General features: G+C 51.8%; 65 protein-coding genes and 1 tRNA gene (1 of these 66 only partly in view). 34 read left to right on the top strand and 32 right to left on the bottom strand.

The features are described 5' to 3' along the window. The 3 genes in view from AB4Y96_RS09265 to AB4Y96_RS09255 are tightly spaced (each overlapping or abutting the next) and all read right to left on the bottom strand, a layout consistent with a single transcriptional unit that may run on beyond the window. A protein-coding gene (locus AB4Y96_RS09265; RefSeq protein ID WP_441916858.1) for a DUF4055 domain-containing protein crosses the window boundary here: on the bottom strand, positions 1 to 1145 show its 5' portion. It extends 361 nt beyond the left edge of the window; the window shows 1145 of its 1506 coding nt (coding positions 1-1145); it begins with the start codon at positions 1143 to 1145; its stop codon lies off the left edge, out of view. Further along, positions 1145 to 2584, bottom strand: coding sequence for a PBSX family phage terminase large subunit (locus AB4Y96_RS09260; protein WP_441916856.1), 1440 nt, complete (start codon positions 2582 to 2584; stop codon positions 1145 to 1147). Before AB4Y96_RS09260 ends, AB4Y96_RS09265 begins: the two co-directional genes overlap by 1 nt. Next, the gene (locus AB4Y96_RS09255; protein ID WP_441916854.1) at positions 2499 to 2921 is read right to left on the bottom strand and encodes a terminase small subunit; all 423 of its coding nucleotides are present in this window, start codon (positions 2919 to 2921) and stop codon (positions 2499 to 2501) included. The genes AB4Y96_RS09260 and AB4Y96_RS09255 overlap by 86 nt, the downstream gene beginning before the upstream one ends. Positions 2922 to 2983: 62 nt before the next feature. Here AB4Y96_RS09255 and AB4Y96_RS09250 point away from each other — a divergent pair, with 62 nt between their 5' ends. Beyond that, entirely contained in the window at positions 2984 to 3724 is a 741-nt protein-coding gene (locus AB4Y96_RS09250) for a hypothetical protein (protein WP_441916852.1), read from the top strand. Positions 3725 to 3766: 42 nt separating this feature from the next. Here AB4Y96_RS09250 and AB4Y96_RS09245 read toward each other — a convergent pair whose 3' ends face one another. Then, a complete protein-coding gene (locus AB4Y96_RS09245; protein WP_441916851.1) occupies positions 3767 to 3967 on the bottom strand; it encodes a hypothetical protein in 201 nt (66 codons plus the stop codon). A gap of 62 nt (positions 3968 to 4029) precedes the next feature. Between AB4Y96_RS09245 and AB4Y96_RS09240 the strand changes: the two genes are divergently transcribed. Beyond that, the gene (locus AB4Y96_RS09240) at positions 4030 to 4419 is read left to right on the top strand and encodes a hypothetical protein (protein ID WP_441916849.1); all 390 of its coding nucleotides are present in this window, start codon (positions 4030 to 4032) and stop codon (positions 4417 to 4419) included. Positions 4420 to 4453: 34 nt separating this feature from the next. On the opposite strand, the gene AB4Y96_RS09235 is transcribed toward AB4Y96_RS09240, so the two are convergent. After that, positions 4454 to 4531 (bottom strand) — tRNA-Met (locus AB4Y96_RS09235). Positions 4532 to 4866: 335 nt separating this feature from the next. Here AB4Y96_RS09235 and AB4Y96_RS09230 point away from each other — a divergent pair. Then, positions 4867 to 5055 (top strand): hypothetical protein, encoded by a 189-nt coding sequence (locus AB4Y96_RS09230; protein WP_441916847.1) that lies wholly within the window; start codon positions 4867 to 4869, stop codon positions 5053 to 5055. Positions 5056 to 5281: 226 nt separating this feature from the next. Here AB4Y96_RS09230 and AB4Y96_RS09225 read toward each other — a convergent pair whose 3' ends face one another. The 3 genes from AB4Y96_RS09225 to AB4Y96_RS09215 form a co-directional block, all read right to left on the bottom strand. Further along, positions 5282 to 8650: a hypothetical protein gene (locus AB4Y96_RS09225; protein WP_441916845.1), complete on the bottom strand. Its 3369-nt coding sequence runs from the start codon at positions 8648 to 8650 to the stop codon at positions 5282 to 5284. 3 nt (positions 8651 to 8653) lie between these two features. Then, positions 8654 to 9493, bottom strand: coding sequence for a hypothetical protein (locus AB4Y96_RS09220; RefSeq protein WP_441916844.1), 840 nt, complete (start codon positions 9491 to 9493; stop codon positions 8654 to 8656). Between the two features lie 151 nt (positions 9494 to 9644). Next, positions 9645 to 9854, bottom strand: a complete 210-nt coding sequence (locus AB4Y96_RS09215) for a hypothetical protein (RefSeq protein WP_441916842.1) — start codon at positions 9852 to 9854, stop codon at positions 9645 to 9647. Between the two features lie 506 nt (positions 9855 to 10360). Between AB4Y96_RS09215 and AB4Y96_RS09210 the strand changes: the two genes are divergently transcribed. Further along, a complete protein-coding gene (locus tag AB4Y96_RS09210) occupies positions 10361 to 10729 on the top strand; it encodes a hypothetical protein (protein ID WP_441916840.1) in 369 nt (122 codons plus the stop codon). 70 nt (positions 10730 to 10799) lie between these two features. On the opposite strand, the gene AB4Y96_RS09205 is transcribed toward AB4Y96_RS09210, so the two are convergent. Further along, complete coding sequence (locus AB4Y96_RS09205; RefSeq protein WP_441916838.1) at positions 10800 to 12257, bottom strand: SEL1-like repeat protein; 1458 nt, start codon at positions 12255 to 12257, stop codon at positions 10800 to 10802. Positions 12258 to 12459: 202 nt separating this feature from the next. On the opposite strand from AB4Y96_RS09205, the gene AB4Y96_RS09200 reads away from it, so the two are divergent. Continuing rightward, positions 12460 to 14247: a hypothetical protein gene (locus AB4Y96_RS09200; RefSeq protein ID WP_441916836.1), complete on the top strand. Its 1788-nt coding sequence runs from the start codon at positions 12460 to 12462 to the stop codon at positions 14245 to 14247. 1302 nt (positions 14248 to 15549) lie between these two features. On the opposite strand, the gene AB4Y96_RS09195 is transcribed toward AB4Y96_RS09200, so the two are convergent. Together AB4Y96_RS09195 and AB4Y96_RS09190 are read right to left on the bottom strand one after the other, a co-directional pair. Beyond that, on the bottom strand, positions 15550 to 15810 hold the full coding sequence (locus AB4Y96_RS09195; RefSeq protein WP_441916834.1) for a hypothetical protein: 261 nt from the start codon (positions 15808 to 15810) through the stop codon (positions 15550 to 15552). A gap of 192 nt (positions 15811 to 16002) precedes the next feature. Then, positions 16003 to 16416 (bottom strand): Imm63 family immunity protein, encoded by a 414-nt coding sequence (locus AB4Y96_RS09190; RefSeq protein ID WP_441916832.1) that lies wholly within the window; start codon positions 16414 to 16416, stop codon positions 16003 to 16005. A 554-nt stretch (positions 16417 to 16970) separates the two neighbouring features. On the opposite strand from AB4Y96_RS09190, the gene AB4Y96_RS09185 reads away from it, so the two are divergent. After that, positions 16971 to 17450 (top strand): SMI1/KNR4 family protein, encoded by a 480-nt coding sequence (locus tag AB4Y96_RS09185; protein ID WP_441916830.1) that lies wholly within the window; start codon positions 16971 to 16973, stop codon positions 17448 to 17450. A 139-nt stretch (positions 17451 to 17589) separates the two neighbouring features. Here the strand turns inward: AB4Y96_RS09185 and AB4Y96_RS09180 are convergent, their stop codons facing one another. From AB4Y96_RS09180 to AB4Y96_RS09170, 3 genes are all read right to left on the bottom strand, one after another. Continuing rightward, positions 17590 to 18555, bottom strand: a complete 966-nt coding sequence (locus AB4Y96_RS09180; protein WP_441916829.1) for a hypothetical protein — start codon at positions 18553 to 18555, stop codon at positions 17590 to 17592. A 123-nt stretch (positions 18556 to 18678) separates the two neighbouring features. Further along, positions 18679 to 19869: an HNH endonuclease gene (locus AB4Y96_RS09175; RefSeq protein ID WP_441916827.1), complete on the bottom strand. Its 1191-nt coding sequence runs from the start codon at positions 19867 to 19869 to the stop codon at positions 18679 to 18681. Next, on the bottom strand, positions 19866 to 20207 hold the full coding sequence (locus AB4Y96_RS09170) for a nucleotide pyrophosphohydrolase (RefSeq protein WP_441916826.1): 342 nt from the start codon (positions 20205 to 20207) through the stop codon (positions 19866 to 19868). Before AB4Y96_RS09170 ends, AB4Y96_RS09175 begins: the two co-directional genes overlap by 4 nt. A gap of 187 nt (positions 20208 to 20394) precedes the next feature. Here AB4Y96_RS09170 and AB4Y96_RS09165 point away from each other — a divergent pair, with 187 nt between their 5' ends. Beyond that, positions 20395 to 20889, top strand: a complete 495-nt coding sequence (locus AB4Y96_RS09165) for a DUF6998 domain-containing protein (RefSeq protein WP_441916824.1) — start codon at positions 20395 to 20397, stop codon at positions 20887 to 20889. 67 nt (positions 20890 to 20956) lie between these two features. On the opposite strand, the gene AB4Y96_RS09160 is transcribed toward AB4Y96_RS09165, so the two are convergent. Genes AB4Y96_RS09160 through dcm form a run of 3 tightly spaced genes read right to left on the bottom strand, consistent with a single transcriptional unit; the run spans position 20957 to position 23989 of the window. After that, complete coding sequence (locus AB4Y96_RS09160) at positions 20957 to 21379, bottom strand: very short patch repair endonuclease (RefSeq protein ID WP_441916823.1); 423 nt, start codon at positions 21377 to 21379, stop codon at positions 20957 to 20959. A gap of 15 nt (positions 21380 to 21394) precedes the next feature. Further along, positions 21395 to 22723, bottom strand: coding sequence for an MvaI/BcnI family restriction endonuclease (locus AB4Y96_RS09155; RefSeq protein ID WP_441916821.1), 1329 nt, complete (start codon positions 22721 to 22723; stop codon positions 21395 to 21397). A 39-nt stretch (positions 22724 to 22762) separates the two neighbouring features. Then, positions 22763 to 23989: a DNA (cytosine-5-)-methyltransferase gene (gene dcm, locus AB4Y96_RS09150; RefSeq protein ID WP_441916819.1), complete on the bottom strand. Its 1227-nt coding sequence runs from the start codon at positions 23987 to 23989 to the stop codon at positions 22763 to 22765. A 589-nt stretch (positions 23990 to 24578) separates the two neighbouring features. On the opposite strand from dcm, the gene AB4Y96_RS09145 reads away from it, so the two are divergent. Next, positions 24579 to 26042, top strand: a complete 1464-nt coding sequence (locus AB4Y96_RS09145) for a KAP family P-loop NTPase fold protein (RefSeq protein ID WP_441916817.1) — start codon at positions 24579 to 24581, stop codon at positions 26040 to 26042. Positions 26043 to 26226: 184 nt separating this feature from the next. Here the strand turns inward: AB4Y96_RS09145 and AB4Y96_RS09140 are convergent, their stop codons facing one another. Then, entirely contained in the window at positions 26227 to 27831 is a 1605-nt protein-coding gene (locus AB4Y96_RS09140) for a hypothetical protein (RefSeq protein WP_441916816.1), read from the bottom strand. Between the two features lie 184 nt (positions 27832 to 28015). Here AB4Y96_RS09140 and AB4Y96_RS09135 point away from each other — a divergent pair, with 184 nt between their 5' ends. The 4 genes from AB4Y96_RS09135 to AB4Y96_RS09120 all read left to right on the top strand — a co-directional run bounded on the left by AB4Y96_RS09135 (position 28016) and on the right by AB4Y96_RS09120 (position 30951). Continuing rightward, a complete protein-coding gene (locus AB4Y96_RS09135) occupies positions 28016 to 29194 on the top strand; it encodes a hypothetical protein (RefSeq protein ID WP_441916814.1) in 1179 nt (392 codons plus the stop codon). Between the two features lie 131 nt (positions 29195 to 29325). After that, positions 29326 to 30021: a hypothetical protein gene (locus AB4Y96_RS09130; protein WP_441916812.1), complete on the top strand. Its 696-nt coding sequence runs from the start codon at positions 29326 to 29328 to the stop codon at positions 30019 to 30021. Positions 30022 to 30025: 4 nt separating this feature from the next. After that, positions 30026 to 30673: a hypothetical protein gene (locus AB4Y96_RS09125; protein WP_441916811.1), complete on the top strand. Its 648-nt coding sequence runs from the start codon at positions 30026 to 30028 to the stop codon at positions 30671 to 30673. After that, positions 30670 to 30951 (top strand): nucleotidyltransferase domain-containing protein, encoded by a 282-nt coding sequence (locus AB4Y96_RS09120; RefSeq protein ID WP_441916809.1) that lies wholly within the window; start codon positions 30670 to 30672, stop codon positions 30949 to 30951. Before AB4Y96_RS09125 ends, AB4Y96_RS09120 begins: the two co-directional genes overlap by 4 nt. Before the next feature lie 26 nt (positions 30952 to 30977). On the opposite strand, the gene nusG is transcribed toward AB4Y96_RS09120, so the two are convergent. From nusG to AB4Y96_RS09100, 4 genes are all read right to left on the bottom strand, one after another. Beyond that, positions 30978 to 31562 carry a transcription termination/antitermination protein NusG gene (gene nusG / locus AB4Y96_RS09115; RefSeq protein ID WP_441916807.1) on the bottom strand — a complete coding sequence of 195 codons (585 nt, stop codon included), beginning with the start codon at positions 31560 to 31562 and terminating at the stop codon, positions 30978 to 30980. A 21-nt stretch (positions 31563 to 31583) separates the two neighbouring features. Beyond that, entirely contained in the window at positions 31584 to 32432 is an 849-nt protein-coding gene (locus AB4Y96_RS09110; RefSeq protein WP_441916805.1) for a helix-turn-helix domain-containing protein, read from the bottom strand. Continuing rightward, complete coding sequence (locus AB4Y96_RS09105) at positions 32429 to 32635, bottom strand: hypothetical protein (protein ID WP_441916803.1); 207 nt, start codon at positions 32633 to 32635, stop codon at positions 32429 to 32431. The genes AB4Y96_RS09110 and AB4Y96_RS09105 overlap by 4 nt, the downstream gene beginning before the upstream one ends. A 250-nt stretch (positions 32636 to 32885) precedes the next feature. Next, on the bottom strand, positions 32886 to 33221 hold the full coding sequence (locus AB4Y96_RS09100) for a hypothetical protein (RefSeq protein WP_441916801.1): 336 nt from the start codon (positions 33219 to 33221) through the stop codon (positions 32886 to 32888). Positions 33222 to 33345: 124 nt separating this feature from the next. On the opposite strand from AB4Y96_RS09100, the gene AB4Y96_RS09095 reads away from it, so the two are divergent. Next, a complete protein-coding gene (locus AB4Y96_RS09095; RefSeq protein ID WP_441916799.1) occupies positions 33346 to 33711 on the top strand; it encodes a hypothetical protein in 366 nt (121 codons plus the stop codon). A 2-nt stretch (positions 33712 to 33713) separates the two neighbouring features. Here AB4Y96_RS09095 and AB4Y96_RS09090 read toward each other — a convergent pair whose 3' ends face one another. Genes AB4Y96_RS09090 through AB4Y96_RS09080 form a run of 3 tightly spaced genes read right to left on the bottom strand, consistent with a single transcriptional unit; the run spans position 33714 to position 34557 of the window. Beyond that, positions 33714 to 33860 (bottom strand): hypothetical protein, encoded by a 147-nt coding sequence (locus AB4Y96_RS09090; RefSeq protein WP_441916798.1) that lies wholly within the window; start codon positions 33858 to 33860, stop codon positions 33714 to 33716. Next, positions 33857 to 34399 carry a DUF2312 domain-containing protein gene (locus AB4Y96_RS09085; protein ID WP_441916796.1) on the bottom strand — a complete coding sequence of 181 codons (543 nt, stop codon included), beginning with the start codon at positions 34397 to 34399 and terminating at the stop codon, positions 33857 to 33859. The genes AB4Y96_RS09090 and AB4Y96_RS09085 overlap by 4 nt, the downstream gene beginning before the upstream one ends. Next, entirely contained in the window at positions 34396 to 34557 is a 162-nt protein-coding gene (locus AB4Y96_RS09080; protein ID WP_441917011.1) for a hypothetical protein, read from the bottom strand. The genes AB4Y96_RS09085 and AB4Y96_RS09080 overlap by 4 nt, the downstream gene beginning before the upstream one ends. A 132-nt stretch (positions 34558 to 34689) precedes the next feature. On the opposite strand from AB4Y96_RS09080, the gene AB4Y96_RS09075 reads away from it, so the two are divergent. The 15 genes from AB4Y96_RS09075 (at position 34690) to AB4Y96_RS09005 (ending at position 43258) form a co-directional block, all read left to right on the top strand. Further along, a complete protein-coding gene (locus AB4Y96_RS09075; RefSeq protein ID WP_441916795.1) occupies positions 34690 to 35340 on the top strand; it encodes a helix-turn-helix domain-containing protein in 651 nt (216 codons plus the stop codon). A gap of 34 nt (positions 35341 to 35374) precedes the next feature. Then, positions 35375 to 36448, top strand: a complete 1074-nt coding sequence (locus AB4Y96_RS09070; protein ID WP_441916793.1) for a hypothetical protein — start codon at positions 35375 to 35377, stop codon at positions 36446 to 36448. A gap of 108 nt (positions 36449 to 36556) precedes the next feature. Next, positions 36557 to 36979 (top strand): hypothetical protein, encoded by a 423-nt coding sequence (locus AB4Y96_RS09065; protein WP_441916791.1) that lies wholly within the window; start codon positions 36557 to 36559, stop codon positions 36977 to 36979. Beyond that, complete coding sequence (locus AB4Y96_RS09060) at positions 36976 to 37119, top strand: hypothetical protein (RefSeq protein WP_441916790.1); 144 nt, start codon at positions 36976 to 36978, stop codon at positions 37117 to 37119. The genes AB4Y96_RS09065 and AB4Y96_RS09060 overlap by 4 nt, the downstream gene beginning before the upstream one ends. Further along, positions 37116 to 37289 (top strand): hypothetical protein, encoded by a 174-nt coding sequence (locus tag AB4Y96_RS09055; protein ID WP_441916788.1) that lies wholly within the window; start codon positions 37116 to 37118, stop codon positions 37287 to 37289. The genes AB4Y96_RS09060 and AB4Y96_RS09055 overlap by 4 nt, the downstream gene beginning before the upstream one ends. Beyond that, positions 37286 to 37807, top strand: coding sequence for a siphovirus Gp157 family protein (locus tag AB4Y96_RS09050; protein WP_441916786.1), 522 nt, complete (start codon positions 37286 to 37288; stop codon positions 37805 to 37807). The genes AB4Y96_RS09055 and AB4Y96_RS09050 overlap by 4 nt, the downstream gene beginning before the upstream one ends. A gap of 2 nt (positions 37808 to 37809) precedes the next feature. Beyond that, positions 37810 to 38772 (top strand): phage recombination protein Bet, encoded by a 963-nt coding sequence (gene bet, locus AB4Y96_RS09045; protein ID WP_441916784.1) that lies wholly within the window; start codon positions 37810 to 37812, stop codon positions 38770 to 38772. Positions 38773 to 38821: 49 nt separating this feature from the next. Beyond that, positions 38822 to 39343: a hypothetical protein gene (locus AB4Y96_RS09040; protein ID WP_441916782.1), complete on the top strand. Its 522-nt coding sequence runs from the start codon at positions 38822 to 38824 to the stop codon at positions 39341 to 39343. Then, the gene (locus AB4Y96_RS09035) at positions 39340 to 39486 is read left to right on the top strand and encodes a hypothetical protein (protein WP_441916780.1); all 147 of its coding nucleotides are present in this window, start codon (positions 39340 to 39342) and stop codon (positions 39484 to 39486) included. Before AB4Y96_RS09040 ends, AB4Y96_RS09035 begins: the two co-directional genes overlap by 4 nt. After that, a complete protein-coding gene (locus tag AB4Y96_RS09030; RefSeq protein ID WP_441916778.1) occupies positions 39486 to 39902 on the top strand; it encodes a DUF968 domain-containing protein in 417 nt (138 codons plus the stop codon). The genes AB4Y96_RS09035 and AB4Y96_RS09030 overlap by 1 nt, the downstream gene beginning before the upstream one ends. Beyond that, positions 39899 to 40135 carry a hypothetical protein gene (locus tag AB4Y96_RS09025; RefSeq protein WP_441916776.1) on the top strand — a complete coding sequence of 79 codons (237 nt, stop codon included), beginning with the start codon at positions 39899 to 39901 and terminating at the stop codon, positions 40133 to 40135. Before AB4Y96_RS09030 ends, AB4Y96_RS09025 begins: the two co-directional genes overlap by 4 nt. Before the next feature lie 58 nt (positions 40136 to 40193). Beyond that, complete coding sequence (locus AB4Y96_RS09020; RefSeq protein ID WP_441916774.1) at positions 40194 to 40367, top strand: hypothetical protein; 174 nt, start codon at positions 40194 to 40196, stop codon at positions 40365 to 40367. Then, positions 40367 to 41440, top strand: coding sequence for a tyrosine-type recombinase/integrase (locus tag AB4Y96_RS09015; RefSeq protein ID WP_441916772.1), 1074 nt, complete (start codon positions 40367 to 40369; stop codon positions 41438 to 41440). The genes AB4Y96_RS09020 and AB4Y96_RS09015 overlap by 1 nt, the downstream gene beginning before the upstream one ends. Positions 41441 to 41535: 95 nt before the next feature. Then, entirely contained in the window at positions 41536 to 42192 is a 657-nt protein-coding gene (locus tag AB4Y96_RS09010; RefSeq protein WP_441916770.1) for a hypothetical protein, read from the top strand. Positions 42193 to 42325: 133 nt separating this feature from the next. Then, entirely contained in the window at positions 42326 to 43258 is a 933-nt protein-coding gene (locus tag AB4Y96_RS09005; protein WP_091878006.1) for a ribose-phosphate pyrophosphokinase, read from the top strand. Here AB4Y96_RS09005 and chrA read toward each other — a convergent pair. Then, the gene (chrA, locus tag AB4Y96_RS09000) at positions 43255 to 44565 is read right to left on the bottom strand and encodes a chromate efflux transporter (protein WP_441916767.1); all 1311 of its coding nucleotides are present in this window, start codon (positions 44563 to 44565) and stop codon (positions 43255 to 43257) included. The genes AB4Y96_RS09005 and chrA overlap by 4 nt on opposite strands. A 76-nt stretch (positions 44566 to 44641) precedes the next feature. Next, complete coding sequence (locus tag AB4Y96_RS08995; protein ID WP_441916765.1) at positions 44642 to 44770, bottom strand: hypothetical protein; 129 nt, start codon at positions 44768 to 44770, stop codon at positions 44642 to 44644. A gap of 66 nt (positions 44771 to 44836) precedes the next feature. On the opposite strand from AB4Y96_RS08995, the gene AB4Y96_RS08990 reads away from it, so the two are divergent. The 5 genes from AB4Y96_RS08990 to AB4Y96_RS08970 all read left to right on the top strand — a co-directional run bounded on the left by AB4Y96_RS08990 (position 44837) and on the right by AB4Y96_RS08970 (position 48573). Further along, a complete protein-coding gene (locus AB4Y96_RS08990; RefSeq protein WP_091878008.1) occupies positions 44837 to 45475 on the top strand; it encodes a 50S ribosomal protein L25/general stress protein Ctc in 639 nt (212 codons plus the stop codon). Positions 45476 to 45501: 26 nt separating this feature from the next. After that, positions 45502 to 46227 (top strand): aminoacyl-tRNA hydrolase, encoded by a 726-nt coding sequence (gene pth / locus AB4Y96_RS08985; protein WP_441916763.1) that lies wholly within the window; start codon positions 45502 to 45504, stop codon positions 46225 to 46227. 12 nt (positions 46228 to 46239) lie between these two features. Further along, positions 46240 to 47343 (top strand): redox-regulated ATPase YchF, encoded by a 1104-nt coding sequence (gene ychF / locus AB4Y96_RS08980; RefSeq protein WP_441916761.1) that lies wholly within the window; start codon positions 46240 to 46242, stop codon positions 47341 to 47343. A 289-nt stretch (positions 47344 to 47632) separates the two neighbouring features. Further along, the gene (locus tag AB4Y96_RS08975) at positions 47633 to 48103 is read left to right on the top strand and encodes a MaoC family dehydratase (RefSeq protein ID WP_441917009.1); all 471 of its coding nucleotides are present in this window, start codon (positions 47633 to 47635) and stop codon (positions 48101 to 48103) included. After that, positions 48100 to 48573, top strand: coding sequence for a MaoC family dehydratase (locus AB4Y96_RS08970; protein WP_441916759.1), 474 nt, complete (start codon positions 48100 to 48102; stop codon positions 48571 to 48573). Before AB4Y96_RS08975 ends, AB4Y96_RS08970 begins: the two co-directional genes overlap by 4 nt. 17 nt (positions 48574 to 48590) lie before the next feature. On the opposite strand, the gene AB4Y96_RS08965 is transcribed toward AB4Y96_RS08970, so the two are convergent. From AB4Y96_RS08965 to AB4Y96_RS08945, 5 genes are all read right to left on the bottom strand, one after another. Beyond that, positions 48591 to 49136, bottom strand: coding sequence for an adenine phosphoribosyltransferase (locus tag AB4Y96_RS08965; protein WP_441916757.1), 546 nt, complete (start codon positions 49134 to 49136; stop codon positions 48591 to 48593). A 108-nt stretch (positions 49137 to 49244) separates the two neighbouring features. Then, positions 49245 to 50114: a cytochrome c1 gene (locus AB4Y96_RS08960; RefSeq protein WP_091878014.1), complete on the bottom strand. Its 870-nt coding sequence runs from the start codon at positions 50112 to 50114 to the stop codon at positions 49245 to 49247. Positions 50115 to 50134: 20 nt separating this feature from the next. Further along, on the bottom strand, positions 50135 to 51433 hold the full coding sequence (locus AB4Y96_RS08955) for a cytochrome b (protein ID WP_091878015.1): 1299 nt from the start codon (positions 51431 to 51433) through the stop codon (positions 50135 to 50137). Between the two features lie 21 nt (positions 51434 to 51454). After that, positions 51455 to 52018, bottom strand: a complete 564-nt coding sequence (petA, locus tag AB4Y96_RS08950; RefSeq protein ID WP_091878016.1) for a ubiquinol-cytochrome c reductase iron-sulfur subunit — start codon at positions 52016 to 52018, stop codon at positions 51455 to 51457. Positions 52019 to 52253: 235 nt separating this feature from the next. After that, positions 52254 to 54104, bottom strand: a complete 1851-nt coding sequence (locus AB4Y96_RS08945; protein WP_441916754.1) for an ABC transporter ATP-binding protein — start codon at positions 54102 to 54104, stop codon at positions 52254 to 52256. Between the two features lie 56 nt (positions 54105 to 54160). On the opposite strand from AB4Y96_RS08945, the gene AB4Y96_RS08940 reads away from it, so the two are divergent. After that, positions 54161 to 54369: hypothetical protein (locus AB4Y96_RS08940; protein WP_441916752.1), on the top strand; the 209-nt coding region annotated here is incomplete at its 3' end.

Raw genomic sequence — 54369 nt, 5'->3', positions numbered from 1 at the left:
GCAGCAAACGCCGTTGTTACGACCGTGAGATTGCCTGTCTGTGCAGTGAGAGGCTGGCGGCCAAGCTCGCGCAACTGCTGGCCGGTCTCTTTGACATCTCCGGCAAGGAACTTCAGCGATTCCGCAGAGGGCTCGATGAACTTCCATTCGCCGTGCTTCCCTTCACCGTTGGCCGGGGCATAGAGGACGGACTTTGGCCCGACCGGAACCGCCATTGGCTTGCCGTCTGGGCCTTCTGCCGGAGTAACGCCATTACCAGCCAGCATTGGGAAGCACGTCAGTTCCTTGGCATATTTCAGACCTGATTCCTGCTGATAATGCTCGATCTGGAGATCGGCCGCGTCTTGCAGTGGAGGAACAACCTGCCAAGAATGACCGAGACGGCGACCCGTCAGGAATGGAACAAGCGGAATGACCTTGATCGTGATCGGACCCGAACCGACAGGAACCCATGTTTCCTTTCCGGTGGCTTCCGTCTGTTTCTCAAGCACTTCCCATGTAGCGTCCGCCGCGCTGACGACCTCGCCCTTTTCATCTCGCGCCAACTCTCGATTGAGAACGCGGACACGCTCAACAGTCTTCTCGCCGTAACCTTCCCGCACCTTTGCATCTTCCTTGATGCGGACATGGACGAAGGTCTCAACACCGCCAATCATCTCGGAATAAGCAGCTAGGAGGTTCTGAGCTGGTACGCGTACCCAATATGGACGGGCACCTATCTCCTGCTCCAGGGCAATGGTTGCGTTTGCTGGCACGTTCTTTGTGTAGTCGACGAGGATCCAGTCGATTGCATATGAAATGCCGTGAAAGAAACAGTTGGCGGCAAAGACGTTCAGATGATCGCCCTGCCCCGTAATGTTTTCGGTCAGCGTCTTGATGCGATCCGATGCTTTGTCACTGAGTGCGACTTCCTTGGCAAATGGCTTTGCGGCAAGGTTTTCAACGATATCGCGAAAGATATTGGTGAACTTGCTGTTCTTCCGGCGAAACTCGTAATCATTTTCCGTCTCGTTCGGGAACTTCGGCAGATAGGCCTTCGCTGCGCGCATAGCGTTCGCACCGGCAAGGATAGTTGAGACCATTGTCCAATATGAAGACATGGCATCGTAATCACTGCTCGTGCTATTTGGCTGTTGTTCGGTCATTATTGATTTCCGTATGTACCAAACAGTGGGGCGCCTTTGTTGGTTGTGCGCTTGGCAAAAGCCATCACGAAAGCATCAGCAAGGTTTGGCGACGGGATGTCCCGCTTGTCCAAGTCCTTTTTGCTCTCGACCTTTGATTTCCCGCTGTTGTCGTAGTCTTTGCGTGGCGTCGAAAGCTCATCAATCAAACGATCGAGATGATCGCATTCGCTCGATATCGCGATAAGTTTGTCCGGAGCGAACTCTTGCCCCTGCTCAACAGCATTGAATGTATCTCGAAAGCGCTTGGCGATGCCCCACCATGACTGCGCTTTCAGATTGGCATAGAAATCCTTGTTCATGGGTGACTTCGGATCGTCTTTATCAATCCGGTCAGCCGGATCGAGAACGCCACCACCTGCATTGAATCTGAAATACTGGACCTTGACCTTATGCTCGACGTTGAGCTCTTGAAAGTGTGCGCCGGCGAAAGCACCAACACCTATGCTATCGTAATCAATAGAAGCTTCGAGTTGCCTTGCGGTGGCGTGCACCCTTCCGGCAGATTTCAGAAGTTCGTCTTCCCGCGCCTTCCATTCGTCCACGTGCGTTGCGAGGAACCCATGTGCAGCAACCATTGCGCATTTATCATTGCCACTATCTGCAACATCGAACCCGACACGCTTGACACCTGCAGGTTCGATGCCGAGCTTCTTATGAGCATCAACTGCGGCAAGTATCCAAGACCGCTTGATAATAACCGCATCATCATCGGTGCGCGGCTCGCCCAGGTAGATGTGCTGGTACTCTTCCTCGTCCTCTTCCTTCTTCCGATTGATAACCTTGATAATGGTATCGGAAAGGAACGGATTCTCGTCGAAGTTGATCTTGCGCTTGACCGTATCGGCCGGAGTGTTTGAAACGAACCGGCGATAGACAAAATCAGTGATCAGCCTCGGGTTGAAAATGATCCAGAACTGCGAGCCTTCCTTGCGCAGCGTCGGCTCAAGAATGTCCCATTGCTCTTCCGTGAGGTTATGGGCTTCCTCGATCCAGCAGATGTCTATGCCTTCGAGTGACTTGATCTCATCGATGTGTCGCCACAGGCCATAGAACATAAACTCCGAACCGGTACGCTTATGCTTGATGGAGTTCTCAGTGATGACGAACTCATTGCTAAGACCGAACCGCGCTATCTGGATTTTGAGCAGCGTGTAGACGGATTCAGCAATCTTGTTCTGGAACTGGCGGGCACAAAGAACACGGATCCGGCATTGGGTGGCAAGGAACACTGCGAAGCCTGCAGCATCCCATGATTTGGAACTTGATCGCCCGCCATACAGAACCCGGTTGCGCGCCGGGGTCATCCAGAAATCACGAAGCGCCGGGTTTAAGGTTGCCGTAGAAGTCTGCAAGAGATCGTACCTCGATTGGCGCGCCGCCCTTGCCGGTGTGTTCATTCTTCTCGATCAGCAGGCCGTGCAGCTTTGCCTTGCCCATCACAGCAGCAACAGCAGCACTTGCGCCCTTCTCATCGGCCATCGCCAACTTGCGTGCTTCTTCAAGCTCATCCGTGAGGCTTTCGACTGTAACGAGAGTGAGCAGTTTCGCCTCGTCCTGCAATTCTTTCACCCTTGCGGAAACCTTGGGGTTGGCGAGCAGTCGGGATGACTCCTGCCAAATGGTTTCTGGCTTGGTGTTAGGCTTCACGACATATGCCGTTCTGTATGCCTCCGAAGCATTGCCACTCTCGACATAAGTGCGGGCAAAGACCTCTTGCTTTCCTGTGAGTGACACGATTGATTGTCCTAAAACACGGGGGAATTAAATTGATACCGACTGGCAAGCACGGGAGAACTGTGGCGGCGCTGTTTATTGTTGTGGTTGTTAGCCTATTTGCCATGACCATCTGGGACATATCCCGTGAAACCGCTCAACTTTACACTGAAACTGACATTCGAATGAAGAATGCTGCCGTTCTTCAACAAGAGCGCGAAGAGCTCGATTTGTTTGCGCAACGCTCCATGGCTAGATGGTCATTCTGGACTGTTCTGGTTTCGGCTTTGAGTGTTGTTGTAAGTACAGTTGCGCTCTTTGGGCTATTTCGCTCATTGTCTCACACACGACTAGCCATAACAGACGCTCGACAGATCGGGGAGTATGAGATTCAGGCCTACGTTCACGCGAGCAAACTCGAACTAGGTAGTGGAGCTAAAAGCATCATTCTCACCTGCAAGAACACTGGGTCAACTCCGGCGTCTCATTTTGCAGTGGGGGCAATGGCCCAAAAAGTTAAGCTTGGGCAAGTCGAGAGATCAATACGATTCGATGATCTGAATTTAAAGGTTTGGTCTACCCTCGCTGCTAACGATGAGCTTACAGTCAACCTCGATGTAAAGAATTTTAATATCGTTGAAGAGTACGTTCAGGGTGGCTCGTTCTTAGAGGATGAAGTACTTTTGATCAGCGGGCATATACATTACGTCACCGTCTTCAATCATGATCATGAAACTCAGTTCGCTTTCTTTGCGCACCCTCGCCACAAGCTGCAATTCCGACGTCCGACGTCCAACTTAAGATCATTTAATCGAATAGGTTGAATCATCAAATGCTGGTTCTGGCTTCCAACGCATAAATGCATCCTACTCGGTTAAATCATTGAAGCTCTTGCAGCGCGGCTCCCGATCATGCGCACCAGTCGCGAAGACCACGATGTCATTGTCGGCAATCTCACGCTGTGCCCTCAAATCCCATTCGCGATGGATGAAATGAGGCTTGCCAAACACTTTGACGGCTGAGTGATATTCCTCTCCCTTGAAGCCCACGAAGTGAACGTAGCGCATATTGTGTTCCAAATGAAAAATGCGCGGTTTACTGTCTCGTGCCAGAAAGGGCGGGCAAACTGATGAGAGAGCACACGAAAGACGATAGCCAGACTGAGAAGATCAGCCTTAGGCATGAAGCTTACAACACGGTCTATGCCGAGGCTTACGGCCTTATATTCAAGCTGGCCTATCATCTTGAAAAAAGAGAAAATCCGCGTCTCGAGATTTTTCTAAATGACGATGAAGCCAAGGCAAATGAATGGAAGGTCTATGGAACATTGCTGGACGATTCAGATGAGAGATTCGCGGAAGTTAGATTTTTTGCCCTTGGCGAAGAAAGAGAGTTTAAAATCTGCTCATTAAGATTCCGAATAACGTTCGTTAAATTCCATAGTGAATCCTACATTTATCCAAACGGCTCAAAAGAGCTTTTGCCCGTCTACGAGTTCCTCGTAAAATCGGCGTCTTGAAGGTACTTCTGCTTTCAGCACCGCCGTCCTGATCTGGTTGCGGCAGATCGGATTCGAACCGATGATCTTCTGGTTATGAGCCAGACGAGATAGACCGCTTCTCCACTCCGCATAAATTGTCTGGGGCTGGTATTTGTCAGGCGCAAAGGCTTGGCTACTGACCGGTTTCGCATCCCCAAGGCATCTAAGGGATTCTCTCCCTACTCTGCCGCTACGATAGCGAGAATCCTAAGAGGGCCTCGGTCGCTACACTGTACCCGTTCACGGTTTAGGTCCGTTACTCCATCTGAAATTTGGTGAATAGCTTTCCATGGCGGGAAGCCGTGAAGCTCTTCCCATGCACTCGCCCATTTGCCCGGTGCATCAAAAAAGTGGAACAAACTGCCTCTTGATTTGTTAGCCACATAACTGTTTATTGCGCATCTTCAAACGTGAAAGGCGACAAAAATGGGTAAGAAAAAGACCGGAAAGCCTCTTATCCATATCACGACTAGTCTTGGCTTATTCTACGTGGCCATTGAACGAGAGGGCAGTGAGACAGAGCTTGTCGGACCATTCAAAAGCTTGGATGACGCAGAGATCGAAAAGATCAATCAGAAGAAGCTAAACAAGAAGAAATATCAGGATGCACCTTAATCGGCCTCAGTGGTTGGATGTATACCGGGCTCTCGCCGATAAATCTCCATCTGCCGCAAGCTGATGCTCGGGCTGGGTTTGACCGGCGAGTGTTCCCTGTCCATAGGTCCGCACTGAACATCAAATCATCCGAGCAGGAGCATATCAGACTTTGATCCTATTTAAAGGATTAAATTCTTTTATACAAAACATTGAGGCGGCGTTTTCCAACGCCGCCTCAAAAAGGCTATGCCGTACCAACTGAGGGGCGATAGGTCAGAGTAGCATCGCCAACAAGCCGAGTTGTTCCGTCAGTCATTACGTATGAACTAGTTCCTGTGATAGCTGATCCGTCGGCGAATAGCGTTGCTCCTTGGACGGACGGCAATAGATTGATCAACTTGATCCCGGCCTCTGACATGGTTTTCAACTCACCCGGATCAGAGATGCCATTCTGATTTATATCCTGCCATACCCGAAATTCGTTCCAGCGCTGATCATTGCTATCGAGCACATTGTCCTTGTTGGTGTCAAAGGCGTAACGCAGACCTTCCAGATCAGTCACCGCATGCCCATTTTCGGCCGCGATTTGATCATCTGTCTTCCATAAGGCAAACGCCAATTCGCGTGCCTGATCAATCTTGCCATCGCCGCCAAGATCGATTACTAGGAAACCGTCTTTTGGTCCAACCCAAGCAGTACCGTCCCGCTTTCCGTCTTCATTCCAGTCAAAATGAGGACCACTAATCTGGTCGGGTGCGGTTAGATCAATAGGGCGCAGATCAATCAGCCCATCTCCATCGAGATCAAGGAGGACTGGTGGGCTATTGGGGCTACCAATATTGGTCGGTCCCCCGTCAAGCTCACCCAGTACGTTTGAATCTTTATCGTAAACGGTCACATGGCCATTGTCGTAATATCTGACGTATGAACCATTGTTATAATGGTCATCACGGAAACGGCCGGAAGTGCTCTGACTGCCTACTGTTATATCCAACCGATGCCAGCTCGAACTGACGAATTGCGGATTGCTGCTCCCACCACCGCCCGTGCCGCCTCCGGTTGACCCAACAAATCGAGGTAAAGGGAATGGCTGCGGAGTAAAAGCGATGTGCACGAGGGGTGGTGACGCTGGGGGTGGGCCAACCGGAGGCAATACTGTCGGTCTGTTCGGGCTAGTGGGCTGACTAAGGAATGCCTGTTGCTGGGCCAAATAGTCCAATGATTGTTGCCGGAAGCGTGCTAAATCCGCTTCGTACTGAGCCTGTTGTGCTGCCGCCTTCTTCAGACGTCTCTCTTCTGCCGCTTTTAAAGCAGCAATAGCCGCCTGTGCAGCCCGCAACTCTTCCGCCTTTGCTTGCTCGCTGTCGTAAGTGAGTTTCCCGTTTGAGTCATATTGGCGCTGAAGTGTTTCTTTGCCCGTTGTCGGATTAAATGTCTGTTCAGTGCGAGATTGGTCATCCATATCGACTACTCTGGTCAACATCTGTCCAGCGGCGTTAAATCGATAGGTTCCTTTGCTCCAAGGCGCTGTGTTGCCCGGATCGTAGTCTTCGACTTGTGTTTGACCGTCATCCATCGTGACAGTGCGTTTCCAGAGTTTGCCGTCAGTACCGTACTCGTAGACCCCTTCCTTCCATGAAGCGGCATTCGAAGGATCGAGATCGGTGTGAACCCTGCTCCCATTATCCATAGTGACGTCGCGGCCGATCAACTGACCGCTTGGATTATAAGTGTATTCCCCGCGCGCCCAAGAAGCAGCATTTGTCGGATCTAAATCAATATCTACGCGCGACCCGTCGGCATTAAACAATGAGCGGTTGGTTACTTGGTTGCCCGCGTTCAATCGGTCAACCTGTGTAATTCGTCCAGTTGCCGGATCAATGGCTGAATCCGTTCGCGAGCCATCTGAGTTGATGTCGCTATGATAGGTATGTTGTCCCTGACTGTTGAAGTTATCCGCAACCGTCGCTTGACCGGTCTGGGGATTAAACGTCCTCTCTGTACGCGAGTTATCGTCGGAAACTTCCGATGAGTTCGTCAGCTGGTTTTGCGGATTGTACTGATACGTTCCTTGCTTCCAGCCATATTGATTGTGGGGATCGAAATTCTTTTCCCACCGGGTACCGTCATCGCTCCTTTCGGTGGAGTGGACTAGACCATTCTGGGTGTCATACTGGTAGATGCCTTCCGACCATGCAGCCTTATTATCAGGATCAAGATTACGATCCACGCGCGAGCCATCAGCAGCAACTTTGCGCTCCCACGTTGCCTGACCACTCTGTGGGCTGTAAGCCCACTCGATACGCGATCCGTCGCGGTTAGTGTTTTGCTGGTAAGAAAGCTTGCCATCGGTGCCAAATCTCTGCTCAGCCTGCTTCCAAGGCTGTGTATTGCTCGTGTCAAAATGGTTCTCTACACGTGAGCCGTCCGGATTGTATTTGATATCCTGAAATTTGACGCCACGGACATCATACTTCGTAGTCGACGTTGGCGTGCCAGAAGTTGGGTTAAATGTTGACGTCGACCTAACAACACCATTCGGATCAAACTGTGTTTCCGCACTTTTCCTGCCGGAAATAGGATCATAGATCTGCTTCACGGTGCTACCGTCTTGATGCCAGATCTTGCTGTCGATGATCTTGTTGTCGGGGCTGAATTGATTGCTGACGCCCGATAGCGTGTCAGGATTGAGCAAAACCTCGCGGATGGCCCGACCTGTTGACCCTATTTCTGTGTGTTTGATGGAACCGTCGGATGCAAGCGAGGTCATGGACAACAGCCGCTTGTGATCGTCCAAGAGGGTTAGTGAAGTGGATTTTGTCTGCGGATCGACCTCATATTTGATGAGGCTTTCCATGGCAGACTGGCCATATGTCTCGAGGAAGGACTTTGCATTGTCTCCAAAAGCACGTGCAGCCTGCCAGAGCCTGTCCACAATCGCCCGCCTCTGCGACGCGCCAAGATTGTCTACATCCGCGCCGGTTGAATCGAGATTGCTGCCCGTCCAAGATTTCGGGCTGTAATAGTCCCAGCGGGTTTGTGCCTGTTGTTCTATTTTCACATCGCTGAGCGAGGGCACATTGGTGCCGGGCGTATTCTGAGCAGAGCTAATCTGAAGGCCGGCCGATCTGGCTGCGCCATAGAGAAAATCGATGCAATTGTTGTTGAGCAGGTCATAGGCAGCCTTACCGTCATTGATCGTTGCCGCCTTATCCGTAATGAAGGACATCATCGCATTATAACTATTGGGTTCCATCTTGAATTGACCGATGGATACCCGGCCGATATCGCCGAACCGCGAAAAAGGCCCGCTCGCAATGACTTCATTCATCGCCGATTTCAGCGATTCAGCCGTCACGTTGCCTGCCTGATCGAAGGTCATCGGCGTCAGAATATCAAATTTGCGGATATTGCCTTCGTCTGCTGTGCGTGTCGTGAAAATGGAATTGCTGATCGTCGCGTCATATTTGCCGTAATCGTAATAGGCAGCCTTGCCGTCTTCATTCACGGCAATGAATCCTCCATGGCCAAGAGTGGGGATACCACCCGTACCATCGGTTCCGCCGATATTGAGATTGGGAAAGACGACAGACAAAAGAACTGGTTGTGACATTATTTACTTGCTCTGGACTGGAACGGTTTTGGTTGTGCGGGCGGGAATAAGTGGCGGGCGGCAGATTTCCTGAATAATGCCTTCGACCCCATAGACGGGCGGCATTGAACTGCCGCAATAGGCGTTGTAATATTTATCCGTGGCGATCAGCCCGCCATTGGCGGTGATGAAAAAGCTGTCAAAGGCAGGCGCTGCAATGATTGGACCGTCATGGCCAGTCTCGAAATACTGTTTGTATTCATAGGTATTGCAGGCATTACTGGAGCTTGAGACACAGTATGTGAGCCTCTTTTTCTCACTGTCGTCAAACGTAACGACAGGGTTGTTTTCTGTGATCCGACTGCCATCAATGCTGCCCTTTTCACAGTTACTTACAGCGTTAAAACGCGCTGGTATCAGGTCGGTAATGAATTGATGAATGGCAATCAGGACCTGTTTGCGGCCTGCGACGTCTAGCCCGACATTTGCCTGATAATCCACTGCACCGATCTGATCGCTCTTGAAAATCGGCAGCTGATCCGTTGAAGTCTTGTAGTACATTCCGACATACCGGAGCTGATTTTGCCAGTCTACCATGCATCCCATGATGAAATGCGAATTAGGATAGGCGTCACTGAACAGAACCCGGAATTCTTCACTGCCCGTCTTATTATGCACGCGCGAGAATGGGACTGCTTCCGTCAGACACTTTCGGGCAAAATTGTCAGCCAATGGCAGAAGCCTCTGACACTGCCTATCAAATTCTGTGGCGGCATAGACTGCTGTTGTGAAGACCAAGAAACCGACCATTGCGACGATCAGCAGACGAAAAATCGCAAGAATGTCTCTCATAACTTTGGCCATATTGGTTGCCCTACCCCAAATCGAACTTTGGTCATAGATAGTACAATTGACCAATCATGGCCCCTTAGACATCATGAGCTTGAGCGTCAATGTTTATCTACGCCACAATCGCAGTATGCTGGGCTGATTTATCTTTGCGGGGTCGACGGGCTCAAACTTGGCTAGCTCCAGTCCGAACGAAGCGATCAATCACGTCAGGGCCATTCGCTTCCCATGAAGCCAGTAGATCACTCAGGAACTGCTCGCCAAGCTTATTGCGTGAGCCTTCGGGACGGCCCGGATTTCCCGGTTTGAATTGATGCTCTACAGGTGGATTTCCCCTTCCCGTAGGCTTCACGTTGTTTCGGCGATCATCAGCCATCAGTTTTCCCACCTGACAAACCCAATCGGATCGGGCTCATGTATTGCGTTCGCAGTTGAATCACTCTCCAATCTGGAAACTGTCACTGGGGGGTGAATATGAGATCGTCGGTCGCGTTTCTGTGCGTATTCTTTTCAATAGCCATCACAGGCTGTTCCACAAGCAACACATATAATCAGTCGATGACCAAAACCGGCTATGAACTTGGCCTCCAACGAATGCGACAGGATTCATCTTTCTATTCGAAGCAGTTCAACGCTTGCCTCGTGAAGGGCAAGAGTTCGCCCGCAATGCCAATATGGGCATCCTTGCTAAAGGTATCTGTGCGGGACGCACCGAGTGTCTACTGCAAGAAGCTCTTTAAGGCCTATCTGGATGGTCGCGTGCCCTACAAGGATTTCAAGGAAGCCAGTGCTGATAGAGTGACGCAGAAGTGGATGCTATTAATTGTCGGGAATTGAAGCATCGCCACGATTTCGCCTCCCCAATCTTTCCGGGTCTTGTTGATGAGCAGCAATTTCGATACAGGCGGACGCTACCTGTTCTGGTTTATGCCGGGCGTATTTCTCGTTCTTGTTGTTATCGTTTTATACATTCGAGGACAGATAAACGAGAAACGAATTGCACGAGATCCCCATGTTCAGGCAGAGATACTGGAAGCATGGGTAGTGACAGATGCGAAGAGCGGCTTCCCAGTGGGCATAAGTGGCCGCATCAAGTACGCACGTACTGCAAAGAACAAGACTTTCGACTGTGATGTGACTTCACATCTGGGCTCGTTGGAAGCCAATTATGAAGTCGGAGAGATACTCGAGATCGTGCCGCGGCTGGATAGCTGTTACGAGCCAATCATCTTGGGCAGGTTACACCGATAGTTCATCCACAACCCGGTCTTGCCATCGTGTGAGTCAGGATGGGCCTGAGAATGGTTATTCACAGTGGCCTTTAGTTCGCAGATGGCGCGCAATCTGGCGTTGCCTTAGCTTCTTTGAACGCCTCTGCTTTCGACAGTTGAGCAAGCGCGTTCTTCGCTACGAAGCTACCTTTCAGGACGGCTTTGCAATACCATTTAGCTGCCTCCACCACATCAGGCTTCACACCTTCACCGTGGGCATAAATGTTGCCGAGGTTGATCTGTGCACGGACATCGCCCTGACTGGAAGCCTTTCGGAGAAAGTCTATCGCAACAGGAATGTTCATAGGCACTCCTTCGCCATCTCTGTACATCACCCCGAGAGTGGTCAGCGAAAATGCATTACCCTGTTCTGCCGACAATCTGAAAAGATTCAATGCCCTGGCACTATCGATCGGTACGCCATCGCCCTCTCTGTACATCGAGCCAAGTGCTGCTTGAGCGATGGCGTCGCCAGCTTGAGCTGCACGATTAAACCAGTCAGCCGCGAGCTTCTTATCAGGCGCTCCCACTTCACCATCACGGTACATGTATGCGAGATTAACCTGTGCAAATACGACCTGTTTCTCTGCTGCGAGTGTCAAAAGCTCCATAGCCATTCGCAAATCCTTGGGCACAGTCTCACCCTGATGATACATCCAGCCCAACAAAGCCTGAGCTCCCGGTTCACCTTGGTCAGCCGCTCGCTTGTACCAGTAAAAGGCTTTGCTCTTGTCTTGAGGAACGACACTGTTACCGTCATAGTACATCTGCCCAAGTTCTCTCTGGACAGACAGCTCACCGTTCTCTGCTGCCACCCTGTACCATTTCACAGCCTGCGCCAGATCGGGTGCCACTCCGTTTCCTGTCTGGTATGCCCGACCAACGGCTGCCTGGGCAAACCTGCTTCCCGTTTCAGCGGCTCTCACATACCAACGGAATGCTGCACTCTTGTCTGCAATGGTTCCGAACCCGTGATAGTACATGGCGCCCAATTGAATTTGGGCTTCGGCATCACCGTCTTCTGCAAGATGAGACAGTAAATTGAATGCTCTCACATATTCGTGGCGACCAAATGCATCTTTGGCGTCGGACATGTCATCTGCGCTGACTATTAGCGTCGATGACAGCAAAAGCCCAACAATGAATAGCACTCGTCCGACGCTACCAAACGCCCACAGTTTAGACTGGGATAGAACGTCGAGATTTGCGGCCATATCGATCACGCCAGAATTAGCACCCATTGGAAGTCTTTCCTTTGAAAGTACTCGATTTATCACCAATGCAGAAAAGCGAAGCAAACGGTATTTTTGGCGCACTATATTTTGGCCATAAACCTCCCTAGATGGGAAGCCGTGATGCTCTTCCCATGCGCTCGGCGAGTATTCCCTATAACGAAGGTTGGCCAGTCCGCCGCAAATCACTTGTTGCGGCTCAATGATAATTTTTAATCCTAGCTGAAGGAATATTCTGCCCTGTGAATTGCAAATGAAATCCGACTGATGGAGCACGCAGAATTCAACCTGAGCAAAGTCTTAAACAATAATGGAACGACAGATAAGCATAAACAAAAAACATATTCAAACGCGCGACTCGACAGTTAGAATAAATAGTGTAGTGTTCAATACACCCCTTATTACATTGTCATAATTCTTTTAGTCAGACTTATAGCTGTTGATCCCATCGTTGTAACCTCAATTCAAGGTGTGCGGTATGTTGGATTATCATGCGCATGTCACGGTACTGAATGGCCTGTTGGCCGCCCTTCCACCAATGGCAGTGGGTGACCCCACTCTAGCGGCAAAAATCGCTGAGCTTTGCTCGACTGCAAAGACCGAACCAGACGCTGCTGTTCTTGGCTCCCTTACAGGCCTGGTTGTTGACCATGCTGCATCTGATGGAACAGAGCTGAATTTACTTGAAAATGCGGCCGATCTCTGGGCGCGCGGGATGGCTCTATATGATGAGTTGGGTCTTGCACGTCAAGAGTTGGAGAAGGCCCTCCTGAAGCCCACTGAACCGAACTCATTGCAGCTTGCGCAATCTGCTATGGATCGAGTAAAGGGGCTAAGTTCGAGTGCACTGGAGATTAGTGCCGAGGTGGATGATCTTCACGCGGCAATCTCGCCTTTGCCACATCTTACGCCCCATCCGAGGCAAGCTGACGTTCCCGCCAAGGATTGGACGTGGCGTGATGTTTTTCTAGGCCGCAGAACTGATGCTTTTGTACGGAATGTTTTCGAGAATGCGAAGACACCCCGCGCCAAGAGTTTCGCTTTGGGAACATTAAGCAGTTATAGCGGAAACATTGCGGGTTCTGCGTATCTTGGATCAGTGGTGGGAGGGCCTCGCCGYACGCATCGCTATCGTGACAGATTGGCCCGCAATACTGTCGGATCCTGGCTTCACAACTTGTTAAAAACGCCGTCTACCGCGGAGCTTGCAAAACAGATCAGTTTTGTAAATGCGAATGGCGACTACGCGTATCCCGCCGATTTGGCTGACTGCCTGCAGAAGGCCGCCTCCGCATCATGGCCTAATCGGGATGCTCCAGACTGGAATCTGGGCTTACGGCGGACTGTTCAGCATCTCACTTTGTTAGATAAATTTCAGCGACTTCCGCTTCCCGAACCGCCGCCGCTTGAATTGTCCAAAAGCGGTGACGAAGGCGGACTATTGTCAATAATGTCAGGGATAGGCGATGCTGGTGATCCACTTGTAGAAGGAGGGATCGATCTCGACCCGGACATGACCCCAAGCGATCCCTCGCAGTCTGATTCAAAAAAGAAGAGCGGCAATGCGTGCCTCGCAATTCTCGCATTTATATTACTAATCGTTGTCGTCCTAATTGCCCTTTTGATCTATTGCATTGGTCAATGGACGACTGGGCACAAATGCGTAGTCTCAGATTTCTTCGATGCCCTCCAAGGATCAGAGGAGCCAGACCCTCGCGCTCCAAACAGCGTCAGTCAACAGCAACTGACGGCAATGGCCGATCCAGAGGCGGCCGGGCATATAACGCTGGAACTTTTCTCCATTCAAATGATGCTGTGGCAAGGCTTCGATGCAGCCGCCGCATTTCTCTCCGTGACCGGACTAATTTATCCCGACGAACTACTGATGCCCTCTCCCTTATATCAACAGTTCCTCACGACACCTGCTGCCACAGGTTGGCCGCATAAAGCCGAGAACTCTCCTGAAAACACTTATCATCTCTATCCCGTAAGTACGACCGAACAACCTACGGCTGCCAATGCTCAATATCCGCCTAACCAGTCACCTGTTTCCTTCGCCGTCTACTGGTCATATGATCAACAGCGAAGTGCGGCCCTGATAGGGCACGACTTACTCGGACAGATCATGCGAGGGGATTTTCATTCTCAGAACGAAGACCTCGACGCCGATCGCGGATATCGCCATCCCTGCTGGGAAGTTGCTGCAGGCACATCAATCAACGACACCGTACTTTCAGTCGTAAACCTTCCTTATGAAGCGGAGTAGACAGGTGCAAGCTAAGTCATTGAACCAACGCCCGCGCACTTTGCCCCGTCCCTCCGAAGGGAACGAGGGAAATCGACCGGATCAAAATGTCAGCGCTTTTCTGGTGATTCCGTATTTTAATAACGATATGGGTAGACAAGGAATTGAGCGACCACTCAATGCCAGTATCGTATCTTGGTTATGCCCGTCGGTTATTGTTAACGGAGAGCCTGGTAAGAACAACTTTATTCGGGGCGCGGACACGACAGTGACCGTAGATGTCGCAAACTGGGGTTCAGGCACTTTATCCACACCAGTCTATGTGAGAGTTTGGTGGTCCGACCCGTCGACCGGATTTACCACTTTAAACCTTTTCGGCCAATCTACCGTCGCCGCACCGACAGGTGGCGGAGTGAGGAGAACGCAACCTATAGTTGGTATAATTCCGGCCTCAGCTCCGGCCCACGTGTGTTTGCTCGTCAATATCTGGAGCCCACTGGAAGCGACCTCCAGTTCGACAATCGTAAATCCGACGAATGATCGGCATTGGGCACAGTTAAACATCAATGACGTGTCCGCCACAATTGGGCGGCCATTCAAGTTCATATTTTGGGCCGGCAATCCACTCAAACGCGCTGCTACCTTTGAGATTGCTGTACGTTCAGTCGCCCGAGAAGCAATTCCCATGCTTGAACGTGTACAAAGGGCGGAAACCATGCGAGTTGAGCGATTGTCTGTTCAGTTAAGAGAACTACGCTACTTTAATGATGCGGCCGCTGTGTTTGGTGGAGTCCGCAGGGAGACGTCCCTCACCACACGATTAAAAATGCCACAACTTGAAACGGGCGGACTAAATGAGAGGGTACGACAAGAGCTTGCTAGAAGATCGCAATGCCGCATCACTCTCCAACCGGGTGAACGGCTACCAATCCAGTTGATCGGTGAATTGCCATCTGACACCCCTCCTGGCACACGCACTGTTATTGAAATCGTGTCCATTGGGCTAGGTGATCACGAGCAAGAGGTGTTCGGATCACTTGGCTTAATTGTGACAGCGTTGGAACGACGCTGACGGTAATCCGTTGGTGATCTATCTGTGAGAATGTCCTTCCTTTTCCGCAAGTACGTGTTGATCCTTTTCAGTTGTGACGCGCAAACCAGAGCAAATTTCGTCAAACTGGAGTTTCCTCATCCTCTCGGGAACATCAAATGTCCTGACAGAATGATCGGTGGCGCTCGCAACTGGAACTGGCCCGCTGTAGTGATCATCTATTTCGACTGCAGCTAGGATAGCTCCGCTCTTGTCATACACAGCTGTTATTCTCATGATCCTACCACCGCAATTGCACTGAAACGAAACAGGTTACCTGTATTGGTTCTGACAATCAGATTCTCAAACCAAGCATTTCCATTATCGGATGTTGTAAACTGCTGAACTATCTCGGCGTCACTGTTGAATTGTCGCGGCCTGACACAGAACCCCCAGTAGTGTTCATCTTCACCAACTTTCCATGTCCAGTGAACTGTGGTCCCACCAGCTTGAAAGACATTATTATTCGTCCACACATGCTTCAATTCGGCCATGATGTCCCTCCCCAGCCAATGCACTTCGGAACTTCGCCAAGCCGACCAGCCCGCGATCATAATGAGGTATACACTTTCAAAACTACACCCTCTACTGTCCTAACGCCAGAAGATGCACAATGATGAGATATTCATTTTGCTTCTTCTTATTTCAGCGTCAGTAGAGGCCGGAAGCGTCCACAAGACATTTAATCATCCATCGTCAAAAGGATGGGCATGAATAATGCGGTCATATTTATCCGAGAGCGCTTGTCCCCAGTCGTGATTCAGCGATGACATCAATTCGATATGCTTTGCGAACAACTGACGCCTGAAATCTTCGTCCGGGCGGCGGTGCTCCAGTTCAAAATCACATGCCATGTTGAAGGTGGCCGATTTAAGAGACCAATATAGAAGCTCATCCAACGAGATTGTTGAACGCCGCTCCCGCTCCGTTCCACGTTCGACCACAACCCAATGATAGATACTGGAGATTTCTATGTGGGGCCTGCCAAAATCGGCCGTGGCCCCAAATGTAGGCAGATACTTCGAAGGCACACCTATCGTCGCAGCTAAATCATGAACGACTTGCGTGATCTCAACGAGGCTCAGAATGGGTTGATCCATCTGCAATGTTGCTTATCCAATCAACTTTCATATTACACCGGATGACCGGGTGCCCTTCTTCGCGGCCTTACGTTCCCGATTGTGCCTTGCCAGTGTATCTGCAGCTTCTGCATCTGTTGGAAGTGGACGCTCTGTCACGGGAACATGGAACGCGCCACAGTTTTCGTCCGGGCAACCACATGAAGTAACCCGGACATGATACCGCGTAGGCCCGGTTCGTTTTTGCTGAGAGTTGATGCGCTCTTCGCTTTTGATCGTATCAATGATCGCGCCGCGCTTCAGAAATTTCCCGACCATGAATCTCATCCTGATAATTGAGGGGCACCAGCTAATGCGCACCCAAACAGGCAGGCAGTATCCGGTTCATTATCCGCATCCCCAGCAGCGCAGCTTGGAATAAATCACTCATACAGTAATTCGAGTGAAAAATGCAATGAAGGGAGGGAGGAGCAATGGGACATTGGATCGCGTTACATTCGGGTCGTAGGATGATCTCGGATTGAAACGTGACGCTCCATATATGAGTATGCGCTCTGGAACAGATAGGACAGAACATGACAGTTGAAGAGCTTATCAGCATCATTAATGGAAACGGCAACCCTCCAGCGACGGCCGAACAGATAGCTGCATTCGAGCAATCCCTTGGCGCAAAGCTGCCGGATGACTATTGCGACTTTCTAAAGCTGAGCGGAGGCGGAACGATACTTGGTCTGGCTGCCACCTATAGCGACGAAGACGGCCGAAATGAAGTTGTAAGAAGGATGGGCGGTCTTGCAGATGTTGAACATGAACTGAAAGAGCCGGGCTGGTATCCCCTGCCCAACGATCTGCTGTGCTTTGGAAGTGACGCTGGCGGAAACCCGTTGATGATCTGCCTGCGCGAAGATCGGTACGGTGAGATATTCCTGATCGACCACGAGATGGTATCGTTTGAGGGTGAACCCGAGCCAATCGAAGAAGCCGAAGAATACGGTTTGGCGTTTAGATTGGCGCTGAGTTTCGGCAAGTTCATGACGCAACTTCATTCAGAGTAACTGCACTTTGCCAATCAATTTCCTTCACCACCCAACAATCGTTGGAAGGTTGGTTAGAATTACCAAGTTGGAAATCAAAACCCAGTACGCATTTCGACCGCAGCCCGGTTATTAACGGCGAATTGATCGCTGGGATTGTTCAAATTAGCTTCTTATTTTTTCCTGGAGCACCAATCATCACAATCGATGACTTCGAACAATGCCGCAGAAAGGAACTTTGCACGTCGCTTTCACCGCCAAGGAAGAATTCGCCACCCAGACTGAGAAAGCTCTGGTCAAAGGAGGCTTTCAGATTGGTTTCTGAATCATGGGCTGTCTGTCCATCGGGATATAGATGGGTATTCAGAAGCTCCCACTTCACTAAAGAAGGCACAGGAAATCCACCGTTAATTTCTGATAATCTTCTTTTAGGGTCATTGCTTCTCCCCACCTTAAAAATAGTTTTTCCTGAATAGGCGGGCCTAGATCCGAGTAATACCTCAGCTGCACCAGAAAATCGCATCAAATAAATACTGTTTCCCCCGTCTTCCGCGTCAATTAATCTTAACCCAAATGACGGCGGAATTCCCTTTGACGGCCTGAAGATACTTTGTGCTTGCCCACTTTCCAGGTCCGTGTTGTTGATTAGCGGCTCACCGTAGACATTCACCTGAACTATTGGATAGCTCAATGCACGCGTTGTTTCAGATGCGTTTAAGAGAACTCCGCAACTTGTCCGTTCGTATCGAAATTTGTTCGCGTACGCTTCAGGAGCTATATGTTGAATGCGTACATTGTGCTCGAACCGCCATGCCTTCCTAACCTCCAGACCAAAATTCCAGCGATGGGCAAATTTCCCATCGCGTCGTCGGTTGACTGCAGTATCGGACATTCGATCGACGTCCATGCAAGGTTTATTTGTAAGTTCCAAGAAGCCCAATGCCTGACGTAGTTCATCTGTGGCTGTGTGTTCATTCACAGCGCCGTATATGAGAACCCAGTCACCATCCTTAGCCTTGCTGAGGAAGCGTTTCCGAACGGCGTCAAAAGTAAAGCCATAGTATCCTTCATGTTCCGGACTGAACCCCCAAAACGCGCGAAGCCACACTTGCTTCGTTGCTTCCATTGCTTTGCCTCTTAGATCTGTATTTCCACCGGACACTTTGCCCATGGAGATGCCGGCGCTATTCAACGCAAACAAACACCGGCTAGGCGGTAACATCCCGACCGCGAACTTAAGGTAAGTTGCTTATCGGGCGGAAGCATTGAAATGAGCTGTCAATGCCATCAAATTGGGATGGTGCACTGGCTTTTCAGGTAGCACGATGCTCTTCCCGTCAAAATCCCAATAAATTGTTCCATGCAAACGTGGAGATACCTGCACGCGCATTGTTTCGGGATTGATGGTGATCAGTTTCAGATCGAAGAGGTTGTGAATGTCGGCTCTCAAGAGCAGGCCATTGGTAACATGGTTCGTCTTCGGGCCGTTGTAAGGTAGAATGTGCGCGGCCTGCAGAACGTCGCTGACGTCCGTTCCTGATATGGCACAGGCACCTTCATAAGCTTCCAGCAAATCTCTTCTGAAGACCGCCTGCCCCTGTCTGCGGGCAAGTTCCGTCCAGACCTTCTGACGACCGTCTGTTCTGTCGGCGGGATCGAATTCCACTTCGTCGGCCAACTTGCCCACGACATTCTGCGCTGACCGTATTTCGGTGTCCCAAGAAGTTGGTGCACATCTGGCTAGAAGCGGTATAAAATTCTCGAGCGATAGACGGAATTCCTCAGCGAAGTTGACGTCTGCTATCTCGTGCAGATCAAAAATTCTGCAGATTGTTCCAGACCCCGTGTCTTCTCCATCACTCTTCAGGTATCCCAACATCTGGGCCATTGAACCAAAGGCATTGAATCCCTGGTCACCGACCGTCAAACGAGTCTTCAGATTGAAGTGCCACCCGCCCTGCTGCTTTAGAATGTCATCCAGATTCCGAACCATCTGGTCATCCGGCTGAGGCAGTTTCGAATTGATAAAGGGCACGATCGAACGATTGCGTTCCTTTGTCTTCGGATCAAAATAATCATCTTCGGCGATCGATGCAGCAAATCCGACTTCCAGACCACGTGCAGATGCGATGACATAAATCTGGGGCATAAAACCCAGAACTTCCGCACCTTTGAAGCAGAGAGAGACCCACAGATCTACCGGTCGATGCCCTCTTGATCCGCGTTCCCGGGAGTATTGTTTCGGCCGCAGAAAAAGTTGCCCGCTATGTTCTGAATTATCGAGGACACTGGAAACGGAGTCATACAGCTCACGATACACGCGCCAATAGGCATCCTTATCTTCAGTTGGAACTACACCCGTCTCGTTTTTTCTGCCGAAGGCATAAATCGGGGCTTGCGCCCACTTTTCAAAGACATAGTAGTCAGTTGCAGAGTTCATCGGTTTTTTGTTACATCCTCTGGCTTGGCAACGCCGTGTGAACTGACCACTGGAAACCGCTGCTCGTTCTGCCTGATCTTCTCTTTCGCAGCAGTAAGAAGATCAATGCCAACCGCGTCGCAGAGCAGAAGAAGATAGAGAAATACGTCAGCCGCTTCGTTTTGGATGCCTGCAGTCAGTTCTGCATCTACAGGTTTCGTTTCGGCTCGCCATTGGAAAAGCTCCAGCAGTTCGGCCGCCTCGACGCTGACTGAAATACTCAGGTCTTTGGGCGTATGGAACTGGGCCCAGTTTCTCTCATCCCTAAACTTCCTCAGTTCTTTTATCAGCTGTTCCAAAAATGGTCCCCATACTGGCTGTACTTCCAGATTCTCCGAATTCCGAAGTTAAGTTCAAGCTAAGTGATGAAACTGACAAAGAAAATGGGTTGAAGATGAAATTTTGAGATCGTGGGCCAGCTTCCCCTGATCTTATCTTGCTTTCCCATATGGAACATCATTCACTACACGGGAAAAAGGGGGGAACATGCATACATTTGTGCTACCAAAAGAAATTGCCGACCTAGTTAACGCGCGAAACACGTTACGCGCCTATTACCGTCAGACGCTTACTAAAATTGGGTGTGATGTTGAATTGAAATTCACGCTGGATGGAAACTTGGTTGGCGATTTGGGAGAGGCTTTGGCTGTCCAGTTGTTTGGTATCAAATTAGTGGAGACAAGCTCGACAGAAGGGATCGACGGTTACACCAAGGATGGTAAAAACACCGTACAAGTCAAAGCTACCGGTACCGGCCGAGGCCCCGCCTTTCGGCAAACTGAAACCAGAGCAGACTACCTGATTTTCTTCGATCTGGACTTTGAAAATGCGAAAGGCACGATCGTTTTCAATGGCCCGGAACATTACGCGGTACAAAAATTGCCAAAGATTTTCTCTGGCCAGCGAATGCTGAGCAAAAATCAGATACGCGACGCGGATAAACTCGTTCCAGACCGCGAACGGTTGCCTCGAAGCGGGTAAGTTGCTTTGGTTCGCAATGAACGGCCACCCTGACGGTCAGGGTCCGCAATTGTGTCCAGCAGTCCAACTATCCGTGCCACACTCCGAGAATGTCCCCAATTCTTTCACGTAACATTGCGATATCCCGTATCTCACATTCCCATATAATGAGAACACGATAGCCAAGTTTTTCCAGATCTTCCACATTTCGGAGATCCCGTTCCACATTCCGGTTTAGCTTGGCCCGCCAGAAATCAGGCCGCGTTTTGGGGATGACAGCGTTTCTGCATGATGGATCGGCATGCTGATGCCAGAAGCAGCCATGTACCAGAATCACGGCTTTTCTTGATTCAAAGACCAGATCAGGTTTGCCGGGAAGATCTTTTCGGTGGAGCCGGTAACGATAACCCATGGAATGAACAAGGCGCCGCACAACCATTTCCGGTTTCGTATCCTTGTTCCGGATACGAGCCATATTGGCGCTGCGGCGTTCCGGACTTATTTTATCCATTGCCCCTTAGCTCTATCATGCCATTACACTGACCTCTTCAATCTTGTGGTACAGTATTTGAAGATCGCTATGGCGGACTCTGAACTGGCTCCTCCTCTTTGAGCGAGGCTTCGCCGAGTGAATATCTTCAAGTTTCAGTCCGGGATCATAATAAACCACCCCCGATGCAAGGGCTCTCAGGAACATGTCGAAGTCCGTTCCCATGCAGAGCTGCAGCATATTACCAAACGCGTATTCTATGGGTGGCCCCCGTTTCACTGACGGTACGTAAACGGTCTTAGCGTGTTTGCGGTTCCAGTGTTCGAGTATGCCCGTAAAGTGCCACAGCGCGGCGGGTGTGTCATCGTCGGTGAGAAGCGCAATGCCCTGCGACATATCACAGATCACCTGCTTTTCCGCATCGAAGCCCAGAAGGCCAAGCCGGACACCTGTGTTTGAATTGGCAGCCCCTCCGATCCGATAGATTCCACCGAAGTTAAGTCGATCAGCTCTCCCGCGCTGATCTTCGTAACCGAAGCGGCGGATAAACGTTTCCACCCCTTGATCTTTATAAATTCCGCCAGTCGGTTCCGGTGTGAGCAGGGTAACCGGGTTTTGTGCTGCATTCCCGATAAAATCCTTTACCGCATACTGCTTCACTTCCCAACCGAGATAGTCCGGCTCAGAGTAGCCGTTCGGAGATATTCCGAGTTCAGCTTCGAGTGTATAGCCCCCACCATTCACCGCCGTGTAGGGAAGCTTAATACGTGCTGCTCCCAGACGCTGCGATTGTATCCATGACCTTTCGTGGATTGCGCGCAGTGCGGCAAGAAGCTGCCCCCTTGTGTCGCCAACAGCATGAGCATCAATTGTCAGTTCAATGAAGACACCTTCCTGGACAGGCGCACCGATGGCATCCAATTGCCTGCGCAGGGGGCTTTCACAATCCACCGCATGCGCCAGAATCCGGCCATCGGGTGTGGTACCCAGAAAAAGGACGCGGCCCTCGTTTCGGCTTGCCATGATCACGGACGGCGCGCCTCGGCTTCTTTTAAGGAAACCTGACAACCTCACCTCGGGGTATTTCGGGTACAGGATCAGCTTGGCATCGGGCGCTTCATGCATACCGTGCTCATCAATCCAGAAGAATGTTAGCCACGCTTTCGCCCGGTCGCGCTTGGCTCCCGCGTTCTCCCCCGCATCGGTCTCCACTTTTCCGAACGGCAGAATGTTGAGGGCTGAGTAGTTTCCCCCGAGATAAACCTGGTTTTTGGAATTATCGTTTGGTGAGAGTTTTTTGGCGTAAAATTTTGTGGCCCCGTTCGCCGCCATCAGTTGGAGAAGCGTCTGTAGCGAATCGATCATTTCTGCCCCGAATCCAGTTGTCGGGGAAGTCTATTGAATTCAACCTGCCAGATCTACGGGGACTTGCTTTCTGACGAGGCTGAGAATATGCGGTTTCATTATCCTTGCCACCTCAGAAAACACAGGAACTGCCACTGAATTTCCGAACTGCTTGTAGGCTTGCGTGTCCGATACGGGTATTTTGAAGTCATCGCCGTACCCCATAAGTCTCGCACATTCCCGCGGCGTCAGACGACGCGGGTTTTTGCCCGGGCCCCTGTTGATCAGGATCTCCGATCCGTCCTTGTAATACCGGGCGGAAAGCGTTCTGCAGGTGTCCAGAGGCCCAACAAGTCCAAATCCGAACCCGTTCCCCTGAGCCCGATGCTTGGCTGCATAGTTCTGCAGATACGCCCACAGCTTGTCGGTGAGCGTATACTTTTGACTGACTGCTGCTGTGCGTCCTTCTGTGAAATGGCTCTCAGGGCGCTCCGTCCCGTCCTCGGGATGAAGTATATCCCGCATGAGTTTAATTCCCTTTTGGGGAAGCTTCAGGTCGCTCCAGTTGAAAGGAACCGGATCACGGAAACCGACAATCACTATTCGTTGCCGGTGCTGAGGCAGGAAGTGCCGGGCATCAATGACCATTTCATGAACGTGATAGCCCAGTTCGTTTTCGAGCACATTCTTTATGACCGCAAATGTCCGGCCCTTATCGTGGCTCTTCAGGTTCTTCACATTTTCCAACAGGAACGCTTCCGGACGGTGATGTTTCAAAATACGGGCAACATCAAAGAACAGGGTTCCCTGTGCCTCATCCGCAAAACCGTGGGCACGCCCGAGCGCATTTTTTTTAGACACGCCTGCGATCGAAAACGGCTGACATGGAAAGCCCGCGATCAGAACATTGTGCTCTGGTATGTCGTCCGCGGCGATGGCTGTAATGTCGCCTTCGATCTGACGATTATCCCGGTTGTTGGCCAGATAGGTCTGCTGGGCATATTTATCCCATTCAGACGTGAAGACACATCGTCCGCCAACGGAGTCAAATGCTTTGCGCAGACCACCAATGCCGGCGAAAAGGTCTATGAATGTGAATTCCCCTTCAGATGATCCAGTCTCCATAACTGGAACAAGCCGCTGCATGGCAAGTATTACGGATGCTCGAGGCTTTTTAACACCCGATTCCCAACGCTGTATATGCCTCGGATGATAACCAAGCCGATTGGACAACTCTTCTTCCGATAAACCGGATTGCAGTTTCAGCACGGCGAATTCATTATGCATTTGGAACCTTTCGACTCGGGGAGTCTTTCTGCCAAAATGTCCTGATTTGTCCCTCCGGACAAGGGCGGAATGGCAGGAGAAAACATCAGGCCACAGATCATTTCCAATTCCTCCGACACCAACCCCGATGCCAATTCAGCTGGGTTTGAGGGGCAGATGAACCGACTGGCTTCATGCGGCCGTGCACGATGAGTGTGCAAGCTGCGATGCTTCAATTTCCACCGGCGTCATTCGTCCAAACAGCTCGATCAATGCAATTTATGTTATCCGAGCCGATAATGTCCCAACGGTCTCAATCTGAATGACGCGATCAATCACGTCAGGGCCATTCGCTTCCCATAAGGCGAGATGATTACACAGGAATTGCTCGCCAAGCTTATTGCGTGAGCCCTTGGGGCGGCCCGGATTGCCTGCCTTAAGTTGATGTTCAACTGGCGGCTTTCCATTTCCCGTTGATCTCCCGTACTTTCGGGGTGTCTTTTCTGTCATTAACGCCCCGTCTTATCCAGAATCTCAATTTGTTGGAGTTGCATTGTTTGACTGCTTGCGGTTGCTTCAATTTGGGTGACGATCAAAAAACGAGGCAACAATGATTGATGTGCCAAAAGCTGCAAGTGACGACATTTGGGGTGACGATCTTATTGGACGCAAAGGCGATGCAGATTTCCTATATTCATTCCTCGTTGGCAAGATGAGCCAACGGAATGAGCAAGGTATTAAAGGCTCATACGTTCTAAACATCGACGCCAAATGGGGGGCAGGAAAATCGTTCTTCCTAGATAGATTTGCCAAGCAACTCGCGCTCAACAATCATATTGTTGCGCGAGTTAATGCATGGAAAGATGATCACGCCGACGATCCTTTTGTGTCTGTTCTCTCTGCTATCGACAGCGCCCTCAAACCTTTCACAAAGACAAAGAGGAAAGGTGGCGCTGGCGATTTGTGGGAGAAAACTAAGAAAAATGCTGTACCAATTCTCACACGCACTTTTGTTGGCGTGGGAAAAACGGTCGTCAAGCGATACGTTGGCGCTGAATTCGAAGAGCTATTTAAAGATGGTGATGACGAAACCGAAAGCACCTTGGAAGAGTTATCAAAGTCCGCGGTGGAAGGAGTATCTGTTGAAATCTCGAAGGTGGTGGACGCGTCAGCAGAGCAGCTGATTGAAAAATTCACAGAGCAAAACGAGGCGATTGAAGACTTTCGATCTAAGCTTGAAAAAGCCATTGAAGCATTAGATGGACACAAAAAATTACCACTCTTTATATTAATAGATGAACTCGATCGTTGTCGGCCATCTTATGCAATATCTCTGCTCGAAAGGATAAAGCACCTCTTTGATGCGTCAAATGTTGTGTTTGTTTTTGCTACTCACAATGAACAATTACAACATAGTATCGCGGGTGCTTATGGTCCTGAGTTTGACGGTTTCAAATATCTAAAACGATTTTTCAACAAAACATACACTCTACGGCAACCAACTGCGAAACTTTTTGTCCAAGACAGGGCAAAGAAACTTCCAATTGAAAAACTGAGATGTCCGAGTGATGAGCCTATCGATTTTCTGGTAAGGGCTGTAGACGCATATTCAATGGACTTGCGAGAGGCCGAACACATACTTGAGATTATTGAAGCAGTGGCATTCGTTTGGCGCCATACGATTCGAATTGAAATGGTGATCCTAGTACCACTGGCGGCGCACTACTATCGCAGCGGGAAATGGTCTTGGCATGAATGTTACGTTGAATTATCGAAGATTCAGCCACCATTTAACGTTCCGTTTATACCGGCTAACGGACGCTATGGAAACGATCAGCCTATAGAGCTAAATATGCCGCAAGTTTTCAACCTTTTTAGCGAGGTAGTTGGCTCTCTCGGCAATATCTCGAGGCGATTTCGAGACGGTGGACCTGATCCCGTCAACGACTACGTTCAGGATTGTTTCACAAAAGAGTTAAATTCTGGATATCAATCGAATGCACAGAGTATCCAAGCCTCAATCCCACTATTGATCACGAGCGCGGGCAACTTCCTCGAAAAAGAAGAGACCTAATTTCGCCCCTAAACCTCCACCTGCCGCAAGCTATTTGCTCGGGCTGGGTTTGACCGGCGAGTGTTCCCTGTCCAAAGGTCCGCACTGAACATCAAATCATCCAGCGCGGAATATAAACTGATTTTAGTCCTATTGAAAGGATTAATTACCTATCGAGCAAATACGCTTATATGTGTCGAGAGGCTTACAAGCGCGATTTGTTTCTCTTCTCCGCAACGGATTTCATCATATCTTCCCACCACGGCAACCACTCGCTAGGGTTGAACGCGAAATCTTTTGCTTTTTCCAATACCGGCACCGCTTGTTCACGAACATTGACGACGCTCCATCCATGGTACTTAACTTCAATCGCAGCGTGGAATGCGGCAAGTAACTGCTCTTCGTTCGAAACAACGAGCAACTCGTCCAATTCTTTGATCGGACAGAACACCGGCTGACGCTTGTCCTCGTCAATAATTTCCGGATCCTTGTCGGCTGCTATTGCCGCTGCTTCAGTAATTAAAGCATTTCTTAGTTCGCCCGACATTTGCGTCCACGCATCCATTGTGAGGACTATGGCAGGCGCATTCGGTGCGACATCAAGATCGATGATTCCACGCCGAACGTGAGAGAAAAAACGCCAAAGTTGAAAGATCGCTTTGGCTATTTGCGAATATCCCCTTTCCGCGCTTTCGACTGGAGAATCGGAATACTGCGCTTCGAAAGTCAGCTTCGTGGCCTTGCATTCAAAGACCGCCACGATTTTTTCTCGCTGTTTGAGGAGTATATCCGGCGTTTCGACGGAATTCTTTCTGTAATAATACTTTTGGGCAGGAGCCGGCTCAAAGTCAGGGCAATGTGCTTTGATCGACCGGCGCGCATATTCATCAAACCGCTTGTTCGCATCGTTCGTGACGCTAGTGCCCCCACTCTGAAGGTCATAATACAGTCCCACAGTCGCCCGAAAGATGATGAGCTCAGGGAGTGGCGCGATGTATTGATCCTCTGTGGCTAATGCACGGCGAATGATCGGCTTCAATCGCAAATAACTAGGCTGATAATTTGCGGGTAACTTTGTGTTCAAGTTCTTTTCAAACTTGGCGAGCAACTCGGTTGATTGACGTCTAACCGCCCAAATGTCGTCTGAAAGAAGCCTAAGACTTTTCTCGATCGCAACTTGGGACACTTTAAGGACGTTCATATCACGAACACGCAACTGCCATGGTGCGTGGCAGTGGTATGCACAAAGACCGAAGGCAACCGTGAAAAACTCCAGGACTGAGACACCATAAGTCTTTTCGAAGTACGAAGCGCATTCTCCTTGGCCATATATATATAAGTAACGATAGATATCCTCTGTGCGCTTAAATCCACGCTGCCAAGCAAACTGTCGATGGCTAATGCGATGCATCTCCAATAGAATATTAGTGACGTCAATACGTCCTTGGCTTTCATGTTCGTCAATTGCGCGTACTAGATTTATCGTTTCTGCGACGGCAGTGAATTGGGTCACGTTTAATGGTTGCCCGGCCCAAATTGGCTCCCTCGTTTTTGGCGTATTAAGGTCAAGCGTGATCAACGTTTCCAATTCCCACTTATACGCTGCGTACTTGGATTGAATGTCTGTAGTGACAGCTTGCTTGGGGTAGGACAAAAATTTAGCGGCCTTCATTGCTCGATTGTCTTGAATCGCATGGGCTGACCAGATCATTCTGAGAAACTCGGCATCTGGCGTATCGGAAAGTTTTTTCTGCAGCGTCAACAATGCCTTTGAAGAATCGATGCTTGCGTCAAGTCTATTTCGAGTCAATCACTGCTCTCACTTTCATTAAAATATATATGCGAGTTAGACTACTATTGGCTTGTACCAGACTCAATAGATTTTCATGTGTGTCGAATTATTCTGAACATAATAAGTATCTGTGTTTGAGTAATATTCACCAATAGATATCCTGCGCCGTTACTTGCGCAAATGAGGTAGGGAAATTTCTGCAATGAGTGAATCGGAACGCCAACTACCCGAGTCCGGAACGGTTACTTCCAATTTGGGTGATCCAATAAAACTTTCTGACTTACAATTGAACGGTATTTCAGCAGAAGCAGCACGTGGCGGAGACATCGTGAAGGTCTGGACGCGGCTCAGCCTGACCTCCGACGATCGAATTTTTCATCAGATCGTGGAAAACCTAAGCCAGCATATTGAGTTCCGCGCTACGGAATCTGGGAAAAATGTAAATTTAAGACGGGCGGCATTGGTGTTGCTAGTCATTCATCCAGACAACACAGGTGAATTATGGGTAGATACAATCGCCTCTGCAATCCAAGTAATGCCAAAACGAGACCTTGCTGCAGGATCATTGGTTTTTGAACACGACATCGCAGATGTGATGGGGATGTCTTTTCCCCTTGTCGAAATTGGCAAAAAAGATCGCGTGATATGCCTCTTTCAAGAAGGATGGCGTTATGCACTCTTCTGTGATTTTAACCCAAAAGGAGATTTGTCGACTTCTGCCATGGAACGCGACCTCGGCAAGCTATATCGAGAATTGAAATATCGATACCTCTACGATGCAATCACAAATCAGAGCATCTTTGATCGCCTCATAGTGTCGGGGTGGTTTCCATTTGTGGAAATTCTCGGCTTAGAATTTCGAATGCTTTTAGATTCATGCGAGGCAGGATTCGAACTTAGCGAGGTTGAAACAGAAATCCTAGCGAAGTTTGACACGCAAAGACTGGAACGAATGTTCTCGCGATGGATGACAAAATCTCATTTTGCGGGAAAGGAGAGATTTTTTCGTTCAGCATTAAAATCATATGGTGATGCGGATGCAATTCCTGTCATTAAAATCGCGCTTACCGAAATTGAAGGCATCTTGGGAGACGCCTACCGCCAAATCCATGGTAAGGGTGCAAAAATCAAGAAGCTTTTAGAATTTGCCATTGAATCTGCGGAGAAAAAGACTGGCCAACCCAACACGCTTCTATTCTCATCGTCATTTGCGAGATATCTAGAATCTCACACATTTGCAAATTATGACCCTGCCGCACGAACAGGTAACTCAAGCTCACGACATGCCGTTGGTCATGGTGCTGCAGATGCAGAATCTTACACCATGACTAGGGCGCTACAGGCGTTACTCACGTTGGATCAATTGGCCTTTTATACATAAAATTCGAACCGCCAATGAGCCTAACTTTCATAGCTATTCAATAGTGTTAACTGAAATACATCGCAAAATATGTTTGAGATATAATTCACACGATAATATCGTGAGCAAAACCCAACTAGAAAGAACACAACATGTCTTGCAGCCGTGGAAAAGCAGCACCCAATCCCGACACAAAACTAAATCTGTTTTCCGCTTCTGGTGGTTTCTGTCAGAATCCAAAATGCAATGAGGCGCTATTTCCAATCGAAGGCAACGGCAAATATCATATTGCAGAAATGGCACATGTGTTTGCCGCCAATGACGCTGGGCCGCGGGCGAACGCAGAATTAACCGCTGAAGAACGTGGACATTTTGACAATTTGATTCTTCTGTGCCCCACCTGTCATACAAAAATAGATAAAGATCCTGATGCACACCCCGACAAACTTATTATAGCGTGGAAGAAAGACCACATTAGAAAAATAGCTGAAGCATTTGGCGCAATAAAATACGAAAATAGGGGCGATGCTAGGCGTATTGTTGAGCCAATTATTATTTCCAACGGCAAAATTCATCAAGACACCGGGCCGGACAACGAGTATAGGCAGAATCCAGAGGCGGAGGAAGCTGCTGTGTGGCAACACAAAGTTCTTTCACAAATTATACCCAACAATAGAAAACTTGTTCTTATATTAATGGCCAACGTTCACTTGATGAATGAAGATGAAAGAAAACTTTGCGAAGAATTTAAGCAGCATGTAGACGAGCTTGAAGCAAAACATTTGGGAAACACCAATAACCCGGCCCGTCGTTTCCCCGCAGCTATCTCTAGTATCTTTTTGGGATAATCCTATGCCTTTGAACGACGGGATGAAAAAATTTGTGACTTCAAAACTTTCCACAATGGGAGGTGTTCAGCATCTGGAATGGATTACTCCAAACATCCTCCGCATCACTAGATCCGAATTCCCCGAATTTGATACTGCGATTATCGCTGAGAAAACGGTCACTGGGGCCCATGTGCTGGAGTCGGCGGACGAAGCAGAACCCAGCTTTTTCGCAAATATTCCCAGTGATGCTGTCTGGACCGGTGAGGCTATTCGAGTGGTGGAAGCAATGGGGGCAGGTTGGGGTCGATTTGGCAATCTGATGAGCGTGATTGGGCGACAAGACGTAAAAGGTTTTGTCGACCAGGAGGTCAGATTTGCCACCAGAATGATCAAGCAACATACGAATGTTATGCAATTGACCCCAATTTTTGACAAGCTTTATGACGTGACGTTTAGGTCTGGCAGTGTCAAAAGAGTAATTTTCATTAATGACTATGACCTGACTGCAGATGCTGTGCGGTCAGCTCGGGAAAGATACGGTTCATTCGACCATGTGCTAAAGACCAATCCAAATGGTAGAATTACCGAATCTGCAGTTTCAGCCGCGGAATCTTTGGGCGCTAAAGTATTAGATGCTAGCGATTATATGAGGGAACTAAAACATTTATGATGTTTGAGTTTCTGCGCGTTCTTCTACTTCAGGCAATGGAAAGTTCACCCGAGTCACGATGGTATATTTTTGGGTCATTCTCTCGGGGTGATCCAGAATACAAAGACATCGATGTATGTGTCATATGTGCCAATGATCGAGATGCGCAGTTAATTCGCAGCTCTTGTGACAATCTTTGCAGCAGTCTCCCGATTGATCTTATCATTCTTACTGAAATTGAAGAGTGCGCACTCCATTTTATTGAGTCTGAAAATTGTAAACTTATCGAATTTCAGTAGCCTAACAAGGATCGTGTCGCCTCCGTCTAACCAACAACCGATAAAACTTTTAAGTCAAATTCCACCGGCGTCATTCTCCCAAATAGCTCCATCAGCGCGACAATCCTACCCGTCTTGGTCACTTGCTCGACCACTCCGCCGAATGCTGCAAACGGATTGCTCTTGTCCGTGACAATCACGCCCTGCCCAGCTGGAAACCGTCGTGCAATGTTTTCCCTGATTGATACCGCCTCCTCCCGCCGATGAATGCGGGCAACCTTGGTATCGTCGAAATCCATTTCTATCTCTGCAATGTAGATCGCTTCCACATCATCGCCTGATACACGCAGCGGCCTGCCCTCCGCGCCAAGGATACACTCAACACCGTCGCAGTTGCGCAGCCGATAGAAGTCCGGATTTGTCCTGGGCTGACCAACAAACAGGTATCGAGGCATTAACGGCTGTTCCTTCACGACAAGCGTCCGCGTTCGCCTATGCTGCACCTCGACTTTACGGCGCGGGTAATAAACGTCGTATCCTGCCTTCCCAATGTTCTCAAAAGCCTTGTCCTCGGCCTTCACATTGGTTCTGACGACATACCAGTGCTTGTCCTTGTCGATGAAAGCTAACATCTGTACCGGCCCCTGTCTGATCTAAGCTGCTTTTGACTGGCGCTCAGGCCAGCGTGTTTTAACGATGATCCGCTGTCGCTGAATGATGTCTTCCACGATCTTTTCGCCGTGACGTAGGCGCATCTCTCCAAGCCAGTCAGACCATTCCGCCCTGTCGGGAGTAATGATGAAATCGCCGTCACTGTCGCTTGCTGGTGCTCCGTCCAGACCACGGAACAAGTGATCCTTGAGATACGGGATCATCAGGGCCTTTTCTTTTCGAGCTGATTGCAGTGCCCGGAACTCCAAGGCGAATTTGATCGCTCCCGCTTGGTCTGGTTTTGACAAGCGTTGAAACGTTGCCTTCGCTGCGCTCTTGCTCCGAGGCCTCAATTCTGTGGGCCATTCGTCCCACAAGATATTGAAATCCCCATCCCGGCGCGCTGGCGCGTCCAAGGTGGACTGGTTATTGGAAGTATTATTGGACTGGTAGTAGGAACGTGCTTCCGCACCTTTCGGAACGACGTTCCGCACCTTACCGGAAGGAGGTTCCGCACCTTCAACAAAAGGACCGGAAGCAGGTTCCGCACCTTTTTCTACATCTGGTGTGTCGGGCCAAGAGGCGACATATTGATGATTGCGCCACTTTTGGCCTCGGAAGCCATGTTCCGAAACTTTGATCCACCCAGCTTTTTCAGCCAATTCGAGATGCGTTCTGACTGACCTATCAGACAGTCCGGTCGCTTCTGAGATTTGCTCTTGGGTAGGATAGCAGCCATCACCCATATCATTCATAAAACAGGATATCGTCAGCAGGACATGACGGGTCGTTGCCTGTAGATCAGACTTGATGATGGCGTGACGCCAAGACCATGCACGACCATCACTCATGCCGCACCTCTATCCCGTTCTGATGCGCGTCTGTAATCGGCAGAAGCTTGCTTGAGCACTGCCAGTTCACGCCATTTGGTTTCGATCTCATGAACCGGCCGCTTGCGTTTGCCCGCTGAGAAATCCTGCAGCCAACTTGCCTTGCTGATCACTTGCCTGTTGAGCTCGTCAGCCATTTCGTCATTGGGAATACGCTCCGTCATCTCACGCAGCCTTGTAAGTTTGGCTGTCCACACCGGGGAATAAACCATCACCAGTCGGCGTCAGCAGGCCCAACTTTATTGCCTTCTCAGCACTCTTGGATGGCGCCGGTCTTCCTGATGGTTCCAGCCAGTATCGACGCTCTGCACCGACGTCCGAGCGATGTATGGTAAGGCAAAGCGTTTGCCCTTCCCTGCAGGCTTCAACGATGCGCCGAACGCGGGTTGGGATTTTCAGAATTGCGCTCATTTCTCACCTTCCCTCCTGACGATCGATTGAAGCCTTATTTGTTTCCTTCGCTTGACGAACCTTCGCCAGAAGCTGCGAAGCCTCGCGCTCCAAATCCTCCATATGAGCATCCGGCATCACCGCCCTTTCAACTTCGAGTTCGTGTTTGAGGTTTGCTATCTGCCGTTCGCAGAAATCGAGATATGCGGCTCTCAGGCGATGAAACGTGCGATCATCGATGCTCTTCGCGCGCCGCTTTCTCAAATGGTTGAGCGTCCATTTGGAAAGCTTGTATCGGCTCCCCAGACGCTCCATGGCCGGGAAAACATCTCCCCAGCCATTGCTTTCGGTATCAACCATGCGGTTGACGTAACAACTTGCGATTTCGGTCCTACTCACGACTTCTGGCTCCGATTTCAATTTGTGAACGAGATGCTCTGTTTCTGTGCACGTCATGCTCAAAATCCTTGGCTAGGTTCCCTGCATGACGCAGCGAACAAGCAAAGGATTGAGCCAGACGAACGAGACTGAAAATGATGGGAAGGCCGGTCACGAAGATGGGGATCTGGGTGCCGGTACATTCGAAGCGATTGGATTTCTTGCCGGAACAATCCTGTCCCGTGTGAAGGCAAGAAAAGAGACCACCGGAGCGGGAGAAATTCGCTCCGGTGGTCAACATGCTCAAGCGACGAGAGGAGTTATCGCGAGCAATGGCAAAGAGAACGGCGGCGCTGTCGATGTCGTTAGGGTTCTGGCAGACCTGCCTACCCTGCTCCAGCAACCGCCTGTTACGCAGACGAAAAGCAAGGTCATCAAAGATCGCGCTGTGACACGCTCTGCGAATGGATAAATTCACGCGGCCATCCTCCTGCCCGACAGAAGGCGGCGAAGCTCTGCCAGCGCCTCGGCATAAGTCGTGCCGCTGGCGGTTGTTCTTGTCAGGAGACAGACGGCAATCCATGTGCCGTCCTGAGTGGCATTGCAGATTGTCGCGCTCATGCGGCCTCGCTTTCAGCAGGGATCAGCTTTGAACAGGTGTAACAATGCTTGAGCCCCGACGCGCCGCATGCCTCCGGCTTCTGACAATGCGGGCGGTAATCGCGCGCTGTCTTCAATGGTTGCGGTTGCAGGAATGCTGGGGGCTCGAAATTTGGTGCGGACGAACGCTGTTCCACCGTGGCTTCAACATGCCGTTCGTCCGCTGCGGCGTCCTTTTCAGGTGCCGCACACTCGGTCGCCGTTTCCGGGGGAAATTCTTCAATGTTTTCTCGTGTACGCGCAGGCGCTGGCGTGTGCGAGCTTTCCTGATATGCCGTGAGGTACAAATCAAAGATCGCCTCACGTTCATGCAGGGCATCGCGACCAAGCTTTTCAACTTTGCGCAGATGAGCAACGACATTGCCCATGGCAGTCTTATCGTAGCCCCGGCCCTTGGCTTCTGCATACACGTCGCGAATATCCTCGCTAAGCGCGTCCTGCTCCTCCTTGAGGCGAAGAATGCGGTCTATAAATTGTATGATTTCGCCATTCGCGCTCATGCTGCGTTCCCGTGCTCTGATAAAAAGAAATCATTCGGCATGACTTCGCCGTTGGTCGCAAATGCCAAACGGCGCATCTGGTCGGGACGCGGTATCCGCTCGCCATACATCCATTTGCGAACACCAGATGGCGAAATATCCTTTACCCGCACCGCCATTTCTGCCGGTGAGATATTGTGAGATGTCATGTATTCAGAAAGCTTCATTCCTTTATATTACCCAATATGGGTAACATTGCAACCCCACATTGGGGAACGACAGCAACGAAATTTTCGGTAAATGTCCCCCACATGGGTAATAAATTGAGAGAGCTGCGCCTCGCGCGCAAAATGACACACGACGAAGCGGCCACAGCTATGGGCGTGTCGCGAAGCCAATTTATAAAGCTTGAACGCGGTGAACGCCGATTGACCGTTGAATATCTAAATCAAGCCGCGAAGGCGTTCGGTGTTACCCCAGCTGAACTACTTGAGGATGTTGTCATACCAGAGACAACGCCAATCGTTGGCCGAGCAGGCGCGGGTCCCGATGGATCAGTTTTGTTCGCAACTGGCGATGGCAATTTCGGCGAAATTCCTGCCCCCGTAAACTCAACGACAACTACTGAAGCGCTAGAAGTCCAAGGGGATTCTATGACTGGCATAGCCAATGATGGCTGGGTCATCACTTATGATGAGAAACAACCACCGAATGAAGACCATATGGGCGAGCCATGCGTGTGTTGGCTAGAAGATCATCGGGTATTGGTGAAAATACCATTTCCGGGTCGGGGGGCTGGTTTATATGACTTAGAGAGTGCTTCTGCGAAAACAATGCGTGATGTTCCAGTGCGGTATTTTGCCCTCGTCACGAATATTATTCCAAGAAAAGCGGCGAAAAAGTTTATAAAGAGAAACCCGGATCATCAAATTGAAGATGTCAGCATAAAACCGGGTGAATAAACAGCGATATTGCTAGTGTGCATGGGGGATGAAATTGCGTGTAGTACTATTATGTGCAGTACTTTTAACGTGGTGCTGTACAAGTGCTTTCGCGCAGAACCCGCAAGCCTTCGGGCCTTTCATTTATCTCCCGGACAAACCAAAAATATTAACTTTGCTGTCCCAAATAGGGGACGACGGGCGCGACGCACTCCAGTTCAAGAAGGCGCTACGCGAGCATCCAGAAATCGAAATAATCCAATTGATCAGTCCAGGCGGCAACGTACGAACTGCTCTACTTATTGCCGAGGATATTTTTGATAAAGGCCTGAGCACGTATATTCCGCCGGAAGGTAGCTGCGCCTCGGCATGTGCGTTTCTTTTCTTCGCGGGCAGTACCCGACTTGCTGATGGAAAACTCGGTGTCCATCAACTGGATGCAAGTGATGGGAAGTTAACTGGCGCAGACGCACAACTTGGTCTGTCTGATGTAATTTCCACCATTGTTAAATTCGGGGTCTCGGGTGAAGTCATGTCGATCATGCTGAAGACACCTCCGGCAGACATGTATTTCTTTACACACGAAGAAATCGAAAAGTATGGGCTAAATCGCACTGCGAGCACCTCACTTCCCAACGTATCGCCTGTATCCCCCGGGAAAGGAGCGATTATTCCCCAAGATAAACTCGTGGAAACTTCCCAGATCGCAGCCAAGCTTATTGTGAGCAGCGGTGAATTATCCGCTCCGGCAGCACTTCAAGCTGTAAAGGAAATCTATGATGACAACATTGATTATTACGGGAGAAAGACATCCAAATCCGAACTCTTAGACGACAAACGAAAGTATATGGAGCGATGGCCACACCGCACCTACATAGTCGATGACAATAGTTTGGTTTCCCGGTGCGCCGAAACGATATGCATTGTTGCAGGCTTCTACCAATACACTCTCAACAGCCCTGTACGACAGAAAGAGACCAAGGGTCTTGCGGCGTTTGTTTATGGGATGGAAATCCGCAATCAGAAACAATCGATCTTTATCGAAAATGGAACAATCGTCCGCGCGAAGACCTACGCAAAATTGAGCGCAAATCAAACCGTTGAACAGTGGCTCGCATCGTTGAAATAACACTACGAAGCTCGGGTAGACGCGAACAAAGTAAAATATTACCCAAAATGGGGTTGTATATTTTCCCATTTTGGGTAACATCCATCCATCGAACAACGGATGGACGCGATGAACGCAATCGACCGCAAATTCTTCAAGGAAGCTACCAAGACCCGCATTGAAGCGCTGGCCGACGTTTGCCGGAACAACCGGGATAGCTACAAGCTGGATTGCGCTGTTGATGCTGCCGTACAGGGTCGCCCTGCCTACTGGCACAGTGACAGTTGGAGCAATTCAGCCGCCAATATCATCATCGGTCGGGCCAATCTTACAGGCAGCCTTGATGAGGCATTCGCCAGCTACGTGAAAGACTTTGGCGAGCGTGATTACTGGAAAATCATCCATCAGCTTGACGCAACCATTCCGTTGAACCGGCCTGCCGCCGCCGAAATGGTCGCCATCTATTCCCGCCTCGGTCACATGCGCGACGTGCGCGAGCTTCTGGACCGTGAAGCGGAAGTCATCACCAACAAACTTTCGAGGACAGCATGAGCCGCATCTTCCTTCAAGAGCCTGACCGTATCCTGATCATTCGGGAGAACCGGGCAAAGCGCGCCGCATGGGTGTTTTACCTCGCCGTCGCGGTCATGTTCGCTCTGCTCGTAGTCGGTTTCCTTGTGAGGTTGCCATGAGCGCTCAAAGGCAAACGGAGCAGCCGGAAAAGGTGACGGCGTATGCCGAAGGCTGGGCACTCTACCGCGCCCGTTGCGCCTTCCGGGGTCTGCTCAAGATTTACGGCATAGGCGGTGCCCGTGCCCTCATGGATCAAATCATTTCAGACGAAGAAGGAAAGAAGCAATGAACGTGGACGCAACACACGTAATCCGCCGTCAGACAGAAGCTGCAAAAACTCTACTGGCAAGCCTCCGCGAAAACGGTGACGCGGATGACCAAGAGATTGTTGAAACCGCTATCGAAGGCGAAACGGGCCTGTACGAGGCCATTGCCGTAGCGCTTTCACAGATAGATGAATGCGAAGTTCTGGAAATCGGTTTGAAGGCCAAAGAGGGTGAGTTTGCCGACCGGCGCAAGGCTGTTGTCAACCGGGCGGATCGACTGCGCGCCGCCATTGAGCAGGCGATGGTAATGACCGAGCAGGAGAAAATCCCGCTGCCCACCGCGACAATCTTCATTTCAAAGCGGGCTCCCGGTCTTGTGGTCGAAAACGAGGCGGATATCCCTTCGCAATATTGGGTCATGCCCAAGGTAGAACCCAAGCTGGACAAGAAGGCGCTCAAGACTGCGTTGGACGATGGCGAAACAATTGCCGGGGCTTCGCTCGATAACGGCTCAATTTCCCTCAACATTCGGAGAAAATAATCATGGGCGCGATTATAAACGCTGACCTGACGGGCCGCCAAATGGCGCTCGTACGCCAGACGGTTGCTAAGGATTGCAACGACGGCGAATTCAACTTGTTCATGGAAGCCGCCAAGGCATACGGGCTGGACCCCTTCCGTAAGCAGATCATGCCGCTAGTGTTCAACAAGGGCGACGACAAGAAGCGCCGTATGTCCATCGTCGTTTCGCGTGATGGCCTTCGCGTCATTGCCAGCCGCTGCAAGAACTATCGCCCAGCATCCGATCCGGCAGAAATTGAATATGACCCAGAGCTTAAAGGACCGCTCAACCCCAAGGGCATTGCCATAGCGCGGGTTTTCCTTTGGCAGCAAGACAACCGGGGCGATTGGTTCAAGGTTGTTGGCGAGGCAAATTGGGATGAATTTGCCCCCATCGGTGAAAAATGGGCCGAGAACGATAAAGGCAAATGGAAGCCAACAGGGGAGAAGGTTCTGGATAGCTCTGGAAACTGGGCACGAATGCCGGTGGTGATGATTACCAAGTGCGCGGAAGCTCAAGCCCTTCGTGCCGGGTGGCCCGATCAGTTCTCAAACGTCTATGTCCAAGAAGAAATGGATCGCGCGCAGCAGATCGATTTGGACGCTTCGCAACTGGTAGCCCATGAGGAAGAGGAAGTCCGCATGCGTGTAATTGCAGGGGCGAACGCTATCACCGTCACATGGGGCGATGGCTGGGCGCTTGAGAATGTCCCAGTAGGCCAGTTTTATGACCGCGCAATGGCGTTCATGCGCGAGACAGCGCCGGCGGATGTTATCAGGTGGCAGGACGCCAACCGGGAACCGTTGCGGATGTATTGGGCCAAGGCTCCGGGTGACGCTCTGGCACTGAAAAGGCAGCTTGAGGCCGTTCGCGAGAAGGCAAAGCAACAGGCCTTTGCCGCCCAGAAACAGGCCCAACACCCAACCCAGCAAGCCGCAAACTGATTGCCACCAGAAAGCCCGGCGCGAATGCCGGGCGGAAAGGGACAGGACAATGCAACCCGCTCCAATATCTCTACAATATGAAGGCGAAGGTGTGTTTCAACCATCAAGCCCCTTTCATGCCCGTATGGCCGACAAGCATTATGTCATTGGCCAGCATTATCGTATGGGCGAACATCACGACCGCTCTAAAATTAGCCACAACCATGAGTTCGCCTTCATTGGCGAAGCTTGGCAAAATCTGCCCGAGCTCTTCAAGGACGAACCTTGGGCGCAGTCGCCGGAACATTTGCGCAAATATGCGCTGATCCGTTGCCGGTATTGTGACACACAGGCTTTTCCGTGCGGCACCCGCGCCGAAGCATTGCGATGGGCCGCAAACCTTCGCCCAATGGATGAGTATTCCCTCGTCACCGTGGACGGAACCATTGTCTATCGTTTCATCGCTAAATCGCAATCGATGCGAGCAATGGGAAAACAGCTATTTCAGGAAAGCAAGCAAGCCATCATGGATTTCATTGATGATCTGCTTGGCGTTGAACGTGGCGATACCGTCAGAAGCGAGGCAGCATGATCAAGCTCATTGCACGATTGCTCCGCCGCCGTCCGGTGCTGGTTTCCACCTACAAGGTGAAGAAATCCGACTGGTATCAGCGTCGTTCCGAAAAATGTCGCCAGCTAGCAAGAGAGCTTGGCCTTGATTGGGAGGCGAAGTAATGGCCGCTCGTATCGCAAATTTCATCCGGCCTGACCCGATACCAGTTCGCAAGCCAGCCAAGAAGGCGGATTACTTGTCTTTCATCCGGTCCCTGCCCTGCGTGGTGACAGGCAAATATGGCGTTGAGGCCGCGCATGTATCCTTTGCCGCCCCGTTTTACTTGCACTATGGCCGGGGCAAAGGTCACAAGGCAGACGACCGCTGGGCCCTGCCGCTGTCGCCAGAGGCGCACCGTGACCAGCACAACCACAATGAAAAGGAATGGTGGCAGCAACAGGGGATCAATCCGCACGAGCTGGCTCTAACCATTTACGGCGCTTGGTCAGCAATGGGCGACAATGCCGAACCGTTTTGCGCAGCCAGGATCAATCAAAGCTTGGTCTCGACCGGGCGTTTCGACAGGTATCGCAAATGAACCACTTCCAGCTGACAGACGCGCAGGCTGCTACTCTTATATTGATTGAGGCTGGAAAAGTTCACCAATGCCTCTTTGGATATGGCGCATGGCGCATCATCGGTGGATCGCCAACCGTTGTCGGGCGTCTCATGACGATGAAACTCACAATATGGATCAAAGCCGATCCTAAAACTTACACGGCACAACTGACCGATGCCGGTCGTGCAGCATTCAGGCAGCACCAGCCATGACCATCCAGACAATCAAACGAATGATAATCCAGCCAAAGTACGAGACAAGAGAGCATTGATGACGAAGCCAATCCCTCTCCCATCTCGACAGGTAACAGCATTATGCAAAGGCGCAGCGAAAGCTGGTTTCGTCGCTGAGGTGAAAATTGGCGATGTGATCGTAAGACTTGTCCCCGAAGATCACAGCGAGTTGAAAGAAACGGTTGACGCGAAGAAGCGCGGATATCTTTAATGCAATCCATGCCTCGTCCCCGCCGCCCCTATCTCCAGAAGGAAACCACCAGACACGGTAAAACGGTCTGGTATTTTCGTCGCGGTAAGGAAACGCGCGTGCGTTTAGCAGGTGAGTTCGGTACGGCAGAATTCAACGCTTCATATGATGCGGCCATTGCTGGCCTTCCCGGTCAGACCAAAGCTATTACTCCCAAATCTTCGTTAAGGTGGCTGGCTGACCGCTTTTTTGAAAGTGGCAAGTTTGCCCGATTTAAGCCAAATACGCAGCGCACATACCGCTATATGTTGGCAAGTGTCGTTGAAACCGGCGGAAATCTGGAATTCCGCTCGATCACAAATGCAGACGTCAAAGCGGGCAAGATGCGCCGGGACCATAGCCCCACGCAATCGGTGGCTTATGTTCATGTCATGCGCACGCTGTTTCGATTTGCGATCGACAATGATTGGCTCTCCAGCAATCCCGCTGATGGTATTTCCACCGAACTACCAAAAAGCGATGGACACCACACTTGGACAATTGACGAGGTGGAGCGTTTCCAAGCCAAACATGCGATTGGCACGCAAGCGCGCCTCGCAATGGATCTGATGCTCTATACCGGGTTCCGGCGTTCCGATGCAATTCTGCTTGGCCCACAACACGTCAAGAACGGTGTCATTCGTCTGACGACGACAAAGACCGGGACTGAAATCATCATCCCCCTATTGCCGCCCTTGGCAAAATCAATCGAAGCCACGAAGCACAACAACCTGCTCTTCCTTGAAAATAAGTGGGGCAAACCGTGGCAGAATATCAGCTTTGGAAGGTGGTTCGCAGACCGGTGTATTGAGGCCGGTGTGCCGGGTCGCTCGCACGGCCTGCGTAAGGCAGGGGCGACAATTGCAGCGGACAACGGAGCAACATCTTTCGAGCTGACAGCCATGTATGGCTGGTCATCAACGAAGATGGCAGAAGTCTACACAAAGAAGGCCGACAAGATTCGTCTTGCGGAACGCGCCGCGAACAAGCTATACCCGCACCTTGATAAAAGTGCGGGTAACGTTGAAAATAACAAAGTCAAAACAAGTGGTTAGAAACCCGGCTTGACTTGATCGTAAAATAAAACTTTTGTCAGCTTTCGTTTTTTCGAGATGGCACGCACATGGCTCATGATGGGGTTCTACCAAAGATGATGTCTCGCAAATCATTGACCTATATCTGCGTGGCGCTGGCGGCTCTTGGCCTCAGCGCCTGCAACAGCGCCGAAACACCGATTGCCGTAACGAAGAGCGATCTTCCGGCAGCCCAAGGCACGGCAACGCCCGGGACGGTTACCCCGGGCACGAATCCGGCGACGACAACCACGACAACCCCAACAGCCACGGCAACAGGAACACCGGCAGCAGTTCAGCCCGGAACAACGGTACCGGCAGCGGGCGCCGCCGTAGCATCAGGAGCAGCACAACCGGGCGTTTCGCGCACGGCAAAGCTGCGTTTCGCCCCCATTGTCGGCGCGCCGATCACCGCGGCAACTCCACTCTCGCAGCGCCTGTCGGCACTCGCCAAAGCCAAGGGCATTGTTCTAGGCACCGCTGCCGATACGGATAATACGCACATCATGAAGGGTTATTTCTCCGCCCTGCCCGATGGCAACCAGACAACAATCATCTATGTCTGGGACGTGCTCGATCCGGCTGGAACACGGTTGCATCGCATCCAGGGACAGGAAGTTGTTCCTGGTAATGGGACCGATCCGTGGAGCACCGTGCCACCAAAGGTTATGGAATCAATCGCCGATAAGGCCATCGATGGTTATCTGAAGTGGGTAAACGGCACCAAGACGTGACATATTTACGCGTTTGACCCGATATTAGCGAGGAACTGTGCATGAATCTGCCCTGCCCGCTTGCAATGTGCGTCAGGCACAGTACAAGGCCCGCCATATCCTTCACTTGGCTGGCACCGGGGAAAATACGGGCATGAAACTATTCGCGGGCAATTCCAATCGTGTTCTCGCTGAATCTGTCGCCAAATATCTCAACATTCCGCTAGGAAAGGCCAGCGTCCGACGCTTCGCCGATCAGGAGATATTCGTAGAGATTCAGGAAAATGTCCGTGGCGAAGATGTCTTCGTCATGCAGTCAACATCCTTCCCGGCAAATGATCACCTGATGGAACTGCTCATCATGATTGATGCGTTCCGCCGTTCCTCGGCAAAGCGCATCACCGCGGTGCTTCCCTATTTCGGCTATGCCCGTCAGGATCGCAAGGCCGGTCCCCGCACCCCGATTTCCGCCAAGCTGGTTGCCAATCTGATCACCGAAGCCGGTGCAAACCGTGTGCTGACGCTTGATCTGCACGCCGGTCAGATTCAGGGCTTCTTCGATATCCCCACCGACAATCTCTATGCCGTTCCCGTTATCGCCAGTGATGTACGCGCCCATTACGGCACATCAAATGTCATGGTCGTATCACCTGATGTCGGCGGTGTGGTCCGTGCCCGCTCGCTGGCCAAGCGCATCGATGCACAGCTCGCCATTGTCGATAAGCGCCGCGATCGTCCGGGCGAGTCCGAAGTCATGAATGTTATCGGTGACGTCGCTGGCAAGGATTGCCTGCTGTTCGACGATATCGTTGATTCTGGTGGCACGCTCTGCAATGCAGCCGAAGCGCTGCTTGCCAAAGGCGCAACCAGCGTCACTGCCTATATTACCCACGGCGTGCTGTCAGGCGGCGCTGTTGCCCGTATCGCCGGCTCGAAGCTGAAGGAACTGGTGATCACCGATTCCATCCAGCCAACGCCTGCCATCGAATCCGCACACAATATCCGCGTCCTGTCGATTTCCGATTTGATCGGCGAAGCGGTTTCGCGCACGGCGGCGGAAGAGTCGGTATCCAGCCTGTTCGACTAAGCGAGCCGGATCAGGATTCCGGCGAGCGCTGCAAGTCCGAGTACCACAAGCAGATTGAGTCGCAAGGCGATCAGCGCGATTGCTGCACCCAGTGCTATGGCTGATGCTGCCCAATCGAATGCGGACAAATCCAAGACTGGCAGATGCAGCGGGCCGAACATCATCTCCTGAAACGTGCCAAACAGCACATGCAGCCCAAACCAGACGGCAAGATTGGCGATCACACCAACGACGGCGGCGGTTATCGCGGCGAGTGACGCCTTGAGCCAACCCACATGCCGCAAACGTTCAACAAATGGCGCACCGGCAAAAATCCACAGAAAACACGGCGCGAAGGTGAACCACAGCGCAATTAGCCCGCCGAGCAGTCCGCCGGTGAGCGGGTCAAACCCTGATAGCCGCGACCCACCGACAAAGCCGACAAAGGCCAGCACCAGAATAAGCGGGCCGGGCGTGGTCTCCGCCAATCCGAGGCCGGTGAGCATTTCATCCGGTTTAAGCCAGCCATAATAATCAACCGCCTGCTGCGCCACATAGGCGAGAACCGCATAGGCACCGCCAAAGGTCACGACGGCCATCTTGGAGAAAAACGCCGCCTGCGCCGCAAAGACATTGGCTTGACCGAGCGCCAGCAGCAGGATGGCAAGCGGCCCCAGCCAGAGCACAGTCCAGACCATGGCAGATTGGAGGGCACCCCGCGCTGCGGGGTCTGGAATGGTGTCGTCCGGCAAGGACGGGGACGATTTATTAGTCAAGCGATAGCGCAGAAATCCGAAGAGACCGGCAATCAGGATAACCAGAGGAAATGGCAGCTTGATCAGGGCAATGGCGATGAACGCGCAGGCGGCAATGCCATAGGCGGTATAATCGGTGAGAGCCCGTTTGCCGACCTTGATCACCGCTTCAAGCACGATAGCCAGAACGGCGGCTTTGAGACCGAAGAGTAGCCCTTCCACCAAGGGGACATGACCAAAACTGACATAAAGCGCCGACAGCGCCAGCATCACACATGCACCCGGCAGGATGAACAGCAGCCCGGCGATGACACCACCCTTCACGCCGTGGAACAGCCAGCCGAGATAGGTTGCAAGCTGCATGGCTTCGGGGCCGGGCAACAGCATGCAGAAATTCAACGCATGCAGGAATCGCTCCTCGCTGATCCATTTCTTTTCATCGACCAGCACGCGGTGCATCATGGCAATCTGTCCGGCCGGACCGCCAAAGGACAAAAGACCAATTTTCCCAAATGTGTAAAACGCTTCCCGCGCCTCGATTTTTTGCGGTTCCAGCGCTATTGTCCCAGCCATTGCCTGCCCTTGTTCTGCCAAGCTGCGGTAAACAGCGCCCATGACAATGGGATGACAGACTTTCACGGCGCCTTGGTCAAGCAACAAACTTGCACATGGCGTCTCTTTCCGTTATAGAGCCGCCATCCGCGTAGACACCCTTGGAGGCAACGCGGAATGGGGCGGTCATTTCATCCGGTTCCGGATGACCATGCGACCGCTTCATGTTTTTTGGGCCATCCTTACGGATAAACGGAAAACACTCCAGATTTGAACCTCGAAAGGAAATGCCATGAGCGAAGCATACGAGCTCAAGGCCGAGGCGCGCGAACGGGTTGGTAAGGGGTCCTCCCGGGAAATTCGCCGCAACGGTAAAGTGCCAGCAGTCATCTATGGTGACAAGCAGGCACCAATCTCGATTACCCTCGACTACAAGACACTGTACTACAAGATTCACGGCGGCGGCTTCAAGACCACGATCGCGAACATCCAGCTGGATGGCAAGACCATTCAGGTCCTTCCAAAGGACTACCAGCTTGATCCGATCAGCGACAAGCCTGTGCATGTGGACTTCCTGCGCGTGTCGGCAAAGTCGGTTGTGAACGTGAACGTCCCTGTTCACTTCCTCAACGAAGAACTGTCCCCAGGCATCAAGCGCGGCGGCGTTCTCAACATCGTTCGTCACGACGTTGAACTGCATGCTCCGGCAAATGCAATTCCCGATGCGATCAATATTGATCTCACCGGTCTGCAGATTGGTGACTCGATCCACATTTCCGCTGTTACCCTGCCAAAGGGCGTAACATCGGTTATTCACGATCGTGACTTCACCATTGCCACGATTGCTGCTCCTGCTGTTCTCGCTGCTGAAGACGAGACCGTTGAAGCTGCGGTTGAAACGACTGAAACGGCAGAAAAAGAAGGCGAGTAATCGTCTCTATTGGGAGCTTTGGTACCATGCTGCTCATCGCAGGTCTTGGCAATCCTGGCTCCCAATATGCTGCAAACCGGCACAATATCGGTTTCATGGCGGCGGATGAAATACACCGTCGCCATCGTTTTTCTCCCTGGACCAAAAAATTCCAGGCACTGATCGCCGATGGTGTTATCGACGGCGAAAAGATCATCCTGATCAAGCCCCAGACCTTCATGAATCTATCAGGCCAGTCCGTCGGTGAAGCCATGCGCTTCTACAAGCTGGAACTCGGCGATCTCGTCGTCATCTATGATGAACTGGATCTGCCACCGGGTAAGCTGCGCGTGAAAACGGGCGGCGGTTCAGGCGGCCACAATGGCATCAAGTCCATCGACGCGCATTGCGGCAAGGACTACAGGCGCATTCGCCTTGGTATCGGCCATCCCGGCGTCAAGGAGATGGTGACAAACCACGTGCTTGGCAATTTCGCCAAGGCGGATGGCGAATGGATCGAGCCGCTGCTTGGCGCTATCGCTGACAATGTGGCTCTCCTTGCCAAGAAGGACGATGCAGGCTTCATGAACCGTGTGGCGGTGGCCACCGGCAGCGGAAACAAACCGGAGCGGGACAAAGAACCAAATCCGGTTGCAAAACCATCCGGTCAAAGCCATATCCGGCAGGCGCGTCAGGCAAAGCCAAATATCAACATTCCAAAAACCGGCCCGATGGCCGACATGCTGAACAAGCTCTTCGGCAAGAAAGAATAAGGATCGCAGATTATGGGTTTCAAATGCGGCATCGTTGGCCTGCCCAATGTCGGTAAGTCGACGCTCTTCAACGCCCTGACCAAGACAGCGGCCGCACAGGCTGCGAACTATCCGTTCTGCACAATCGAGCCGAACACCGGCGAAGTCGCTGTGCCTGATCCGCGTTTGCAGGCCATCGCCAAAATAGGCAAATCGGCCAATATCGTCCCAACCCGTATCAGCTTCGTTGATATTGCCGGTCTGGTGCGCGGTGCGTCGAAGGGCGAAGGCCTTGGCAACCAGTTTCTGGCCAACATCCGCGAAGTCGATGCTGTCGTGCATGTGCTGCGTTGCTTTGAAGATGACGACATCACCCACGTTGAAGGCCGTATCGATCCTGTGTCTGACGCTGAGACAGTCGAAACCGAATTGATGCTTTCCGATCTGGATAGCCTTGAGCGCCGCATTGTGCAGTTCCGTAAACGCGCTGGCGTCAAGGATAAGGAAGCCCTGACCGTTCTGCCTGTTATGGAGCAGGCGCTTGAACTGTTGCAGGGTGGCAAACCAGTACGCTTCATGCTGTACGGTATTGCGCCAGACGATCTCCTCATCCTGCAGGGCCTCAATCTCCTGACCTCGAAGCCTGTGCTTTATGTTTGCAACGTCGCTGAAGGCGATGCGGCAACCGGTAACGAGCACACGGAAGCCGTTGAGGAAATGGCGACTGCACAGGGTGCCGAGACGGTGACGATTTCCGCCGCCATCGAGGCAGAAGTCGCTCAGTTGCCTGACGATGAAGCCAAGGAATATCTCGATGCAATGAATCTGGATGAGCCGGGCCTCGACCGTCTGATCCGCGCCGGATACAAGCTGTTGCACCTCATCACCTATTTCACCGTGGGACCAAAAGAAGCACGCGCCTGGACTGTCGAGCGCGGCTCCAAGGCACCGCAGGCGGCTGGCGTGATCCACACGGACTTCGAGCGCGGCTTTATCCGCGCGCAGACCATCGCCTATAACGACTATGTCACGCTGGGGGGTGAAGTCCCTGCCAAGGAAGCGGGCAAGGCGCGTGACGAAGGCAAGGAATATGTGGTGCAGGACGGCGATATCATGCTGTTCCGGTTTAACACATAGGCTCAGGGTTTTCTGGTCTGAGGTGGCATCCTCGTGTTGCATGCCTTGTGGTTCGTGGTTCGTGGTTCGACAAGCTCACCATGAGGGAGAGGGGAGATGCAACGCTAATCGCAGAGATTGCAGCTCAAGGGTACAGAACTTGACTCCCTTTCATCCCCCCTCTCCCTCATGGTGAGCTTGTCGAACCACGAACCACGAACCGCTCCACCACATCACACGCCACTCTAAGTTTAGCGCATAACCATCTTCCACTCTTGAACCAAACTCCCCCATGCCTATTATAGTTGGCATGAGCGAATACAATCCCCGATATGCCTATGAGGATTTCACGGTCGGTAGCGAATGGCCGCTGCCCGCGAAATTGGTCGAAGCCAGTGAGATCATCGATTTTGCCAGTCAATTTGACCCACAGCCGTTCCATCTGGATGAGGCCGCGGGGAAAGCCAGCATTCTTGGCGGCCTCGCCGCATCAGGCTGGCATACGGTTTCCATGTTCATGCGTATGATGTGCGATGCTTACCTCATCGATTCCACGTCACAGGGCGCTCCGGGCATAGACTTTGCCAAATGGAAAAAACCTGTCCTTGCCGGTGATACGTTAACGGGCAAAAGTACAGTGCTGGAGCGGCGTGTATCGAAATCCAAACCCTCTCTTGGCTTCGTTGTGCTTCACCACGCAATCTTCAATCAACACGGCGATATCGTTTGCGAATTGCAGAATACCGGCATGTTCACATTGCGGGAGCCTGCCGCATCATGAGTACAGCTCTTAAAGCATTGATCGGGATCGAACGCGATCTCGGCACCCACACATTCACCGCCGATGAGATCGTCACCTTTGCCAAGAAGTACGATCCGCAGCGCTTTCATGTTGATCCGGAAGCGGCGAAGAAAAGCAATTTTGGTGCGCTCTGCGCCTCCGGCTGGCACACGACAGCCATGTGGATGCGCCTGAATGTGGAAGACATGAAAGGTCAGATCAAGGCGGCCATGCAGCGCGGCGAAAAGCCACCGCAATTCGGCCCCTCGCCCGGCTTCGAAGACCTGAAATGGTTGAAGCCTGTTTATGCGGGTGACACGATCCGTTTCACCCGGACGCTGACAGGTTTCCGTGAACTGCAATCACGGCCCGGCTGGGCCATGATGCAGATGTCATCGGCAGCCTACAATCAGAACGAGCAGAAGGTTCTGGAGTTCAACAGCGCCGCGCTGATCCTGTTGCCGGCATAGACAGCCACAGCGGCCCGCTAGTGGCCTTCATAGGCGATAAGCGTGCGAACGTTGACGCCGAGCGCTTCAAGCTTCCTGCGGCCGCCGAGGTCAGGCAGATCAATGATGAAGCAGGCGCTGACAATATCGGCGCCCATCTGCTGCAACAATTTCACCGCTGCTTCTGCCGTGCCACCCGTCGCGATCAGATCATCGACGAGAATAACCTTCTCACCCGGCACGATGGCATCCCGGTGCATCTCCATTTCGTCCACGCCATATTCAAGACTATAGGCAATGCGCACCGTATCGTGCGGCAGCTTGCCCTTCTTGCGGATCGGCACGAAGCCGGACGACAGCTGATGCGCCATGGCGCCGCCGATGATGAATCCCCGCGCTTCGACACCCGCAACCTTGTCGACCTTGCCGCCCGCATAGGGATGAACCAGCTCATCGATTGCCCGGCGGAAAGCCCGTGCGTTGCCAAGCAGGGTCGTGATGTCACGAAACATCACGCCGGGTTTGGGGTAATCGGGAATATTACGAATGGCATCCATCAGCGTCTGTTTCAGCGTAGAATCCATGTCGTTGCTCCTTCGTGCCTTTCGGGCATCAAGGTCCAGTCTAATGGACCCCGCCCACAAAAGAAAAGGGCGCATAGCGCCCTTTCCGGATCAGATATATCGGATCGATCAATGTTCGATATCGGCCCAGATACGGCGCTTGGCCACATAGAGCAGACCAGCGAACAGAACGAGGAAGATCATGACGCGGAAGCCGGTCTTCTTGCGTTCTTCCAGATGTGGTTCAGCGGCCCACATAAGGAATGCCGAAACGTCCTGTGAATACTGCACCAGCGTCTGCGGTGAACCGTCATCATAGGTCACCTGACCATCCTGAAGCGGTGCAGCCATGGCCAATGACTTGGCAGCAATGAAGTAAGGGTTGTAGTGCGTACCCTCGGGGATCTTCATGCCTTCTGGTGGCGTCTGGTTAAACCCGGTCAGCAGCGCGTGGATATAATCCGGTCCGCCTTCCTGATACTGGCCCCAAACGATGTCGATCAGGAACTGCGGAAAGCCGCGCTCGACGGAACGGGCCTTGGCAATCAGCGAGAAGTCGGGCGGAGCAGCACCATTATTGGCAGCGGCCGCAGCCTGCACATTGGCAAAAGGCGACGGGAAATAATCAGCCGGGATTGCCTTGCGGGTGAACATCTCACCTTCGCCATTGGGGCCATCCTGCACTTCATATTCCGCGGCAAATGCCTTGACCTGTGCTTCCGTGTAACCAAGCTCGGTGAGGGAACGGAACGGCACCAGCTTCATTGAGTGGCAAGCGGAGCAGACTTCCTTGTAGATCTTCAGACCGCGCTGCAACTGCTGCTTGTCGTAATGACCAAACGGACCGGCAAAAGTCCATTTCATCTGTTCCGGCTCTTTGATCGGAAAGTGCGTTGGCTCAGCGGCATTATGGGCTGCTTCTTCGGCGGATGCGACACCGCCGAAAGCCAGCATGGTACCAAGACCGGCAGCTGCGAGACCGAGGAGGATTTTTTTCATCGGAGAGTCCTTCACGTTTCTCAGCCTTTGGTTTCCGGAGCCGCCGCAACACCAGCCGGCTGACCGCCGCTCTTGGTTTTTGCAAGCACTGCTTCCGTGATCGAGTTCGGTATGCGGCGCGGTGTTTCGATCAGACCCAGCAACGGCATGATGATGATGAAGAAGCCGAAGTAGTATGCCGTACCGAGCTGCGAGAACAGCGTGTAGAGGCCTTCTGCAGGACGCGAACCGAGCCAGCCGAGCATGATGGCATTGGCAACAAAAATCCAGAAGAACAGCTTGTACCATGGACGGTAAACAGCCGAACGAACCTTGGATGTATCGAGCCATGGCACGATGAACAGGATCGCAATCGAACCGAACATCGTCAGAACGCCGCCGAGTTTCGAATTGATCGGTCCAATGTTGAAGGTGATGGCGCGCAGCATCGCGTAGAACGGCAGGAAGTACCATTCCGGAACGATATGGGCAGGTGTCTTCAGCGAGTCAGCCGGAATGTAGTTATCCGGATGGCCCATGTAATTAGGCATGTAGAAGACGAAATAGGCAAAGAGGATCAGGAAGATCGACATCGCAAACGCGTCCTTGATGGTCGCGTAAGGTGTGAATGCAACCGTATCCGTCTTCGACTTGACTTCGATACCGGTCGGATTGGTCTGGCCGGTCACATGCAACGCCCAGACGTGCAGGACAACGACACCGGCAATCATGAACGGCAGCAGGTAATGCAGCGAGAAGAAGCGGTTAAGGGTCGGATTATCGACGGCAAAACCACCCAGCAACAGCTGCTGGATCGGATCACCGATAACCGGGAACGCTGTAAAGAAGCCGGTGATAACGGTCGCGCCCCAGAAGGACATCTGGCCCCAAGGCAGAACGTAACCCATGAAGGCGGTTGCCATCATCAGGAGCAGGATGATCACACCGAGAATCCACAGAAGCTCGCGCGGCGCCTTGTAGGAACCGTAATAAAGCCCGCGGAAAATGTGAACCCAGACGGCGAGGAAGAACATGGATGCACCGTTGGAATGCAGGTAGCGCAGGAGCCAACCTGAATTCACGTCGCGCATGATCTTTTCAACAGAATTGAAAGCCAGACCCGTATCAGCCGCATAATGCATGGCCAATACGACACCGGTGATGATCTGCGAAACCAGCATGATCGCCAGAATGCCACCGAAGGCATAGGCGTAATTGAGGTTGCGCGGAACAGGATAGGCAACGAATGAATCATAGATCAGACGCGGCAACGGAAGTCGCGCATCGACCCATTTTTCGATACCTGTGTTCGGCGTATAGGATGAATGTCCACCGCTCATGTCGTGTCTCCCCCTGGAACCTTAGCCGATCTTGATGACGGTGTCGGAAATGAATGAAAGTGGCGGGACAGGCAGATTTTCCGGTGCGGGACCGGAACGAATGCGTCCAGCGGTATCATATTGCGAGCCGTGGCACGGGCAGAACCAGCCACCGAAATCGCCCTGCTGTCCGAGCGGGATGCAGCCGAGATGGGTGCAAACACCGATCATCACCAGCCAGTTTTCCTTGCCCTTGCCAGCGCCGCGATCCGCGTCGGTGGCCTGAGCATCACTCGGCAGATTGGCGTTACGTGCAATCGGGTCCTTGAGCTGGCTCAACTGAACATTGGCCGCATCCTCAATTTCCTTCGGCGTACGATTGCGAATGAAAACGGGCTTGCCGCGCCATTTGACCGTCAGGGACATGCCCGGTGTCAGCGCTGAAACATCAACTTCAATGGACGAGACTGCCAGCGTGGATGCATCCGGTCTCATCTGGTCGATAAAGGGCCACGCAAAGGCGCCCACACCGACCACACCGGCCATACCTGTCGCAATATAGAGGAAGTCACGCCGTGTCGGCTCGGTCGTATCGTGTGCGCTCACGGGGCCTGTTCCTTTCCGAATAACAACGCCGCAGGAGAGTCCACTTTGTCACTAGAATAGACGACTGGCCCACAAAATGAGCCGCGCGGATTCCCCAGCATATTGCGTGGTTTCTAAGCATGTCGCAGGAGCTTGTCCAGCCTGACAGAGGCACAAGGGCAGGATGTCGCAGGGATAAGTCGCCACACCTTTTCCACTCTTTGGCCATGAATCTGTTCGGCTTTTGCAGACGATGTCATGCCCGGCCGATAAAGCCGCCTGATTGGCGCGCCCAAAGTCCCGCATAGAGGCCGTTGGCGGCTATGAGTTCCTCATGGGTGCCGCTCTCGACAATGCGCCCCTCATCCATGACCACCAATCGGTCCAGCGCGGCTATGGTGGAGAGGCGATGTGCGATGGCAATGACTGTTTTGCCGCGCATCAGCCGGTAGAGATTGTCTTGGATCGCTGCTTCCACTTCCGAATCGAGTGCCGACGTGGCCTCATCCAGAATGAGAATCGGCGCGTCTTTCAGCATGACGCGGGCAATGGCGATACGCTGGCGCTGACCACCCGATAGTTTGACACCGCGCTCACCCACATGGGCATCAAAACCCTGCCTGCCTTTGGGATCTGTCAGGGCGGCGATGAAGGTATCCGCCTGCGCATTCTCCACCGCGTGCCGCATCATTTCGTCAGAGGCGTCGGGCCGCCCGTAAAGGATGTTATCACGCACCGAGCGATGCAGCAGCGAAGTATCCTGCGTCACCATGCCAATATGCGAGCGCAATGAGTCTTGTGTCACTGCCGCAATATCCTGACCATCAATGAGGATTCGCCCGCCCTGCACGTCGTAGAAGCGCAGCAGCAGATTGACCAGTGTCGATTTGCCCGCACCGGAACGGCCAACGAGGCCGACCTTTTCACCCGGAAGAACGTCGAGCTTGAGATTGTCGAAAACCGGCTTCGAACTATCATAGTGAAACTCGATATTTTCAAACTTGATGGCGCCTGCCGGAACCATCAGCTTGGTCGCATTGGGTTTATCAACGACGGTTACCGGCCGAGCCAGAAGCTCCATCGAGTTCTGGATTGTACCGTAATTGCGCAGGAGACCATTGAGGTTGGCCATGGTCCGTCCCAGAAGCATACTCAGGCGCAAGACCAGACCGAGTGTGAAGGCAATGGCGCCGGGCGAAATCTCAGACTTCAACCACAAATCGATAGAAACAATGGCTACCGCGCAGATCATCACGCCGCTGGTTGCACCCAGCGCAATGCGGATACCACTGAGGCCACGGGTGAGCGGAATGATCGCGTCGAGCCAGCGCTGCATGCCCTGCCGCATATAGGCATCATCACGTTCCGCACTGCCGAAGAGTTTCAGGGTCTGGATATTGCTGTAGCCATCGACCAGCCGCCCTGTGACGACGGAACTGGCTTCTGCCGTCTCCGCTGCCGCCCGGCGCACGCGCGGCAGGAAATAGCGGGCGATCAGACTGAACGCCAAAAGCCAGACAATGACGATTGTCGCCAGCCGCCAGTCGAGATCACCGATCAGTGCAATGGTGGTGATGCTGTAGACGATGCAAATCCAGATTGCCTGCAGCAGCGTCATCATGAAATCACCGACCGCCTGCCCCGTCGCCCATACCTTGGCGACGATGCGGCCTGAAAAGTCATTCTGGAAAAAGGCAAGGCTCTGGCGATAGGTATGCAGATGCGCCTGCCAGCGCACCAGATTGAAAAAACCCGGAACAACGGTCTGTTCCTCAACCAATGCGGAGAGCGTCAGGATAATCGTGCGGGCGACCAGCACACCGGCCAGCATCAACAGAAGCGACGTGCCATGATCCTGCATCAGCCCCTGCCAACCCTTAGCCGGGTTGACCGATGCCAGAATATCGACGAGCCCGCCAAGAAACCAGAACAATCCCGCTTCCGTCAGCGCCACCAATCCACCAAGCACAAGCACCGCGAAGAATGCGGCCTTGGCTTGCCGGACATAAAACCAGATGAAGGGAAAAGGCCGCGAGGGAACATGATCTGCCGGGGGAACGGCATAGGGATCAATCCATGTTTCGAACAGGCGGAAAACATTTCTCATGCGGTGCAGCCTCTCCAAGTCAGACGTGCAGCGCGCGACTGAAAGAATAGTTTTGAGTGAGTCCCCTCATCCGTCAAATTAAAGTTCGTTTAGGCAAAGCGCGGGATGTTTATCATACCGAGTGGGGTGGTGGTTCGTGGTTCGACAAGCTCACCATGAGGGAGAGAGGTGATGAAAGGGAGTCAAGTTCTGCAACCTTTGTGATCTGCAAAGCTGACGATTATCGTTGCATCCCCACTCTCCCTCATGGTGAGCCTGTCGAACC

The organism is Phyllobacterium sp. TAF24, assembly GCF_052113785.1.
In the GTDB taxonomy this organism is placed as follows: domain Bacteria; phylum Pseudomonadota; class Alphaproteobacteria; order Rhizobiales; family Rhizobiaceae; genus Phyllobacterium.
Note: the sequence above shows the minus strand (reverse complement) of the source record. Positions and strands in the feature narration are given on the sequence as shown.

Excerpts from the sequence above, each read along its gene's own strand:
- AB4Y96_RS09155 (WP_441916821.1), bottom strand. The coding sequence starts at position 22,723 with ATGATCGATTCGCTACAGACGCTTCTCCAACTGATGGCGGCGAACGGG.
- AB4Y96_RS09010 (WP_441916770.1), top strand. The coding sequence starts at position 41,536 with ATGATGTCTCGCAAATCATTGACCTATATCTGCGTGGCGCTGGCGGCT.
- AB4Y96_RS09230 (WP_441916847.1), top strand. The coding sequence starts at position 4,867 with ATGGGTAAGAAAAAGACCGGAAAGCCTCTTATCCATATCACGACTAGT.
- dcm (WP_441916819.1), bottom strand. The coding sequence starts at position 23,989 with ATGCATAATGAATTCGCCGTGCTGAAACTGCAATCCGGTTTATCGGAA.
- AB4Y96_RS09050 (WP_441916786.1), top strand. The coding sequence starts at position 37,286 with ATGAACGTGGACGCAACACACGTAATCCGCCGTCAGACAGAAGCTGCA.
- AB4Y96_RS09025 (WP_441916776.1), top strand. The coding sequence starts at position 39,899 with ATGAACCACTTCCAGCTGACAGACGCGCAGGCTGCTACTCTTATATTG.
- AB4Y96_RS09060 (WP_441916790.1), top strand. The coding sequence starts at position 36,976 with ATGAGCCGCATCTTCCTTCAAGAGCCTGACCGTATCCTGATCATTCGG.
- AB4Y96_RS08955 (WP_091878015.1), bottom strand. The coding sequence starts at position 51,433 with ATGAGCGGTGGACATTCATCCTATACGCCGAACACAGGTATCGAAAAA.
- AB4Y96_RS09105 (WP_441916803.1), bottom strand. The coding sequence starts at position 32,635 with ATGACGGAGCGTATTCCCAATGACGAAATGGCTGACGAGCTCAACAGG.
- AB4Y96_RS09080 (WP_441917011.1), bottom strand. The coding sequence starts at position 34,557 with ATGGCGGTGCGGGTAAAGGATATTTCGCCATCTGGTGTTCGCAAATGG.
- AB4Y96_RS08945 (WP_441916754.1), bottom strand. The coding sequence starts at position 54,104 with ATGAGAAATGTTTTCCGCCTGTTCGAAACATGGATTGATCCCTATGCC.
- AB4Y96_RS09015 (WP_441916772.1), top strand. The coding sequence starts at position 40,367 with ATGCAATCCATGCCTCGTCCCCGCCGCCCCTATCTCCAGAAGGAAACC.
- AB4Y96_RS08990 (WP_091878008.1), top strand. The coding sequence starts at position 44,837 with ATGAGCGAAGCATACGAGCTCAAGGCCGAGGCGCGCGAACGGGTTGGT.
- AB4Y96_RS09145 (WP_441916817.1), top strand. The coding sequence starts at position 24,579 with ATGATTGATGTGCCAAAAGCTGCAAGTGACGACATTTGGGGTGACGAT.
- AB4Y96_RS08965 (WP_441916757.1), bottom strand. The coding sequence starts at position 49,136 with ATGGATTCTACGCTGAAACAGACGCTGATGGATGCCATTCGTAATATT.
- AB4Y96_RS09220 (WP_441916844.1), bottom strand. The coding sequence starts at position 9,493 with ATGGCCAAAGTTATGAGAGACATTCTTGCGATTTTTCGTCTGCTGATC.
- AB4Y96_RS08970 (WP_441916759.1), top strand. The coding sequence starts at position 48,100 with ATGAGTACAGCTCTTAAAGCATTGATCGGGATCGAACGCGATCTCGGC.
- AB4Y96_RS09130 (WP_441916812.1), top strand. The coding sequence starts at position 29,326 with ATGTCTTGCAGCCGTGGAAAAGCAGCACCCAATCCCGACACAAAACTA.
- AB4Y96_RS09225 (WP_441916845.1), bottom strand. The coding sequence starts at position 8,650 with ATGTCACAACCAGTTCTTTTGTCTGTCGTCTTTCCCAATCTCAATATC.
- AB4Y96_RS08960 (WP_091878014.1), bottom strand. The coding sequence starts at position 50,114 with ATGAAAAAAATCCTCCTCGGTCTCGCAGCTGCCGGTCTTGGTACCATG.
- AB4Y96_RS09245 (WP_441916851.1), bottom strand. The coding sequence starts at position 3,967 with ATGCGCTACGTTCACTTCGTGGGCTTCAAGGGAGAGGAATATCACTCA.
- AB4Y96_RS09090 (WP_441916798.1), bottom strand. The coding sequence starts at position 33,860 with ATGAGCGCGACAATCTGCAATGCCACTCAGGACGGCACATGGATTGCC.
- AB4Y96_RS09195 (WP_441916834.1), bottom strand. The coding sequence starts at position 15,810 with ATGGCCGAATTGAAGCATGTGTGGACGAATAATAATGTCTTTCAAGCT.
- AB4Y96_RS08995 (WP_441916765.1), bottom strand. The coding sequence starts at position 44,770 with ATGAAGCGGTCGCATGGTCATCCGGAACCGGATGAAATGACCGCCCCA.
- AB4Y96_RS09165 (WP_441916824.1), top strand. The coding sequence starts at position 20,395 with ATGCATACATTTGTGCTACCAAAAGAAATTGCCGACCTAGTTAACGCG.
- AB4Y96_RS09120 (WP_441916809.1), top strand. The coding sequence starts at position 30,670 with ATGATGTTTGAGTTTCTGCGCGTTCTTCTACTTCAGGCAATGGAAAGT.
- AB4Y96_RS09020 (WP_441916774.1), top strand. The coding sequence starts at position 40,194 with ATGACGAAGCCAATCCCTCTCCCATCTCGACAGGTAACAGCATTATGC.
- AB4Y96_RS09085 (WP_441916796.1), bottom strand. The coding sequence starts at position 34,399 with ATGAGCGCGAATGGCGAAATCATACAATTTATAGACCGCATTCTTCGC.
- AB4Y96_RS09215 (WP_441916842.1), bottom strand. The coding sequence starts at position 9,854 with ATGGCTGATGATCGCCGAAACAACGTGAAGCCTACGGGAAGGGGAAAT.
- pth (WP_441916763.1), top strand. The coding sequence starts at position 45,502 with ATGCTGCTCATCGCAGGTCTTGGCAATCCTGGCTCCCAATATGCTGCA.
- AB4Y96_RS09240 (WP_441916849.1), top strand. The coding sequence starts at position 4,030 with ATGAGAGAGCACACGAAAGACGATAGCCAGACTGAGAAGATCAGCCTT.
- AB4Y96_RS09095 (WP_441916799.1), top strand. The coding sequence starts at position 33,346 with ATGACGCAGCGAACAAGCAAAGGATTGAGCCAGACGAACGAGACTGAA.
- AB4Y96_RS09190 (WP_441916832.1), bottom strand. The coding sequence starts at position 16,416 with ATGGATCAACCCATTCTGAGCCTCGTTGAGATCACGCAAGTCGTTCAT.
- AB4Y96_RS09030 (WP_441916778.1), top strand. The coding sequence starts at position 39,486 with ATGGCCGCTCGTATCGCAAATTTCATCCGGCCTGACCCGATACCAGTT.
- AB4Y96_RS09075 (WP_441916795.1), top strand. The coding sequence starts at position 34,690 with ATGGGTAATAAATTGAGAGAGCTGCGCCTCGCGCGCAAAATGACACAC.
- AB4Y96_RS09180 (WP_441916829.1), bottom strand. The coding sequence starts at position 18,555 with ATGGAAGCAACGAAGCAAGTGTGGCTTCGCGCGTTTTGGGGGTTCAGT.
- AB4Y96_RS09110 (WP_441916805.1), bottom strand. The coding sequence starts at position 32,432 with ATGAGTGATGGTCGTGCATGGTCTTGGCGTCACGCCATCATCAAGTCT.
- AB4Y96_RS09065 (WP_441916791.1), top strand. The coding sequence starts at position 36,557 with ATGAACGCAATCGACCGCAAATTCTTCAAGGAAGCTACCAAGACCCGC.
- chrA (WP_441916767.1), bottom strand. The coding sequence starts at position 44,565 with ATGGCTGGGACAATAGCGCTGGAACCGCAAAAAATCGAGGCGCGGGAA.
- AB4Y96_RS09100 (WP_441916801.1), bottom strand. The coding sequence starts at position 33,221 with ATGGTTGATACCGAAAGCAATGGCTGGGGAGATGTTTTCCCGGCCATG.
- AB4Y96_RS09210 (WP_441916840.1), top strand. The coding sequence starts at position 10,361 with ATGAGCAGCAATTTCGATACAGGCGGACGCTACCTGTTCTGGTTTATG.
- AB4Y96_RS09040 (WP_441916782.1), top strand. The coding sequence starts at position 38,822 with ATGCAACCCGCTCCAATATCTCTACAATATGAAGGCGAAGGTGTGTTT.
- AB4Y96_RS09185 (WP_441916830.1), top strand. The coding sequence starts at position 16,971 with ATGACAGTTGAAGAGCTTATCAGCATCATTAATGGAAACGGCAACCCT.
- ychF (WP_441916761.1), top strand. The coding sequence starts at position 46,240 with ATGGGTTTCAAATGCGGCATCGTTGGCCTGCCCAATGTCGGTAAGTCG.
- nusG (WP_441916807.1), bottom strand. The coding sequence starts at position 31,562 with ATGTTAGCTTTCATCGACAAGGACAAGCACTGGTATGTCGTCAGAACC.
- AB4Y96_RS08975 (WP_441917009.1), top strand. The coding sequence starts at position 47,633 with ATGAGCGAATACAATCCCCGATATGCCTATGAGGATTTCACGGTCGGT.
- AB4Y96_RS09035 (WP_441916780.1), top strand. The coding sequence starts at position 39,340 with ATGATCAAGCTCATTGCACGATTGCTCCGCCGCCGTCCGGTGCTGGTT.
- AB4Y96_RS09125 (WP_441916811.1), top strand. The coding sequence starts at position 30,026 with ATGCCTTTGAACGACGGGATGAAAAAATTTGTGACTTCAAAACTTTCC.
- AB4Y96_RS09160 (WP_441916823.1), bottom strand. The coding sequence starts at position 21,379 with ATGGATAAAATAAGTCCGGAACGCCGCAGCGCCAATATGGCTCGTATC.
- AB4Y96_RS09005 (WP_091878006.1), top strand. The coding sequence starts at position 42,326 with ATGAAACTATTCGCGGGCAATTCCAATCGTGTTCTCGCTGAATCTGTC.
- AB4Y96_RS09055 (WP_441916788.1), top strand. The coding sequence starts at position 37,116 with ATGAGCGCTCAAAGGCAAACGGAGCAGCCGGAAAAGGTGACGGCGTAT.
- AB4Y96_RS09135 (WP_441916814.1), top strand. The coding sequence starts at position 28,016 with ATGAGTGAATCGGAACGCCAACTACCCGAGTCCGGAACGGTTACTTCC.
- bet (WP_441916784.1), top strand. The coding sequence starts at position 37,810 with ATGGGCGCGATTATAAACGCTGACCTGACGGGCCGCCAAATGGCGCTC.
- AB4Y96_RS09260 (WP_441916856.1), bottom strand. The coding sequence starts at position 2,584 with ATGAACACACCGGCAAGGGCGGCGCGCCAATCGAGGTACGATCTCTTG.
- AB4Y96_RS09175 (WP_441916827.1), bottom strand. The coding sequence starts at position 19,869 with ATGAACTCTGCAACTGACTACTATGTCTTTGAAAAGTGGGCGCAAGCC.